Source organism: Achromobacter sp. RT286_PF (genome assembly GCF_059760425.1).
Genome location: NZ_JCBAMR010000005.1, coordinates 114,770 through 172,440 on the forward strand (window position 1 = coordinate 114,770; position 57,671 = coordinate 172,440).

General features: G+C 64.5%; 39 protein-coding genes and 3 pseudogenes (2 of these 42 running past the window's edge). 15 read left to right on the forward strand and 27 right to left on the reverse strand.

The features are described 5' to 3' along the window. The 3 genes from AC6LJY_RS06730 to AC6LJY_RS06740 form a co-directional block, all read left to right on the forward strand. On the forward strand, window positions 1–86 hold the final stretch of the coding sequence (locus AC6LJY_RS06730; protein WP_498135558.1) for an SDR family NAD(P)-dependent oxidoreductase. Its footprint begins 700 nt before the window's first position; the window shows 86 of its 786 coding nt (coding positions 701–786); its start codon lies off the left edge, out of view; it ends in the stop codon at window positions 84–86. A 161-nt stretch (window positions 87–247) separates the two neighbouring features. Beyond that, entirely contained in the window at window positions 248–1,951 is a 1,704-nt protein-coding gene (locus tag AC6LJY_RS06735; protein ID WP_498135559.1) for a putative bifunctional diguanylate cyclase/phosphodiesterase, read from the forward strand. 50 nt (window positions 1,952–2,001) lie between these two features. Next, complete coding sequence (locus AC6LJY_RS06740) at window positions 2,002–2,955, forward strand: LysR family transcriptional regulator (RefSeq protein ID WP_498135560.1); 954 nt, start codon at window positions 2,002–2,004, stop codon at window positions 2,953–2,955. On the opposite strand, the gene AC6LJY_RS06745 is transcribed toward AC6LJY_RS06740, so the two are convergent. Next, window positions 2,890–3,624: an SDR family oxidoreductase gene (locus tag AC6LJY_RS06745; protein ID WP_498135561.1), complete on the reverse strand. Its 735-nt coding sequence runs from the start codon at window positions 3,622–3,624 to the stop codon at window positions 2,890–2,892. The genes AC6LJY_RS06740 and AC6LJY_RS06745 overlap by 66 nt on opposite strands. 296 nt (window positions 3,625–3,920) lie before the next feature. Between AC6LJY_RS06745 and AC6LJY_RS06750 the strand changes: the two genes are divergently transcribed. The 3 genes and pseudogenes from AC6LJY_RS06750 to AC6LJY_RS06760 form a co-directional block, all read left to right on the forward strand. Next, window positions 3,921–4,238, forward strand: a complete 318-nt coding sequence (locus AC6LJY_RS06750) for a c-type cytochrome (RefSeq protein ID WP_498135562.1) — start codon at window positions 3,921–3,923, stop codon at window positions 4,236–4,238. 140 nt (window positions 4,239–4,378) lie between these two features. Further along, window positions 4,379–4,771, forward strand: coding sequence for a VOC family protein (locus tag AC6LJY_RS06755; protein WP_104145243.1), 393 nt, complete (start codon window positions 4,379–4,381; stop codon window positions 4,769–4,771). Window positions 4,772–4,777: 6 nt separating this feature from the next. Next, window positions 4,778–4,936, forward strand: a pseudogene (locus tag AC6LJY_RS06760) (alpha/beta hydrolase); the annotation flags it as partial. On the opposite strand, the pseudogene AC6LJY_RS06765 reads toward AC6LJY_RS06760, so the two are convergent. From AC6LJY_RS06765 to AC6LJY_RS06775, 3 genes and pseudogenes are all read right to left on the reverse strand, one after another. Then, window positions 4,930–5,056 (reverse strand): annotated as a pseudogene (locus tag AC6LJY_RS06765) (SDR family oxidoreductase); the annotation flags it as partial. The pseudogenes AC6LJY_RS06760 and AC6LJY_RS06765 sit on opposite strands and share 7 nt — an antisense overlap. A 36-nt stretch (window positions 5,057–5,092) precedes the next feature. Beyond that, window positions 5,093–6,085 carry a Bug family tripartite tricarboxylate transporter substrate binding protein gene (locus AC6LJY_RS06770; RefSeq protein ID WP_498135563.1) on the reverse strand — a complete coding sequence of 331 codons (993 nt, stop codon included), beginning with the start codon at window positions 6,083–6,085 and terminating at the stop codon, window positions 5,093–5,095. 143 nt (window positions 6,086–6,228) lie between these two features. Next, a complete protein-coding gene (locus AC6LJY_RS06775) occupies window positions 6,229–7,326 on the reverse strand; it encodes a mandelate racemase/muconate lactonizing enzyme family protein (RefSeq protein WP_498135564.1) in 1,098 nt (365 codons plus the stop codon). Between the two features lie 120 nt (window positions 7,327–7,446). Between AC6LJY_RS06775 and AC6LJY_RS06780 the strand changes: the two genes are divergently transcribed. The 3 genes from AC6LJY_RS06780 (at window position 7,447) to AC6LJY_RS06790 (ending at window position 9,420) form a co-directional block, all read left to right on the forward strand. After that, window positions 7,447–8,355, forward strand: coding sequence for a LysR family transcriptional regulator (locus AC6LJY_RS06780; RefSeq protein ID WP_498135565.1), 909 nt, complete (start codon window positions 7,447–7,449; stop codon window positions 8,353–8,355). Window positions 8,356–8,445: 90 nt separating this feature from the next. Further along, window positions 8,446–8,889, forward strand: coding sequence for a DUF695 domain-containing protein (locus AC6LJY_RS06785; protein ID WP_104145247.1), 444 nt, complete (start codon window positions 8,446–8,448; stop codon window positions 8,887–8,889). 228 nt (window positions 8,890–9,117) lie between these two features. Beyond that, on the forward strand, window positions 9,118–9,420 hold the full coding sequence (locus AC6LJY_RS06790) for a hypothetical protein (RefSeq protein ID WP_498135566.1): 303 nt from the start codon (window positions 9,118–9,120) through the stop codon (window positions 9,418–9,420). Window positions 9,421–9,484: 64 nt separating this feature from the next. Here AC6LJY_RS06790 and AC6LJY_RS06795 read toward each other — a convergent pair whose 3' ends face one another. Beyond that, window positions 9,485–10,336, reverse strand: coding sequence for an MBL fold metallo-hydrolase (locus AC6LJY_RS06795; RefSeq protein ID WP_498135626.1), 852 nt, complete (start codon window positions 10,334–10,336; stop codon window positions 9,485–9,487). Further along, window positions 10,331–10,840 (reverse strand): annotated as a pseudogene (locus AC6LJY_RS06800) (sugar ABC transporter); the annotation flags it as partial. The gene AC6LJY_RS06795 and the pseudogene AC6LJY_RS06800, both read right to left, overlap by 6 nt. A 174-nt stretch (window positions 10,841–11,014) precedes the next feature. Here AC6LJY_RS06800 and AC6LJY_RS06805 point away from each other — a divergent pair. Continuing rightward, window positions 11,015–11,932: a LysR substrate-binding domain-containing protein gene (locus AC6LJY_RS06805; RefSeq protein WP_498135567.1), complete on the forward strand. Its 918-nt coding sequence runs from the start codon at window positions 11,015–11,017 to the stop codon at window positions 11,930–11,932. 33 nt (window positions 11,933–11,965) lie between these two features. Here AC6LJY_RS06805 and AC6LJY_RS06810 read toward each other — a convergent pair whose 3' ends face one another. From AC6LJY_RS06810 to AC6LJY_RS06890, 17 genes are all read right to left on the reverse strand, one after another. Continuing rightward, window positions 11,966–13,663 (reverse strand): sensor domain-containing diguanylate cyclase, encoded by a 1,698-nt coding sequence (locus tag AC6LJY_RS06810; protein ID WP_498135568.1) that lies wholly within the window; start codon window positions 13,661–13,663, stop codon window positions 11,966–11,968. 140 nt (window positions 13,664–13,803) lie between these two features. After that, entirely contained in the window at window positions 13,804–15,900 is a 2,097-nt protein-coding gene (locus AC6LJY_RS06815) for a site-2 protease family protein (RefSeq protein WP_498135569.1), read from the reverse strand. A gap of 18 nt (window positions 15,901–15,918) precedes the next feature. After that, window positions 15,919–17,256, reverse strand: a complete 1,338-nt coding sequence (locus tag AC6LJY_RS06820; RefSeq protein ID WP_498135570.1) for an efflux RND transporter periplasmic adaptor subunit — start codon at window positions 17,254–17,256, stop codon at window positions 15,919–15,921. 5 nt (window positions 17,257–17,261) lie between these two features. Next, a complete protein-coding gene (locus tag AC6LJY_RS06825; protein WP_498135571.1) occupies window positions 17,262–18,023 on the reverse strand; it encodes an efflux RND transporter periplasmic adaptor subunit in 762 nt (253 codons plus the stop codon). Window positions 18,024–18,045: 22 nt separating this feature from the next. Continuing rightward, a complete protein-coding gene (locus tag AC6LJY_RS06830) occupies window positions 18,046–19,569 on the reverse strand; it encodes a TolC family protein (RefSeq protein WP_314355815.1) in 1,524 nt (507 codons plus the stop codon). 16 nt (window positions 19,570–19,585) lie between these two features. After that, on the reverse strand, window positions 19,586–30,652 hold the full coding sequence (locus AC6LJY_RS06835; protein WP_498135572.1) for a cadherin-like domain-containing protein: 11,067 nt from the start codon (window positions 30,650–30,652) through the stop codon (window positions 19,586–19,588). 412 nt (window positions 30,653–31,064) lie between these two features. Then, the gene (locus AC6LJY_RS06840) at window positions 31,065–33,614 is read right to left on the reverse strand and encodes a spermidine synthase (protein WP_498135573.1); all 2,550 of its coding nucleotides are present in this window, start codon (window positions 33,612–33,614) and stop codon (window positions 31,065–31,067) included. A 73-nt stretch (window positions 33,615–33,687) separates the two neighbouring features. Further along, a complete protein-coding gene (locus tag AC6LJY_RS06845) occupies window positions 33,688–35,322 on the reverse strand; it encodes an arylsulfatase (RefSeq protein ID WP_498135627.1) in 1,635 nt (544 codons plus the stop codon). A 52-nt stretch (window positions 35,323–35,374) separates the two neighbouring features. Further along, window positions 35,375–36,403, reverse strand: coding sequence for an HAD family hydrolase (locus AC6LJY_RS06850; RefSeq protein WP_498135574.1), 1,029 nt, complete (start codon window positions 36,401–36,403; stop codon window positions 35,375–35,377). Next, entirely contained in the window at window positions 36,400–37,851 is a 1,452-nt protein-coding gene (locus AC6LJY_RS06855) for a BatD family protein (protein ID WP_498135575.1), read from the reverse strand. Before AC6LJY_RS06855 ends, AC6LJY_RS06850 begins: the two co-directional genes overlap by 4 nt. Then, entirely contained in the window at window positions 37,848–39,362 is a 1,515-nt protein-coding gene (locus AC6LJY_RS06860; protein WP_498135576.1) for a VWA domain-containing protein, read from the reverse strand. Before AC6LJY_RS06860 ends, AC6LJY_RS06855 begins: the two co-directional genes overlap by 4 nt. Beyond that, entirely contained in the window at window positions 39,347–40,375 is a 1,029-nt protein-coding gene (locus AC6LJY_RS06865; protein ID WP_498135577.1) for a VWA domain-containing protein, read from the reverse strand. Before AC6LJY_RS06865 ends, AC6LJY_RS06860 begins: the two co-directional genes overlap by 16 nt. Next, window positions 40,362–40,862, reverse strand: coding sequence for a DUF4381 domain-containing protein (locus AC6LJY_RS06870; RefSeq protein WP_498135578.1), 501 nt, complete (start codon window positions 40,860–40,862; stop codon window positions 40,362–40,364). Before AC6LJY_RS06870 ends, AC6LJY_RS06865 begins: the two co-directional genes overlap by 14 nt. Then, window positions 40,859–41,824, reverse strand: coding sequence for a DUF58 domain-containing protein (locus AC6LJY_RS06875; protein ID WP_498135628.1), 966 nt, complete (start codon window positions 41,822–41,824; stop codon window positions 40,859–40,861). Before AC6LJY_RS06875 ends, AC6LJY_RS06870 begins: the two co-directional genes overlap by 4 nt. 23 nt (window positions 41,825–41,847) lie before the next feature. After that, window positions 41,848–42,828: an AAA family ATPase gene (locus AC6LJY_RS06880; RefSeq protein WP_498135579.1), complete on the reverse strand. Its 981-nt coding sequence runs from the start codon at window positions 42,826–42,828 to the stop codon at window positions 41,848–41,850. Window positions 42,829–42,888: 60 nt separating this feature from the next. Next, a complete protein-coding gene (locus tag AC6LJY_RS06885; RefSeq protein WP_314355807.1) occupies window positions 42,889–44,037 on the reverse strand; it encodes an SUMF1/EgtB/PvdO family nonheme iron enzyme in 1,149 nt (382 codons plus the stop codon). Window positions 44,038–44,187: 150 nt separating this feature from the next. Beyond that, a complete protein-coding gene (locus AC6LJY_RS06890) occupies window positions 44,188–45,129 on the reverse strand; it encodes a hypothetical protein (protein ID WP_498135580.1) in 942 nt (313 codons plus the stop codon). Between AC6LJY_RS06890 and AC6LJY_RS06895 the strand changes: the two genes are divergently transcribed. From AC6LJY_RS06895 to AC6LJY_RS06910, 4 genes are all read left to right on the forward strand, one after another. Further along, window positions 45,130–45,438, forward strand: a complete 309-nt coding sequence (locus tag AC6LJY_RS06895) for a hypothetical protein (RefSeq protein WP_498135581.1) — start codon at window positions 45,130–45,132, stop codon at window positions 45,436–45,438. Window positions 45,439–45,763: 325 nt separating this feature from the next. Further along, window positions 45,764–47,737: an alkyl/aryl-sulfatase gene (locus tag AC6LJY_RS06900; RefSeq protein ID WP_498135629.1), complete on the forward strand. Its 1,974-nt coding sequence runs from the start codon at window positions 45,764–45,766 to the stop codon at window positions 47,735–47,737. Window positions 47,738–47,980: 243 nt separating this feature from the next. Beyond that, window positions 47,981–49,219: a diguanylate cyclase gene (locus tag AC6LJY_RS06905; protein WP_314355805.1), complete on the forward strand. Its 1,239-nt coding sequence runs from the start codon at window positions 47,981–47,983 to the stop codon at window positions 49,217–49,219. Window positions 49,220–49,416: 197 nt separating this feature from the next. Beyond that, window positions 49,417–51,891, forward strand: coding sequence for an autotransporter family protein (locus AC6LJY_RS06910; RefSeq protein ID WP_498135582.1), 2,475 nt, complete (start codon window positions 49,417–49,419; stop codon window positions 51,889–51,891). Here the strand turns inward: AC6LJY_RS06910 and AC6LJY_RS06915 are convergent. Continuing rightward, window positions 51,875–52,855, reverse strand: coding sequence for a GlxA family transcriptional regulator (locus AC6LJY_RS06915; protein WP_498135583.1), 981 nt, complete (start codon window positions 52,853–52,855; stop codon window positions 51,875–51,877). The two genes, AC6LJY_RS06910 and AC6LJY_RS06915, sit on opposite strands and share 17 nt — an antisense overlap. 149 nt (window positions 52,856–53,004) lie before the next feature. Between AC6LJY_RS06915 and AC6LJY_RS06920 the strand changes: the two genes are divergently transcribed. Further along, window positions 53,005–54,228, forward strand: coding sequence for an MFS transporter (locus tag AC6LJY_RS06920; RefSeq protein ID WP_498135584.1), 1,224 nt, complete (start codon window positions 53,005–53,007; stop codon window positions 54,226–54,228). Here AC6LJY_RS06920 and AC6LJY_RS06925 read toward each other — a convergent pair. From AC6LJY_RS06925 to AC6LJY_RS06935, 3 genes are all read right to left on the reverse strand, one after another. After that, window positions 54,214–55,791, reverse strand: a complete 1,578-nt coding sequence (locus tag AC6LJY_RS06925; RefSeq protein ID WP_498135585.1) for a PAS domain-containing hybrid sensor histidine kinase/response regulator family protein — start codon at window positions 55,789–55,791, stop codon at window positions 54,214–54,216. The two genes, AC6LJY_RS06920 and AC6LJY_RS06925, sit on opposite strands and share 15 nt — an antisense overlap. A gap of 300 nt (window positions 55,792–56,091) precedes the next feature. Beyond that, window positions 56,092–57,318, reverse strand: a complete 1,227-nt coding sequence (locus AC6LJY_RS06930) for a CoA transferase (protein ID WP_498135586.1) — start codon at window positions 57,316–57,318, stop codon at window positions 56,092–56,094. 4 nt (window positions 57,319–57,322) lie between these two features. Beyond that, window positions 57,323–57,671, reverse strand: the final stretch of a protein-coding gene (locus AC6LJY_RS06935) for an acetyl-CoA C-acetyltransferase (RefSeq protein WP_498135587.1). It continues 848 nt past the right edge of the window; only the last 349 of its 1,197 coding nucleotides appear in the window; the start codon falls outside the window, past its right edge — the gene reads right to left on this strand; its stop codon occupies window positions 57,323–57,325.

A 57,671-nucleotide genomic window follows, 5' to 3' on the forward strand; every position in this document is an offset into this window, starting at 1 on the left:
ACGCGTCGCACTATGTGAATGGGCAGGACATCGTGGTGGATGGCGGCTTCCTGAAAGCATCGCTGACGAATCTGTATGCGAGCTGAAACCCGACGGTAAAGGGGGTAGACAGCGGCGCCTTGCTCCACGCAGCGCATGCCTGCGCACCCCTGATTTCCGGTGGCGGCGCGGGCCGCTAAAATACAGCGATCCACGGTTTGCGGACCTGTCATGCCTTTCTTGGTCCGACGCGAACGAAGATCCAACAATGGCACGACGCCCCGCCCCTCGCCCAACCCAGTCGCCCCCTGCCGACTCGCGTCAGCCTGCACCGGAACATCTGGCGGAAATGCTGGACAGCCTAAGCGACGGGTTCATGTCGATCGACAAGTCGTGGCGGTTTACGTACCTGAACGACACCGCCGAACGCTACTTGCAGCAGGACCGGCAAAACCTTCTTGGGCGCGACATCTGGCAGTGTTACCCGGACCTGGTGGACTCGGGCTATTACCGGATTTACCAGCAGACGGCGGACACGGGCATCCCCGGTCGCCACACTGCTTATTACGCCCCGCTGCGCACCTGGTTCGAAGCGCGATCGTTTCGCCACGATGAAGGCATCACAGTGCTGTTTCGCGACGTTACGGGCGAACACGAGCACGCGGCACAACTGGAATTCGAAGCCACCCACGACTATCTGACCGGCTTGCCGAATCGCCGCAAGTGCATGGAAACGCTAGCGGGCGCGGTCGCGGATGCGGGCTTGAGAAGCGCCGGCAATGGCGCCTGTGTAGCGGTCCTGTTTATCGACCTGGACCACCTGAAAGACGTCAACGACGCATTCGGCCATGCCGTTGGCGATGCGTTGCTGCGCGGGTTTGCCAACAGGCTGAACACCCTGGTCGAACCCACGTGTTTTGCCGCGCGGGTGGGCGGTGACGAGTTTGTTCTGGTGTTGCGCAACAGCTCGGAAAGCGCCGCGCAAGCGTGCGCGCGGGCCGTGCTGGATACGCTTGCGGCGCCGTTTGAAACAGGCAGCCGATCGCTATTGCTTTCTGCCAGCATCGGTATCGCGCTGCTTGGAGAAAAGCCCGAATCCGCCGAGGCCTTGCTGAGTCAGGCCGACACCGCCATGTACGCCGCAAAGTCCTCGGGAAATCTTCATATCCGCGTGTATGACGCGGCGCTGGACAGGGGCATGCGCGACCGCTTGGCACTGCGCTCCGAGCTTGGTGCCGCGTTTTCGACGAACCAGTTTGAATTGCATTTTCAGCCGCAGATTGCCTTGGCCGACAGTTCCCTGGTTGGCGTCGAGGCGCTGCTTCGTTGGCGTCATCCCCAACGCGGCTTGCTGACGCCGGACGCGTTTCTGGCATTGCTGCTTGATTCTTCTTACGAGGGCCATCTGGCCGATTGGCTGTTCGATGCCGTTTGCCGGCATATCGCCGTATGGCAACAGCTGGGCGTCACCGTACCCCGGACCAGCCTGAACCTGTCGCCTCGGCAACTGCTGGACAAGGGCCTGGCAGACCGCATTCTTGATGCCGCGCGGCGGCATCGCGTCTGCCCCACCTTGCTGGATATCGAAATCACGGAAGACGGCTTGCTGGGCGACATCGACATGGCAACATCGGTGCTGGCCGCGTTGAAAGGCGCCGGCATATCCACATCGCTGGATGACTTTGGCGCCGGTTACTCCAGCCTTAGCTACCTGGTCCGCCTTCCCGTGGACACGCTCAAGATCGACCGGTCGTTCGTCCGGGAATTGCTGGCGTCAGAGAAAGCGTCGGCGGTCATCCGAAGCATTGTCGGCCTTGCCCGCGCGCTGGGCATGAAGACCATCGCCGAAGGCGTGGAACACCAACACCAGGCCGATGCGCTGAAAGACGCGGGCTGTGACTGCATTCAAGGCTATCTGATCAGCCGACCGCTGACCGCCGAGTCTTTCCTGGAATTCATGCGGCGCCCGTAATGCCGCCGACGCGCCGCCGCCCCCTTCCCCTATCCCTCCGCGACCACCCCATGTTCCAACTACGACAGCTGAAGATTTTCATTGCCGCAGCAGAGACGTTGAACTTCACGCAAGCCGCCAAACGCGTGCACCTGTCGCAGCCCAGCGTGACGGAACAGGTGCGCGCACTGGAAGACAGCGTGGGTCACGCGCTGTTCATTCGCCAGAACAACCGCTTGCAACTGACGGCGGCGGGGGAAAGGCTGGCCTCGCGCGCCCGCGAGCTGCTTGCGTTGGCCGATGAAGCGTTCCGGCAGGTTCGCGACAACGTCGATGATCCCGGGGGCACTATCCGCGTGGCCGCGCCGCAAACCTTGTGCACCAGCGTGCTGGTTCCGCAACTGCTGGAGCTTGCCGAGCTGTATCCCGCCACCCAGGTTGCGGTCCAGGAAAGAAATTCCTCGGACACCGCGCAGGCGGTGCTGGACGCAACGGCCGACCTGGGGCTGGTGCACGGCTGGCCGGCCGACAACGCCAGGCTCCGCGTGGAGACCATAGCCCGGGACAGGCCGGGCGTCGTGCTGCCGCCCGGCCATCCGTTGGCGCACGCAACCGAAATCCGCCCGCACGCGCTGGCCGCCTACCCGCTGATCGTTACGATGCAGGGCTGCCGGTATCGGGAATACCTTGAGGCTCTGTTGCAGGACGCCCCCGTCCGGCCCCACGTTCGCGCCGTGGCCGACAGCGTGCCGGCCTTGATGCAGATGGTGTCCGCCGGCTTGGGAATATCGATCCTTCCCAGGATGGCCATGGGCTCGGCCGTCACGGCGGCGCAGCCCGTATGGCGGCCGTTGGCCACACAGGGAGCAGGCCTGCCCATCTGCCTTATTACGCTGCATCGCGAACCCACGCGCCAGGTTGCGGCGTTCATCCAGATGATCCGGCTTGCGACCCTGGGCTCAGACCAGGCGATGCCCGCCATCGACGTGCAGCACGGTGCCGGTCGTGTAGCCGTTGCCAAGTAGAAAGAGGATGGCATCGGCGATATCGTCGCCGGTGCCCACCCGCCCCACCGGCAGCCGCTCGGCCATCGACGCCAGCAACGCGTCACTGTCGGCGCCCGCCACATCGTTCCAGATCGGCGTGCGCACCCATCCCGGCGATACCGCGTTGATGCGCAACGGCGCCAGCTCGACCGCCATCGCGCGCACCACCCCTTCCAACGCGGCATTGATCGCGGCCACCGCCACGCCCTTGGGCCGGGGTCGATAGGCGGCAATGCCGGATGTCAAGGTGATGGAGCCGTGGGCGGGCATCCGCGTGGCACCATGCTTGGCCAGCAAGATGGGCGCGACAACTTTCGAGCGGATCGCCCGGTCCAGCGCGTCCAGGGCCAGGTCGGGCAGCAGCTCGTAGGCGCCCCGGATGTCGGCGGCGGTGCAGACCAGGTGGTCCACATGGCCGATGTCTTCAAAAAGCCGCTGCACCTGCGCTTCGCTGGTCACGTCCGCCTGACACACGCGCGGCTCGCCAAACGCTTGCAGCTGCGTGGCCGCGGCGTCCAGTTTGTCGCGCGATCGGCCCACGATTACGACGTCGCAATGCATGCTCAGCAGCCGGGCGCTTAGGGCCAGGCCCATGCCCGAGCCGCCGCCGACGACCACGATGCGTTGTCCTGCAAGAGGGTTGGTCATGCTCATTTCCTTTGAATGGAGGTTTGGAAATGAACGATGTTCTCGTCATGCCGCGCGGCGGGCCAGCAGGAATGTCCGATGGGGGTATCGGATGTTTTATGTGGACGCGGCACACGCTTTAATCCATGCCGTCTGCGATAATGCCGCCCGCCACGGCAGCCCGCCATGACGCGCGGCCGATCGATATATCCGGCGCTTCCGAATCTGCACTGCCAACACACCAAGATCACATGACATCCAGGGCAATCTGCATTGCTGCGCTAGCCGTTGCAGCGCTGACTCAAGCACCACTTTCCATGGCACAGAACGTCAATGGCAAGAACCTTTTCACGCAGCGATGCGCCATGTGCCACGGGGCCGATATCAAGGGCACCGGGCCTTTGGCCCAGAAAAGTAATCCGCCCACCCCCGACCTGACCACTGCGGCGTTCAAAAAACGTCTTCAAGATTATCCGGGCGTCATTGTTTCATCGGTGATCTTGCGGCCAAATGGCGACTTGATTCCGAGGACGCTGCGAGAGAACGGGGTAAAAATTGCACCGCACGCCTGGACGGTTCAGGACTTTCGCGATTTGAATAAATACATGACAGGCGTTATTTCGAAAAGCCGTTAACAGTGCGTTGGCGTCGGCGTCATTACTCGACATCGAGTACGGGCGGTCTTCCGCCGAATACCCGTCTGAAAGCAGCACTGCCTATTCTGTTCCAGTATGCTCGCCCCCCCCTTAACCCAGCGCTTTCAAGGACACACCTCATGAAGTTTGGATACACCATCATCTATGTGCCTGACGTGGCGGCATCCCTGTCGTTCTTTGAAGGCGCGTTCGGTTTTCCGGTGCGGTTCCTGCACGAGTCAAAAACCTACGGTGAGCTTGATACGGGCGCCACCACGCTGGCGTTCGCGGCGCATGAATTGGGGGCAATGAACTTCGCCACCGGGCACGTCGAAGCGTCGGCGTCGGCCAAGCCGCTGGGCATGGAGGTGGCGTTTGTGACGGATGACGTGGCCGCCGCCCATGCCAGGGCCTTGTCGCGGGGCGCAACCGAGCTAAGCGCCCCGACCGCCAAACCTTGGGGCCAGGTGGTGTCGTACCTGCGCTGCCCCGACGGCACGCTGGTCGAGTTGTGTACGCCTGTGCAAGGCTGAGACCGCCAGTTCAACGCCATCGCCCAGCACGACGTCGCCGACAACGTCGCGTTGTCGAAAACCAAGCAGGCCATGCCGGTACTGGCCATCGGCGGAGAAAAATCCTTCGGCGACAACATGGCGATCGTCATGCGCAATGCGGCGACCAACGTGCGCGGGGAAGTTGACGATGCGCCCGCCGTCCGCCAGCAGCGGCAGCAAGGCCTGGGTAAGAAAGAACACGCCCTTGACGTGCACCGCAAAAAGCGCGTCGAACTGCGCTTCGGTGGTGGACGCAAAGTCCGCCACGCCGTCAACAAGCGCGATGCCTGTCCGCGCCCCCTACTCCGCCTTGATCCCGCCCCGCTGGATCACCGCCGTCCACTTGGCCACATCGTCGCGGATTCGCTGCGCGAATTCGGCCGGCGTGCTGCCCACTGGCTGAAAGCCCAGCCCGGCCAGTTTGTCGCGCAGTGCGCCTTTGCGCACGGATTCAGCCAGCGTTGCCGACAGCTTCTGAATGATGGGTTCCGGCACGCCGGTCGGCGCCACCAGGCCGAACAGTGGCGAAATGTCCACGCCCGGCAGGCCTGCCTCGGTGAACGTGGGCACGTCGGGCAGCTGGCTGGCGCGTTGCGGGCTGGTGACGGCCAAGGCTTTCAGGCGCCCGCCTTTGATGTGTTCCAGCAGCGTGGGAACGGTGGCGAAGGCGAACTGCACCTGGCCGCCCAGCAGGTCCGTGATGACGGTGCCGCCGCCACGGTACGGCACGTGCAACACGTCCACGCCGGCCTGTTGGCGCAGTTGCTCGCCTGCCAGATGCGGACCGCTGCCCACCCCCGCCGACCCGAACGACAGCGTGCCCGGCTGCGCCTTGGCCAGCGCGACAAAGGACGCAACGTCGCTTGCCTTGACCGACGGATGCACCACCATTACGAACGGCGCGGTCGCCATCAGCGAGACCGGTGCAAAATCCTTGATGGCGTCGTAGGGCTGGCGGTCGCCCAGTAGCCCGGGGTTGATGGTGAACGTGGAGTCGACCATGCCGATGGTGTAGCCGTCCGGCGCGGAGGCCGCTACCGCGCGCGTGCCGATCGTAGTGCCGCCCCCGCCCCGGTTTTCCACGACGAAGGGTTGGCCCAGTGCGTCCGCGAATACCTGCCCCGCCATGCGGCCCAGCGTATCGGTGGCGGCGCCCGGCGGATAGGGGATGATCAGGCGGGCCGGCTTGTCGGGATACTGCGCGGCGCGCGCCGCGAAAGTCCACGGCAGGACTGCCGCGCCCGTTGCCATGGCCATGCCGTTGATCAGGAACGCTCTGCGCGAGGGGTGCATGGGGTTTGTCTCCAGGAATATGTTCGAGGCGGCCTCTTTGGGCCAGCCTTATCGTCGTATCAGGGGATGCGTATCACGGGATTCGTATCAGGGGCTTCGTATCAGGGGCGCCGTATCAGGGGCGCCGTATCACGCACGTCGTGTCAGGCGCTGTACCGTCCTTCGGCGAGTGCCGCTTCCGGGTCCGCGCCCAGCCCCGGCCCGTCCGGCACGTGGACCCAACCATCGGCAATGGGCACGCTGTGCGCATAGGGCACGTGGGCAAGTTCCACGTACAGCCGTTCCAGCGATACCTCGGTCTGCTGCGCGGCAATCAAGTGCAGGCTGGCCAGAAAGCCCGGACCAAAGAACGCCACCTGCGGTGCGCAGACGACGCTTGTTTGCGCGCACTTCTGCGCGATGCGCCACGCGGCGGTCAGGCCCAGCTTGATGACGCTGGGCTGCACATACTGCGCGGCTTCGTTGTCCACGACACGTTCCAGGTCCATGGCGCTGGCGGCGTTCTCGCCCACGGCCAGCGGCACATTGCAGGCGCGCTTCAAGCGAGCCAGCGTACGGTCATCTTCCGGCGGCCAAAGCGGCTCTTCGATCCAGAACGGATCATGCGCGAGCATGGCGGCAATGGCGGACTCGGCCTCGTCCGGCAGCCAGGCGCAGTTTGTGTCCACCATGATCGGCACGGCCGGCCCCGCGCTGCGGCGCACGGCAGCCAGCGCATCGGCGGTGCGCTCGTGCAACTTGATCTCGGTATAGCCCTCGTTCAAGGCGCGCGTCGTGACGGCATCCAGCCGTTCAGCATTGCCGTAGTACTGAAGCAATGACGCATAGACGCGCACGCGTTCGCGGCGCTTGCCGCCCAGTAATTGGTACAGCGGCACGCCGGCGCGCTGGGCGCGCAGGTCCCACAGCGCAATGTCCAGGCCGGCCAGCGCGTGCACCACGGGGCCGGACCGACCCAGGTTGTGCAGCGTGCGTTGCATGCCGGGCAGCAAGGTGTCGTCATCCGCGTCGCGCCCGCAGGCCAGCGGGGCGATCAGCGTCTGGAAAATCGCCGTCAAGGCGCGCGGTTCCACGCAATACGATTCGCCCCAGGCCGCCGTGCCGTCCTCGGTCTGCACGCGCACCAGCGCGCTGTCCAGTTTGTCGCGCGGACGGCCGGCGAACAACGGCGACGGGCTCCAGTGATGAAACGGCAGGCGTAGCGGGATGCAGTCGACAGAGACAATGGTGTTGGCGGGCATGGTCGGCGTAGTGATGAATGAACCGCAATGGGTACACGGCGGGAGACGATCCGGCTATTCTGGCGGCGGCATCTTCATATGGTCAAATAGATGAATTGACTATTTCCATATGAAATTCATATGTTCCACCGACGAGAATTGCTGCTGCTGCGCGCCATGTATCGGCACGACACCGTCACCGCCGCGGCCGCCTCGGTCAACATGACGCAGCCCGCCGCCAGCGCGCTGTTGCGCGACATGGAAACGCGGCTGGGCTTTGCACTGTTCAGCCGCGAGAACCGCCGCCTGCACCTCACCAGCCAGGGGCGCGCACTGATCCCCGAAGTGCTCAACGCCCTGGCCGGCATCGAGGCCGTCGACCGCTTGGCCGTGGACATTCGGCAAGGCGCGCTGGCGCGGCTGGACGTGGGCGCGGTGGCCATTGCCGCGTCCAGCCTGCTGCCTGCGGCCATGGCAGGCATGCGCCGCGCACATCCCGCCGTGGCGGTGACCGTTCGCGCGGGCACCGCCCTGGAGATCATCGAAATGGCCGTGGACCACCGCATCGATCTGGGCATCATCATCGGCGCGCCGTCGGACATCGCCCGCGTCAGCAGCCTGCGGCTGGCGCCCTTGGCCTTGCATGCGGTCATGCCCAAGAACCATCCCTGGGCGCGCCAGCCCGTGTTGGCGCTGGAAGACGTGGCCGCCGCCGGCCCCATTGTGCTGGCGCCCGCCCTGCCCGCCGGCCGCGCCACGCGCCAGGCGCTGGAGTCGCGCGGACTTCCCTATCGGCCGATTATCGAGGTGGCGCAATCGTCGGCTGCCTGCGCTTTGGCGGCAGAAGGCCTGGGCGTGGCCATCGTTGAAAGCCTGGGCGCGCACTACGCTGAACGCCAGGGCCTGGTCACACGCCGGTTGCTGTCACTGGAAGATCCGGTGCTTGCCGTGGTGTGGTCGCGCGACCGCGACATGAGCGGGCCGGCGCAGGTGCTGCGAGACGGTTTGGCGCAGCAGGCCCAAAGCCGTTTGGCGGGTAGCGGGGCCTAGTGACGGCAGCCGCGATAAACAGCTTGCGATAGACTTCCGGGCTTGAAGTGTCGAACACATCAGTTCGATCCCAGCACAGGAATTCATTTAATGAGCAGCATTTTTCCAGGCGATCAGTGGGCAGTGGGTGAATCCCGCATCAATGGTTTGTCAATCGTCGTGCGATTCCGTACGGGCCTGCCGCCAGCGCCTGATCGCCAAGTCAACGACAACCTGATCATTATCTCCTGGCCGTATACGGGCATTGAATCCGGCATGCCCAATGACGAAGACAAGAAGTCGACCAACAATTTTGAAGAAGCCGTCGAAAACGGATTCGAGAATTCCAGCGTCGGTGTGCCGGTGGCGTGCCTGACCGGCAATCACGCGAAAGAGTGGCGTTACTACACGAATGACGTCGACGCGTTTATGCAGGCGTTCAATGAATGCCTGGCCGGGCATCCGGCCTATCCCATCAATCTGCGCGTGTTCAAGGATCCTGATTGGAAGGGGCTGTCGCAATTGCAGCCGCAAGGCTCGGATCAGATTCACTGATCGTCCGGCCGCCCGGGCAGCATATGCCCTTGCGTTTGCCTGTTTTACGGCAAGGCGGCAAGCTTTCTGATAAATTGACGCGCGAATTCAATATCACGTCGAACTATCACGTCGAAGCTGTAGAGCCATCAACGTCAATAACCGAACTGTGGGGTAACGGTCAAAATGAAAAAACTTGCATTGCTTGTTGTTCTGCCCGCGCTGCTTGCCGGATGTACGACTTCACAAATGAGCATGCTGACGGGCAAACGCGCCAAGACCTACAACGACGTCAATGCAAGCTGGGTTGGCAGCACGGAAGAAGCGTTGATATCGAAGTGGGGTCCTCCCAAAAAGAGCTACACACTTCAAAACGGCGCACAGATCGTGTCGTACGAAGAGATTTGGGGCCCCATGTCCGCCTATCACGTATGCGTGGAAAAATTCATGATTGAAAACGGCATGGTGACCAAATGGGGGATTTCGGACTGCCCGGCGCGCATTTCCGGCTCGGTCCCGAACGACACCCCCGTTCCGCAGCCCACCTTGTAAGGCGATGGCTGACAGGCAAGGCGTGGATGGACAACAGCAACCGCTTTGTCGTCCGCGTCATGCTTTAAGTTTCATAATCCAGGCCGTAGCGTCCGCGGCTTTGCCGTATGCGCGCAAAGCCCAATTCCCCCAAGTGCATCCCGGCGATCAACAGCTCTTCTGAGCTGACCATGTCCAGCAGCCGCGAGCGCGTGGCGGCGGCCAGCGTAGGATCCTGATCGAACGCAATCGACACGTCCGGCCGTTCAATCTGGATATGAGGGAAATGGACGATGTCTCCCCAAACCAGCAGGCTTTGGTTCGCGGATTCAAACAGATATCCGGTATGCCCATCCGTGTGTCCCGGCAACGGCATCGCGCGAATACCAGGCAGCACCTCCCCGTCCGTGAACGTCGTTAGCGTCTCGCGATAGCCGTCGAACACCTGACGTGCAATCAGAAAGTTGCCGCGCGCGCGCTCGGTGGCCCGACTTAGATTTGCGTCGTCCTGCCAGAATGCAAGCTCTTGCTGATGGACCAGCACTTGCGCATTGGGAAATGCAATTTGCCCTTCGGCGTCCACCAGGCCGCCCACATGATCGGGATGGGCGTGGGTAAGCAGAATGGTGTCGACGCTGCCCGGTTCAACGCCCGCCAGCCGCAAATTGGCGTGCAGCCGGCCGCCCCATTGTTTAATGCCCCCCGCGCCACCGTCGATAAGAATGGTGCGGCCGGCGCCGCGTACCAGATAGCAGTTGATATGCACGGCGGCAGGGTCCGTGGCGCCAGCATCGTGCTGCATTTTGTCGGCTTCGCCGGCGTCGATATTGGACAGCAGGCTCAGGCTGGCGCTCAGGTAGCCGTCGCTGATTGCGGTGACCGTGTACGCCCCGGCTTGCTGGCTTGGAAAGGGGCAAACGGCCCGCGAACCGGTCAGTTGTTCTGTGATCGGCGAGTACAGGTAAACCCCTTCAGCCAGGCACTCGACGGGCGGCGCCTTTCGCGCAGGCATCGTGGCCATCCAACGGTGCTGCGGAAACTTCTCCAGCGCCACTGCGTGCATGGCCGACGGGGTCAGGCCCATCTGTATCAAGGGCTCGGCGCCGGTTGCACACAGCACAAGCAGTTCGTCTTTATTGACGGCCGGTGCAACGCCGATACCGTCGTACAGATTGCGGTGCCAATCGGTGATGTGCTGCTGCCACTTCGCGAAATTGCCGCCGCCCTTCTGGCGATACTCGTCTCCCGTCAGCACCTCCAGCCCGTCGATCGTGTGCAAGGCCAGATAGACGGGGCACCCCCCGCTTATTGCCTTGAAGCGCTGCGACGTGTGAAAGCCGGCCACCGATATAAGCGCGGGCAATTTATCGACGCTGTAGAAGCGGTTCCACTCGGCTTCGCTGCAGGGATCGGCAAAGCTGCACTCCACGGTATAGATCATCAGAATGTCCTTCATGACAGACGGGGCCGCTGCGGCAAGCCGGCCGATTCATTGCATGGACGTAATGCTAAGCTGCCATTTACCGCGCATATAGCGATATAAAGTCAGTCTTCATTGACTTTTCATCAAGCTGATTGCAGCGCCTGGAACGACAGCCCCAAGCAAGACACATTCATGCGACGCAAAATTCCAAGCAACTCCGCGCTACTCGCTTTCGAGGCAGCCGCCCGCCATGGCAGCTTTGCCCGGGCGGCGCAGGAATTAGCGCTGACCGAAGGCGCAATCAGCCGGCAGATCGCCCGTCTGGAAGCATTTTTAAACGTCTCGCTGTTTGAGCGCGTGGGAAACCGGGTTCGGCTTGCGCCTAATGGCGTGCGCTACGCCGTGCAAGTTCGCCAGACGCTGGATCGGCTGGAACGGGACAGCCTTTATTTGATGGGGCAGCCCGTGCAGGGCGGGACGATTGATATTGCCGCCAGCCCCACATTCGCCACGCGCTGGCTTATTCCACGGCTAAAGGGTTTCCAAAATAGCCATCCCGACATAACCGTGCATATTGCCGAACGGTTGGAACCCTTCATTCTTGCCGGCAGTGGTTTCGACGCCGCCATCCATTTCGAGCATCCCGCCTGGGCCGGTATGCATTTGCATCCCTTGCTGGAAGAAGTGCTGGTGCCGGTGTGCAGCCCGGCACTGCTCGCGGATGCGGGTATGGGCGCCAGTATGAACACCGGCGCCCACTTGTCATTGAATGATCTGCCACGCCTGCATCGGCGGCAGAATCCGGACGCCTGGCAGCGATATGCCCAAGAGGCCGGCATCGAGCTGACCAATTCCGCAGTGGGCGCGCGCTACGACCTGCATGCCATGCTGATCACCGCGGCCATCGCCGGTCTGGGCGTTGCGCTGGTGCCGCGCCTATACATCGAGGCAGAACTGGAACAAGGCCAACTGGTCGCGCCTTGGCCCAAGAGCAAAGCGGTCGCCAAGACCTTCTGCCTGGTACTGCCCGAGCCGGTCGAATTAAGCGCGGGGCCAGTCCAGGCATTCGCGACATGGCTGCTTCAGGAAGCGCAGGGCCTGGCATCGTAATTGCAGCGCGTCATCCCGCTGCTGTCCCTTGTCCTACCGGAACAACACCGATTCAATCCGATTGCGCCCGCGTTGCTTGGCGTAATACAGCGCGCGGTCGCTGCGGCTTAGCGCCAGCTCGGCATCGTCGTCCTTTGTATGCAGGGCGGATATGCCGATGCTGACCGTCAGCGGTATATCGCGTCCGCCTGTCGAATACGGCGTGTCGGCAATTTGGCGTTGCACGCCTTGCGCGAAACGATGTGCGCTGTCGATGTCGGTATCGGGCAGCACCACGGCGAATTCCTCGCCGCCGATGCGCCCCACCAGGTCGGTGTCGCGCAACTGGCCGCGCAGCATATTCGCAAAATGCTGAAGCACGCCATCGCCGATGGCGTGGCCCCAGGTGTCGTTGATGTGTTTGAAGTGATCCAGGTCGCACATCAGGACCGCCGACCCTTGGCCGCCGTGACCTTTGATACGCGTCAGTTCGGCGGCGATACGCGACATGAAATGGCGGCGGTTGGGCAGGGTCGTCAGCGCGTCCGTGGCGGCAAGCTCGCGCAGTTCGAATTCGGCGCGCTTGCGGTCGGTGATGTCCGTGACAAAGCCGTGCCACACCACGCCGTTGTCGACGTCCGGGCGCGGGCTGGCGTCGCCCTGCCGCCACCGCACGCCCTGTAGCGGCAGGCAGACACGAAAGTCCAGATGCCATGGCGTCAGCGCGGCGGCGGCGTTGTGCAGCGACGCGCGATAGGCGGCCAGGTCGTCGGGATGGATGCGCTGTTCGATGGCGGTGGAACTGGCAAGGACGTCATCGGCGGTCAGCTCGAACATGTCCCAGATGCCCGCGCTGACATAGGAAAACCACGCGCCGCCCTCGGCCGCCGGACGACACTGGAAGACCAGGCCGGGCACCGCATCGGTAAGGTTGACGACCAGGTCCGCCGTGCGCTTGAGCCGGTCCGACATGGCGCGCACCGCGCTGATGTCCGTAGTCGTGCCCATCATGCGCAGCGCCCTGCCCGTCTCGTCGCGGCTGATGACTTTGCCACGGCTGCAAATCCACTTGTAGCTGCCATCCTTGCAGCGGATGCGGTGCTCGACTTCGTAGCTGTCGGTCTTGCCGTCGAAATGGTCCTGCATGGCCGCGCGCACGTAGTCCAGGTCGTCCGGGTGCAGACGGGTGTAGGCGTCCTCGATGCGCGTGGAAAGCTCCGACTCGCTATAGCCCAGCAACGCCTTCCAGCCGGGCGAATAGGTGATGTCGCCGGTGATCACGTTGCGGTCCCAGACGCCCGTGCCACTGCCGGCGATGGCCAGCGACAGCTTGCGGGCTTCTTCGCGCCAAGTGCCTTCATGGGCGGGGTCGGCAGGCAATGCGTCGTGCTGTTCGATGGCCGTGGCCGCCAGGCCGGCCAGGTCATCCAGGGCGCGCTTGTCTTCGTCGGAAAAATCGCGCGCCTGTCCGTGCAGCAGCCGCAACGCACCCAGCGTGCGCCCGTCGGCGGCGTGCACGGGGCACTCGACAGACCAGCGCTGCACATCACCGAAAAGCGCGCCGTCCACCGCCCGCCAGCCGCCGGCAGCGGCCGCGTCGGCGTCGGCCCATGCCAGGACCACCATGTCGACATTGAACAAGCGCCGAGCCAGCCGCGTCAGCCGGTCCAGCGAGCGCTCGGGTTCGCGCTGCGTCCGGCTCGCGCCATCGCCAGGGGGTCGGGCTGATGTCGAATCACCGATAACTGGCATTTCTAAGCCTGGTCAGGATGGGATATCCCGGTACAGCCGGGTCCACGTTCCTGACATTTTGTCACAACCCGCGCCGGATTTGCATCGTTCGGCCCGCCGTGCACCGCAAATGGTCACGCTATAGCGCGCAAATGGGCACGCTATAGCCCGCTTTCCCTGACGGCCAGACTGGCCAGCAGCCGCATCCAGTGCAGTAGCCGGCTGCGTTCGGCGCCTTCAAAGTACGTTTTACCGCGCCGTTCCATCACGGCCGGCATTGGCCCATCTATCTCAAGAATGACGCGGTACAACGCGTCTTCAGCCACCAATGCCCCCTGTTTTTGCACCGACGGTATAGGTCCGCCATGTGACGTGGCCAGCATCGGCGCATTAAGTTGCTGCGTGCGCGCGGGAGCAATCGTGCGGATATGGCCGCAGTAGCGCGTTGGCGTGTCCTCAAGATAAAAGCAGCCGGGCCCGCCCACGGAAAGCAGATGGATGTCGGACTCGCCCACGTAGGCGTCCACCACCCAGCGTGTGGGGTCCACAAGCCGGCCCAATGCTTGCTTGGTGCCGACCCAGGTGCCGGCCCGCAGTTCTGCCGGGGTATCCACCCACAGCCCGTCCATGGGCGCGGCGAGCATCAGCTTGTCTTGCTCGGCGGCCACGGCGCGGACGGTGGCCCGGCTCTGAGCCAGCGCTTCAATGGCGGCCGCCCGCTGGTCCAGCCCGGTGCTTTGCCCCAACAACCCGGTCAAGCGCGCCGACTGCCCCGCCACACCTGCCTGCGCGGCCCGCGCTTCACTGGCCAGTTCCGGGCGGTCCAGCACTACCAATGGCGTGCCGGCCTTGACGGTACCTGGCGGATGGTGCCCTTTGATGACAGCGGGCGCCGGCGCATACGCCGTCCATAACGTGATGCTTCGAGCCAAGGCCGCCGCGCGGACCCCGGCAGGCCACGGTATGGCCAGCCACGCCAGCACAAGAAGCAACCCCAGCGGCACCAGCCACCGTCGCGAACGCTTGATGTCCTGCCGTCGTTGCATCCACACCCTGACCTCCCGCCAGCACGGCAGCACGATGAAATAGGCGATTTCCACGGCAAACAGGAATAACCCCAATGCCTTGAAAAACAAGTGATATACGGCCAGCGCAATACCGAAGTAAACGATCAGGCGATACACCCACGTGACGCATGCAAACAGGATCAGCCTGCGCCGGACCGGGGCCGGCAAGGCCTCGGGCCACGGGTCTTGCCAGCCCCAAAGCCGGCGCCGGATTGCGGTGCGCGTCAGGGCGCTGGCGCGTTCGTGCAGGTTGGGCATGTCCAGCCAGTCTGACAGGATGAAGTAGCCATCGAAGCGCATGAAGGGGCTGGCATTCAAGGCCAACGACAATATCCAACTGGTGGTGGCCAGATAAAAGCATGCCTGGCGTGGCACGCCGGGTGGCAGCAGCGCCCAGCCCAAGGTCGCCAGCCCCGCGATGGCAAGCTCGGTGATGATGCCGGCGCTGGCGATCATCAGGCGTTTGCGCGGGTCGGCCAGGCGCCATGATTCGCTGGTGTCCGTGTACAGCATCGGCCACATCACCAGGAACGCCACCCCCATATGCCCGACGCGCACCCCCAGGTGTGTCGCCATCAAAGCGTGGCCCAGTTCATGCAGCGTCTTGGCAACCGCCAGCGCGCAGGCAAAGCCCAGCGCCCCTTCCCACGAAACCGATTCAAAGAGCGTGTGGCGGAACGTGTCCCACTGGCGCACGGTCAGGAACAGGCCCAGCAGTGTCAGCGCCCCTATCGTCCATGCCGTTGCCGGCCGCAACAGCCAGCGCAGATAGGGATACAGCCGCTGCAACAGATACATCGGGCGCACCAGCGGGATCCGAAAGAACAGGTAATGGTGCAACCACCAGTTGGCCGTCAGCCATTGGCGGCCGGGCGCGGCCGCGGCCATGGCCTGGCTGCGCCCGGGATGAGGTCGCAGCAATTGGTTGTGATGCAGAAAGCCGGCAAATTGCAGGACCTGCGCGCCGTCGGGCTGCAAGGGCGTTTGCTTGCGGATGTCTTCCAGCATGTCGGCCGGCAGCAGATGCCAGCGCGCCAGACATTCGAATTCCAGCCACCCGATCCGAAAATGCCGGTTGCGCACCGGATCTTCGATAATCCACGCCGGGCTGCCGTCCGGATACGGTGCACCCGCGAAGAGCCGCAGATCTTGGCGCAGGGGCGCAAGCGGTTGGGCGAGAGGGTCATCCATGTTGCGCCCCGGCCTGCCCTATAGGCCCGTGAAGGCGCGCAACGCCGCCAGTGGCCGCCGGATCGCCTCGTAGCCCAAAAACGAGTGGCCGCCGCGAATGCGCGCAGTGCCTTTCAGGCCGATGCGCGCATCTTGCGCATCAGCCGCGTCAATGCTGGCGCGTAGCCGATAGCTGGGCACGCCTTCAGGCGTCAGGGCGGACTGATAGCTGGTCTCGATGATCTTGCCGGCCAGCGGGTCCAACGGCTTCACGGTCAGGAATAGCGTTACGGGCGCGCCGACATCCAGCGACAGGGCATCCGCCACCGGCAGTTGAATCAGCATGGCGGGCTGGCGCGGGTCTGCCAGTTGCATGATGCGTTCGCCGGTTACCACGGGCTTGCCCAGCCAATCGTTGATGTCGGCAAAGACCGCAATCCCGTCGCGCGGCGCGGTTACGTCCAGCCGTTGCAATTGCGATCGAACGGATTCCAGTTCCGCGCGTCTTTCTTCGGCCCGGCTGAGCAGTGTGGTGACCCGGGCTCGACTGTCTTCGCTACGAAACGCCGTCTGCCGCGCCGCCATCAGCTCCGCATCCGCCACGCCGACCGCCTGGGTCGCCACGTCAAGCCGGTTGCGCAGGGTAGTGTCGTCCAGTGAAAACAGCGGCTGCCCTGCCTTGACGGCTTGGTTCGGGCTGACGTGCACGGTCTTGACCACACCGTCCAACGGCGCGCTGATCACTTGCAGATCCAGCGAGGTAATTTCGGCCGGCGCCAGCGCGCTTTGCCTGACGGGCATCAGGCACAGGCCGAGCAGCAACAGCGCGACCCCGTAGCGTAGCCGACGCTTCCAGGGGCGACGCATGGGCCGTCGACCGCGCTCCAGCAATTCCCAGCTATAGGCCCAGGTTTGGCACAACCGGCTCATGACCGTGCTTTGCCCGGCGGTAGGCGCCTGCTCCATCAGGTACAGCACCCAACCCAGTACGGCGCCGTTACGCGCTTTCAGCGGCAAGGCCCACACACCGGCCGGCCACCATTCGCGCCAGCCATCGCGGATCAGCGTGCTGGCCTCGCCCTCGGCGGGCGCCTCGATCCATTGCGCCTGCCCGCCCGCCGTACGCTGGCGCAGCCATTTGCGCGCGCCGGCCAGCCAGACGATGTAGGGGGACTGCTCGTCCGCGGAAACCAGCGCCGATATGTTCAGCAGTTTCCAGTCGTGCCCGTCGTCCGCATAGACCAGCGCCTGCCGGTAGGCCAGCAGCGGATGCGCGTCATTGGCGATGTGAAAGCTCAGCTGCTGCACATTGTCGGCCTGGCGCGCCAGCCCCTCCACTTCCGCCAGTTGCAGCAACAGCAAGAGATCGTTCTGCATCGTGTTCAGCGAGGTGACGGAAAGTCGGCAATGCCAGTCATGCCGGGCAGGAGTTCGCCGGCGGGGTCGTGCACCTGGGCCTCCAGCTCGATGGACTGTGCCACGGCGTCCACGCGCGCGTTGATTGCCGAGACAACCGCCCGGTACGTTTTACCTGTCTCACTGACGTCGATCTGAAACTCGGTGCCGATCTTCACGTCGCGCAGCGATCGCGAGGGCACGTTCATGCGCACCTTCAACGGGCCGTCGCCGACCAGGTCGAACAGCGGCGCACCCGCCGCCACGCTTTCGTGCGGGCGCACGTACACCTTGGCGACCCGGCCGGAATACGGCGCACCCACCACGCAATAGTCCACTTGCGCCTGCGCCAGCGCGGTGGCGGCGGCAGCCCGGTCTGTCGCGGCGCGGGCCAGGTTGACCTCGGTGTCTCCCGCCGCATCCAGCTTGCGCAAGCCCACTTTGGCTTTCAGCGATTCCCGCGCGCCCGCCAGTTCCGCGTTCGCCATCCGCAGCCGGGCCTTGGGTTCGGCGCATTCCAGCTGCACCAGTACCGCGTCCTTGGCCACTGCCTGGCCCAACGACGCGTCCAGGGTCTCCAAGCGCCCGGTCATCGGCGCCGAAATCGTGCTTTCCGGATTGGCGCTGAGCAATACGCGAATGGCGTTTGGATCGTTCTGGCCGGCGAGGGGGGGAAGGGGTTGCGCCGATGCGCACGACATCAACACCACCGCGGCCACGGCGCTAGACCTTGCATGGGACATCTTCATGGGTGCATCTTCTTGGGTGCAATCATTGAGGCGTGCTCATGGCTTGCAGCGCTGATCGCTGCCAGCCTTGCATGGTCTGTTCGATCTGCGTCGCAAGCGTGCTGAGATCGTGGCTGGCGATGGTTTCCGGCATCACGTCCAGGCCCACCGAGTTGTACAAGCGACCCCATGCCGCCTGCGCATCCGAATAGGCCGCATAGCGCTGGTATTGCGACAACAGCCAGCGTGCATCCGCGCGCAAGAATTCCAGTTTGGAGTCGGCTGAAATACTGGCGCTGGCCTTGGCATAGTCACGCAGGCGGCCATCCACCTGCATGCTCTGGTCTGCAAATTCCAGCTGTTCGCGCGCCAGGTAATAGCGCTGGGCCGCGACCCGCACCTGGGTCAGAACCGCCATCGACAAGGCCATGCGGCGCAGGTCGGCCACCTTGCTCTGGTTTTCGCCGGCAGCCTGCAAGGCGGGCGCCTTAAGAATGTTCAGCAGGTTCCACGAAATGCGCAGGCCCACCGACGACCAGCTGTTGTTGTACAGATAATCGTTGGAATCGTAATGGGTCCCCAAGGTCAGGCTCAGGTTGGGCCAGAGTTCCGCCTTGGCGATCTTGATGTCGTTATCCGTGACGCGCTTGCGATACCACTCCTCCATGATTTCCGGGCGGTTCTCAAGGGCCAGGCGCTCCAGGGCGGCGATGTCGAAATTGGGCGGGGGAATCTTCTCCTCGGCGTCGTCCGCCACCTGGAACTCGGTACCGGGCGGCAACGACATCAGCGCCGCCAACTCGGCGCGCGCCAGTTCCAGGTCCTGCCGGCGCGTAGCCAGCAGACCCACCGCATCCAGCAACGCGCGCTGATACGCCAGCGCCTGCTGACGTGGCAACAATCCGCGCGTTTCGGCTTCCTGCGCGGACTTGATGCCGTTGCGCGCCTGTACGGTCAGGGTGTCCACTGCGGCGATCAGGCGTTGCGCACCCAGCGCGCGCCAGTAAGCGTTGCGCACATCCTGCAAGACATTCTGGATCACCTTGCGGCGGCGTTCTTCCGCCATCAGCACTTGGTCCGCCTTTTGCTGCGTGCGTTCATAGGCGACGAAAAAGTCCAGTGTGCTCCAGGTCATCTCCAGGTCCGCCAGCCGGTGATAGCGCTGTTCCGACGTAGAGGGGCGCAAACTGACTTCGCCGTCTTCGATCCCGACGGAGGTACCGCCAGAATCGTTCGACCGCGACGTGTAGCCGGCGGACGCCACCAGCCGGGGCAGCATCTCGTGCCGAGTCACATCGACCAGATTTCGCGACAGTGCCGTCTCCATGAGCTTGAGCCGGTAGTCCAGGTTGTATTTCAGCGCACGGGCAGCGGCGTCATAGAAGGTCAGCGGTCGGGTGATGGGTTCCTGATCCGCGTACATCAGCTTGCGGTCATCTTCCACACGCTGGCGGACCTCGTCCCGGCTGAAGGCCTGCGGAGTCTGGGGCGACGAGCACGCCGTCAAACCCAGGATGGCGATGGTGGCGATAGCGCCTGAGTAACGTCGGTTCTGCTTCAATTTCATCCCGCGTGCTCCGTCTTCACCGTTTGGGCGTGGTCGATGTGGCGTTCAACGTCTGCCGCAACGCCAGCCGATTGATCTGATCACTGAACGAGCCGGATCTTGGAACTTCTTTTTTTGGCGGCGCCTTGTCCTGCGCAATGGCCTTGTGAAGCCGTTGCATTTCCAGTTCCTTGTGGGCGAACACCGACACATCCGGCAGCAAGCCGTCCGCGGACAGCGAAATCGCGCCATGACGCGCCTGCATTCGCGCGTCTTCGTAGCGCGACAAGCGTTGCAAGGCTTCGATGGTGCCGGTCAGCGACAGCGGCACGCCGTCTTGCGCCAAGCCGTCCGCCAGCGATTCCAGCGAAATCTCGGGCGGCAGCGCCATCCCCGGACGCTCGCCGCGCACCAGCGCATCCAGCCATTGATGCAGCATCAAGGCATCGCGCACAGCAGGCGTGACGTAGACCGCCGGGTCCAGCGTCAGGTCGGACAACGGCCCGCGCGGGCCGTACTCGCGAATCAGCGCATGCGGGTCCGTGCTAGCGACGTAGATCGCATCCATGTCCAGCGTTATGGTCAATAGCGCCGAATCCGTCTGGCCGCCCCGGTCGCTCACGGTATAGACGAAGACGTCGCGCAACAGCGGCCCCTGTCCGCGCGCGGCTTCCACGTCGGGGTTGCTCAGATCGATTTCATAGGTGTAGCTGCCGTCGGCGTTCAAGGTCAGGAAACCGTAGCGGCCCGTCAGCCGTTGACCGATCTGCCCGGTGGTAACCGCCGAGCCGCCCTCGCCCGCCGTGCGCACGCCTACCACGGTCAACTGCTCGTTCGCATCGACGTCGCTGTCATTGACCAGCACGTTGCCCTGCGTAACAGGCGGCCCGCTTACATCGTTGACGTTGCCGGTGTCGTCACGCGCAACCGGCGTGTCGTCCTGGCCGTGCAGGGTGATGGTCAGCGTGGCTTGCACCGCCGCGCCGGCGGCGTCCGTCAGCGTGTAGGTGTACACCTCGGTCAGCGTTTCGCCGTTGGTGCGTAGCGCCTGGACACGCGCGTTGTGGTTGTCCACTACATAGCGGTAGGTGCCATCGGCGGCCAGCGTCAACGTGCCGTACAGGCCGGCCGTCATTCCGCCCACCTGCCCCGGCGCCCCCAAGCCGTCGATACCCCCGACGCGAATGGCGGACACCGTCTGGGTGTCGCCCGCATCCACGTCCGTGTCATTGGCAAAGACGTTGCCCGTGGGATCCAGGCCGGCAGTGCCGTTGTCGCGGCCGCCCGCCTCGATCGCAATGGCTTGATCGGGCAGCGCTACCGGCTTGTCGTTCTGGCCCAGGATCAGGATGCCGATCGACGCCTGGTCGCTTGCGCCCTGGTCGTCGGTCAAGGTGTAGGTGAAGGTGTCGATCAGCGTGTCGCGCAAGGTCCGCAGCGCCTGGACCTCGGGCAAATCGTTGTCCAGCGTGTAGCGGTAGGTGCCGTCCGCCAATACCAGCAAGGTGCCGTACTTGCCTTGCAAGGGCACGCCTACGATGCCGGCCGTGCCGGACCCGCCTGCCAGCCCCGTACGGATGTCCGTGATGGTCAGCACCCGGCCTTCGACGTCCACGTCGTTACGCGTCAAGTCGCCGCTGGCATCGCGGCCGCCGGATCTGCCCGCGACGTCGCCCTGTTCGATGGCGACACCGATGATGGGCGCCGCCACGGGCGGATCGTTCACGCCAATGACGGTGATGTCCAGCTGCGCCAGATCCGTCAGGCCGCCAGCGTCAACAACACGGTAGGTAAACGAATCCACCAACTGCTCGCCCGCCGCCAGCGCCGCGACCTGCTCGTTGCTGGAGTCCACGTGGTAGGTGTAGCGGCCATCGGAGCCGATCTCCAGCCAGCCGTACTGACCGTTCACGCGCACGGGCGCACCCCCCACGCTGACCAGCGGGCGCAAGGGGTCTTCCGTACCGGCACGAATGCCATTCACCGCCTTGGTGTCGCCGGCGTCCACGTCCAGGTCGTTGCCCAGAACCTCGCCGGTCGCGTCAATGGGCGCTACCACCGACGAACCCGCCGTGGCTGTGCCGGTGTCATTGACCGCCTGGGGAGTGTCGTAGCGGCCGGCAATGGTGATGGTCAGCACGGCCGTGTGAGTCAAGCCGCCCGCGTCCTGTACGGTGTACGTGTACGTCTCTTGCAGCGATTGCCCGGCGCGCAGTTGCTGCACGGCGGCCAGCGCGTCGTTGACTGCGTAGGTGTACGTGCCATCGGCCGCCAGGCGCAGCGTGCCGTACAAACCGGCCGAATCCCCGCCGATCACGCCCGCTGCGTTGCTGCTGTTGACGACCGCCGCAACGCTCATCGTGTCGCCCGCGTCCACATCCTTGTCGTTGCTCAGCACATTGCCGCTGGCCGCCTGGCCCCCCGTGCCATTGTTCACCCCGCCGGCTTCCTCGGCCGATCCCGTATCCGGCGTGGCGACAGGTGCATCGTTCGCGCCGCGTAGGGTCACGGTCAGTTGCGAGTCACTGAACAGCCCGCCCGCGTCCGACACGCGAAAGGTAAAGGTGTCGATCAGCGTTTGCGTGCTAAGCCGCAGTTGCTGCACGGCGGTCAGGTCGTTATTGACGGTGTAGGTGTAGCTGCCGTCTGCGTTCACACGCAAGGTGCCGTACAAGCCGACCAGCTCAGTGCCGGCGGCATAGCTCATCGCGCCGCCCTCGGACAGGGCGCCGGCGCGGAACCCGCCGATACGCAGGGTGTCTCCGTTGTCGGGATCGGTGTCGCCCGCATCCAGCAGGTTACCGGTGGGATCAAGCCCGCCCGAGCCGTTGGCCGTGCCGCCCTTCTCTTGGGCCAAGGCGGTTTCGTTGTCGGACGTCGGTGCGTCATTTGCACCGCGTATCGTAATGGTCAATTCCGCCACGTCGGACAGACCGCCGGTGTCGGTCGCCTGGTAGCTGAACGTTTCGCTCAAGCTCTGGCCGGGGGCCAGCGCGTTGACCAGCGGATTGCCGTTGTCCACCGCATAGGCATAGCTACCGTCGGGACGCAGGGTCAGCGTGCCATAGGCGCCTACCACCGTGATCACGCCGCCAGGGCCGTCGACAACCGGCGGGCCGGCCGCGCCGGTGCGCGCGCCGGTGACGGTAAGGGTGTCACCGCTGTCCACGTCTTCGGCGTCGTCCAGCACGTTGCCGGAGGCCTCCTGGCCGCCACTGGCGTTGTTCGTGCCGCCCGCTTCCACCGCCTCGTCCGTATGGTTCTTGACGTCCGGAGCATCATTGCGGCCGAAGATTCGGATGCGCAGTTCGGCGGTGTCGGACAGCGTGCCGTCGCTGACGGTATAGGTGAAATAGTCGACCAGGGTATCGCCCGCCGTGCGCAAGGCCTGCACGGCGGGGTCGTCGTTATTCAGTTCATAGGTGTAGCGGCCATCCGCGCCCAGGACCAGCTTGCCGTATAAGCCCGTCAGCTCCTGGCCAATGATGCCGGTGCCGCCGCTACCCGCTGCCTCTCGGCCGGTACGGATACCGACCACGGTCAGCGCATCGCCATCCGGGTCCGTGTCGTTACGCGTGACGTCGCCCGATGCGTCCAGGCCGGGCTGGCCGTTTGTCACACCGCCCGCCTCGACGGCCACACCGATGATGTCGCTGGCTACCGGCTGATCCTGCACCCCGTGGATCACGATAGCCAGGGCGGCTGACGACTTGCCGCCCTGGGCATCCTGCAAGGTGTAGATGAAATTCTCGGTGGCCGTCTCGCCGGGATTCAGCGCGATCAGGGCAGGACTCAAGCTGTTGATTTCGTAGCGATACGCGCCGTCCGGGCCGATGAACAAGGTGCCGTACTGGCCAATCACCTGCACCTGGCCGGGGCCGGTCAGGTCCTGGTCGACGCCGCCCGACAGGCGGATCTGGCTGACGGTGTCACCGGCAACGTCGTTATCGACATCGCTATCGACCTCACCGCTTGTTCCGGCGTCGCGTTCATCCAGAATGACGTTGCCCGCCGGGTTCACGGGCGTGCCAATGACGGTGCCGTTGGCCGTATCCACGCGAGCCGTGTAGCCGTCAGCCACGTTGTCGCGCGCAACCGGGTTGTCGTTGGCGCCGTTGATGGTGATGGTAAGGGTCGCTACCGCGTTCAAGCCACCCGCGTCGGTCACGGCGTACTGGAACACCTCGGTCAGGGTCTGCCCCGCGTTCAGGGCCTGGACTTGCGGATTGGCGTCATCCAACACATACGCGTATGTGCCGTCCGCGCCCAGCGTCAGGGTGCCGTAGCGGCCTGTCACCGGCGCCGCATCGTCGCGCGTGGTGCCCGGCGCCACCGTGACCAAGGCGCCGAAACCGGTGGACAGCAGCGGGCGCGCAAGCGTCACGGTGCGCGTATCGCCCAGATCCACATCCGAATCGTTCGACAGCACTTCGCCACTGACCGGGCCGCCGCCGGTGTCGTTGTTCGTGCCGCCCTTTTCCGTGACGGCTGCGGTGTCGGGCTGCGCATCCGGGGCGTCGTTCGCGCCACGAATCGTTATGGTCAGACTGGCGGATGACGTCAGTCCGCCAATATCGCGCAAGGTATAGCTGAAGCTCTCGGTCAGCGGTGCGCTGGACGCCAGCAGTTGCTGCATCGCCGCGCTGTCGTTGTTCAGCACATATTGGTAGCCGCCCAGTGCATCCATGTGCAGTTCGCCGTACACGCCGACCAGCACGGCCGTGGTGCCGGGCGCCACTGCTTCCGACGTGCCCCCCTGGGAAATGGACGTAACGGTGAGAATGTCCTGATTGGTGGCGATATCGACATCGGTGTCGTTAGCCAACACGTTGCCACGCGGGTCGACCCCCGGCGTGCCGTTCAGCACCCCGCCCGCCTCGACGGCTTCAGCCGTGTCATCCACGCCCTGCGGCGCGTCGTTCACCGGGGTGATGGTGATGTCTACCGTGGCCGAGGCGCTCAGATTGTCGTCGCCCGTTTCGAAGGGGACGCCATCGCCGTCAACGTCACCACGCTGGCCCTGGTCATCTACCCGGATCACCAACGTATCGTCGCCGTTGTAGTTCGCGGAAGGCGTATAGGCCAACGTGGCCAGCGCCAAGTTCAAGTCGTCCTTGGTGCCTTGCAAGGTCACCGTGCGGCTGTTCAAGGCCCCGGCCACCACCGTTGCTCCGCCCAGGGTCAGATTCAACCCGCCATGCCCCACCGTCAGCGTCACGCGGATCAAGCCCGATCCGGAGTCCGGGTCGTCCACGCTGACGCCCGGGATCAGCAGCGTGGTGTCTTCGTCCACCGTTTGCGCGGCTGCCGGCGTTACCGTGGGCGCGTCGTTGCGTTCCACATAGCCGATGTTGCCGGCGGCGCTTGCGCCCAAGTCACCGAACTGTGCGCTTACCTGCGCCAAAGGCGTGCCGCCATCGCTATCGATACGGACATTCAATTGCCCCACGGGCGGCGCCAAGGTAATGCCAGGGGCGGCGTCGATGCGGAAGACGCCGGCGCCCAGCACGCCGAAATGGTAGTAACCGTTGGCGTCGGTGGTGACCGTCCACGCGCGGTTATCGGCGGCGGTGGCCAGATCGTTGTCCGCGCCGCCCCATGTCAAGGTGACGGCCTGGCCTTGCAAGCCCGGACCGTCCGGCGTGGTGCTGCCGGTAGCGCTATCGGTGTCGTTCCACAACACGCCGCTGATAAGGCTGACCCCGGCGGCGTCGCTGTCCAAATAGGTATTGGGCGCGGCCCCGGCGCCGGTGCGTTCGCCGCCGGTCGTGCCGGCTACGCCGACCGACGTGCCGGCATAGCTTTGGAAGCTGTCGGGCAAGCTGGTATACGCCACGCGCGCCTGCGTGTCGGCCAACAGTACGTTGTTGGGCAAGTCTGCGGTATAGACCAGGCTGACGGTCTGGCCGACGGCCAGCCGGTCCATCGTGACCGTGACGGTGTCGCCCGCTACCGTCACGGTCACCCCTGCCGGATACGCGCCGGGCGTGTACGCCACCCCGTCGATCGTCAAGCCCTGCACCGTCAGGTTCGATCCCCCCGAAGGCAAGGTATCGGTCAACGCCACGTCATAGGCGACGGCGCTGCCGGTATTGCCGAAAGTGACCGCGTAGGTGGCTTGGCCCGTGGCCCCCGCAACGCCCGGGTCAAACGCGGTGACCGCTTTATCCAGATTGTCGATCTTGGGTTCCACCACGCGTTCGATGGCGGAATCCGTGCTGGTGCGCACGTCGCCGCCACTCAGGAAATCGGCCTTGACGGCCAACTGCTGGCCCGCCACGACGCCCGAGGCGTTATCCACGCGCACGTTGAACTCGAAATAGATCACCTCGAAATCGGCGTCGTTGTTGGCGTTGACAAGTGTGCCCAGTTGCAGCATGACCGCGCGCGGGTCACTGGTGTTGATGTTGGCCTGGTTGATGACACCGGTCGCGCGGGTGCCGGACAGGTCGGGCGCCAGCAGGCTTTGGCTTTCGTCGGTAAGGCCGCCGTTAATGGCGACGCTGCCGGACGCAATCAATCCCGCCAGCGTCGATTGCAAGCCCGCCACGCCGCCCACGCTGTCGGCAATGAAGCCCAGCGTGGCCGTGCCGTCGTTCATGAAGGTCAGGCCTTGCGGCAGCAGCACGCGTATGGCGGCGGCGGGGTCCGTGCCTTCCGGCACCACGAAGGCGACCCGGTAATGGATGATTTCGCCTACCGCCACGTCTTGCGGGTCGGCAGTGGAAGGCGTGCCGGCAGCGGTGTCCGTCAGCCCGCCCACGTGGCTGATGGTGGCGTCGGCCGCGACCCGCTCGGACAAGGTGTTGCTCAGCTGATAGTCGTTCAGCACGCCGCTGGCAACCACGCCGTCAACGCCCGTGCGCTCTGCGGCCGCCGCGCCATTCAAGCTGGTCCACTGCACACTGACCTGGTTGTCGACCGAGCCCTGGGTGCCGGTCAGCGCATTAAGGGTGCCGGTAACGCGCAACACCACCGCGCCGCCTTTCGGGATATCCAGCTTGCTGCCGTCCGCCGTGCGCAGTTCGCCATTCTGAATGATGAAATCGCCGGAACCCGTGATGGTGGCGCCGGTATACAGCGTTACGCCGATAATCTGCGCGTCGCTCAACTCGGTGGGCAGCACGTCGCGCAAGGTCACGTCAAACGCGTCGACATCGCTTGCCGCCGTGCCATTGCTGATGGTGATCGTATAGGTCAGCGTGTCGCCCCGGTCCACCCCGACGCTTGACCCGGTGCTGACCGCCGTTTGCGTCACGCTTAACGTCGGTTCAACAATGGTGACGGTGGGCAAAGCGCCCTGCGCTGCCACGTTGCGATCGGCGGGCGTGACGCCATTGGGCGTGTCGCCATCCGGGTCGGTGTAAGTCAGCCGGGCGTCGTTGATCAGCAGCGTGCCCGCTTGATTGGATTGCGCGTTCACCGCAAGCAACGCCACGCGGATCACAAAGCGGTTGTCGGCCGCGTTGTTGTTGCCGGCGGCGGAACTGGCGCTGAAGGTCATCCGCACATCGGTACCGTCCGTGCCCGCCGTGCCGCCGATGCCACCCACGCTGGCCACCGCGACCACGCCGGCGAAGTCCGCGCTCAGCGCCGTGCTGCCGGCCCGCGACGTGATCAGCAGGTAGCCACCTGTGCCAAAGCTCGTGTCCAGCGCCATCCCGGCCGGGATCAGGTCGTCCAGCCGCAGGTTCTGGGTTTGGCCTTCAGGCAGGGTCACGATGATGTCGTACAGCATGCGTTCCCCCACCACCAGATCGCTGCCGCTGGTGTGCGGCGCGCTGGAATCGGTGGGGTCCAGGCTGCCGCCCGCAAAGACTTTTTCAATGATGGGCGCGGCAACGGCGGCGTCGGCCGTATCGGTCAAGTCGGTGGGCGTGAAGTCGGCGCCGTCGTTGGTGCTGGCATAACGCGTGAGCACGGCGGCGCTGCGCAGGTTTTGGCTGGCGGCCACCGACGCGCTGGCGACGGTGTCATAGGTAATGACCACAATATTGCTGCCCGCCGTATCCGCCGCCGAGCCGGCGCGGCCCGCCAGCAGCGACGCTTGCCCGCCGGCATCCAGAAACGTGATGGCGTTGCCGTTGACGACATAGTCGACATTCAGCTGCAACACGGTGCCGTCGCCCCGCGCCACGACCAGGTTGGCGGCAGCCAGGCTGCCGCCCAGAAATCCCAAACCCGCCGGCAGCTGCACCGTCGTACTGACATCAAACGCGCCGCCGCCGCCCGTGTTTTCGATGCCAGTGGCAAGGCGCACAACGTCGCCGGCGTCCATGCCGGCCACGCTGCCTTCAAGCGCCGTCAGATCCGTGATTGAGCCCGTAAAGGCGGGCCCGGCCGACCCCGCCCCCGACCACGTGCCAGTCGTGCCAGTGACGGTACCGCCCGTGGATGCGACGACGCCGTGCGTGATGGACAAGACCGGTTCAGCCACGGACTGAATCAACACGGTATCGCTGCTGATCAGTTGCTGCTGACCAATGGTCGTCAGCTGGTTCGATTGGCCCAACACGGTAATGGAACGTTGATCGGCAAACGGCTGGTCGGTCACACGCAACGTGAACAGCACTTCGATGCGATTCTGGCCCGTGGGGTCGGCCTGCATGGCGTAATCGCCAAAGTCAAACACAAGGGAATCGCCCGCACCGGCCGTGACCGACTGCACAGTACCGGGGTGGGTGTCATTCAAACCGTAGGACCAGTTGTGGTCGCCGATGCCTTGGGACCAGGCGCCACTTGTGTTGAACAGCGGCAAGGGCAGGTACGCGGTCAACTTCAGGTTTTCGTAGTCGCCGGTTTGCAGGTCGTAGCTGAGGCGGAAGGTCACCACGTCGCCCGGCTTGAGCTCGTAGGACGGCGACACGATGTTGCCGTTGACCTGGAACACGCCGATATCGACGGCACTGGTGGGGATGGTCAACGTCACGTCAGAGCCGTCGCTTTCGCTACCGCCCAGGTTCACGCGGTTCTGCACGACGGTGCCTTCCAGCACGGCGCTATTGCCCAGCGCATCCCCTTCGTTGATTTCGGCCTGCGAATAGTTGCCTTGGTACGCCTGATCGACCTGCGCCTGATAGTTGACCGTGGCGCGCGTCGCGCCCTGCTGCGTGCCGTTGCTGGCGATATCGCCCGCCAGGATTTCCAGCGGCAGGCCCGCATTGCGCAGCGACGCGGCAATGTCGAACGTGATCGGCGTACCGGCGGCGGTTTTCGTGCCCAGCGTGTAGACCAGCGCCACCGAATAGACCTGCCCGTCTTGCGTGAAGGTCAGCACCGGCTGGCCGGAAAAGGTCATGCCGTTGCCCAGCATGTCGGTCACGGAAAGCTGCCCCTGCCCCAACACGGTCTTGCCAAAGGCAAAGTAATCGGACAGCGCAATGTCGTACCGAAAGCCCAGCGTATCGCCCGGCGACAGGCCCGCAATGCCCTGGTCCACCGCGATGCCCGCAGTCTTGTGCAGGGTGATGGATTTGGCGACAAAGCTTGCCGGGTCGCCGATGTCCACGACGGGCAGCAGCGGCAGCGGCGCAGGCACGTCGCGCGGGTCCAGGGGGTGCCATCCGCCGGCCACGGTGGGACTTCCGATGTCGATCGTGCGGTTATCGCCCGATAGCGGGTCCAGCACCGCAACACCGGCGGCATCCGTCTGGGCTACGTAGAACTTCACCAAGGTGTCGGCCGGAGCGGACAGGCTGGCGTAGCTGACGGTATAGGCCCTCAGATAGGGCGAGGTCGACAGCGCCGCCGTAATGGCGAACTGCGACGTCAGCTCGGTGCCGTCCGCCAACACCAGGCGCGTAATGACGCCGCCCGCATCGGGCGTAATGCTTTGCACGCGGATCGTATCGGGCAGCGTCTGGTTCAACACCAGGTTCTGCACGGTCTGGCCGGGTGCGGGCGTGGCCGTTACGGTCAACGTGTGCGGAAAATTCTCGCCTGTAACGGTTTCGCCTTCCACCATGTCCAGCGTCTGCGTCACGGTCAGCGGCGTGGAGCGCAGCGCATAGGTGTCAAACGACGCCTCCAGAATGGAGGGGTCTTGCTGCGGGTTGTCCAGCGCGTCGTTGCCATATTGGAAACCGCTGCGCAGGCTGACAAGGTGGTCTTTGTTCACGTCCGCCAAGTCGCTCATGTGCAACTTGATGTCGACCACAATGGCGGGCTGGTCCTTGCCGAAGCCCGCAAACGGTAGCTCCAGCACCACGAGTTGATCACCGGCCCGGTACCCGTAGTCCGACGCCCGAATCACCAGCGCATTGCCGTTGGCGTCGCGCGCCAGCGGATGCAAGGCCGTGCCGTCGGCGCCGAAGGTGACGACGTGGCTGACCAGATTGATACCCAGCGCGCTGGCCGACACAAAACTGACGCCATCGTCACCGTCGAAGCCGGTAGTGGGCAGCAGTACGTCGATAAAGGGCGCGTAGCCGGCCTGGGTCGACGGATTCGTCATCGTCACTTGGATCAATGCGTCGCTGCCCAAGAGGATGTCGGCGGATGAACCGTTGACGGTCAATGTCGGGTCGGCGTTGGCCATCAAGCCCTGATAGGCGGCCAGGGCAGCGGCGTCGACGGCCAATCGGCTTTCGATCGGGCCGGTGGATGTTTCCAGCAGCCAGTCGCCGCCCTGCCCCGCACTGCCCGTGTCGTTGGTGGACGCCGCGATATCGGCACCCGTCAGCGTGGCCATGGTGGCCATCAGGGCAGCGCCCGCCTGGCCTTGGCCCGTGTCGCACCCATAGAGCAGGATGTCGGCGTTGGCGCTTAAGTGCGAGCCCCAACCTGAGGTGCGCAGCGTATCGGCAGACTGGGCTGACAGCACGCTGCTGCCCAACATCATCTGGCCCGGAGTGCCGTGTCCCAGGATCTGGATGGCGTCCACTTGCCCCAGGACATCCAGCGCAGCCTGCACCGCTGCGACGCCGTCGCGCGCGGCGTCCACCACCACGACTTTCGTGCCTGGCGTGGCGCTATTGGCAAGCGCCTGCGCGCCGCTCACACGCGCATCGATGACCAGCACGCTTCTGGCGGCGGGCGTATCGGTGGGCGCCGCATCGGCATGGGAGGCATCGGGTTGGGCATTGTGCTGTTGATCGGCAGCCACAGCGCCAGCTGCGTCGAACAATAAACGCGGTTCAAGAGCCAAGCTCCTTGACGTCGGATAGAACGGCGAACGGTCTTCCTGTTGCATGCTCAGGCTCCCTCGAAATCGGAGGTGCTTACTGACGCGGATCAGCCGCGCCGGCCAGGGTCAGGACGACCCGGCCACACGAAGCGGCACGGCGTCTTGCCGCGTCGCATGCAGGGGCGCTGGCAGGCCTTCTAGGCGGTATGGGGCGGGGGGATAATTCGAGGAAACGAAGCAGTACCGTAACAACCGTCGCATGGGCTTCTCCAACAAGCGAAGCGATTCATAGCAGTTCCCCGCGCCGTCGGGCGGGACACGAACATCGGACGCGTACTCGTTCTGTAGCAATTCAGAATACTCTTGCCCCCAACGTTCGTGTCAAGAAATATCAACGTACCTGCTCAGCTTTTGCACCGGTAAACCAGCGTAAATAGGCATTGCCTTGGCTTGCCGCCGCTAACTCGGTGTCGCTGCGGGCCCAGCCCTCGCGATCGCCTTTGTAAGCCGCCAAGGCGCTGGCATAGAACAGGTCTAATGCCCTGCGTTCAACGTCAATTGCACGCGTCACTTCGGCATCGGCCGTCACTAGCGGAGGCTGGTTTCGCTGGGAAAGCAAGGCGGGCAACGTGTGAATGACCTCTCTTGGCCGCACCCAGGTGGCGTACTCGATCGCTGGCCGGTCATCGGTGACGGCGGGCGTTGAGCCCGCGAAGTTGGCCAGGCCGTTGCGGTCCGTTACCCAGGTGGCAAGCAGCGCTGCCGGCGACGCGACCCCGACTTCCGCCAGAGCCGCCTTCACTGTCGGTTGGGCAAAGCGTTCGGCAATGCGGGCGGCGTCCAACGGCAACGGCTCCATCGAACCCACCATCAGCATTTCATGAAACTCCGTCGTCCAAAGCGAAGCGTGCGGAAATACATTGATGAAGCTCGCGACCAGCGCGCGGGTGTCGTCCAGATTCTGTGTGGGCAACGGCAGCCATTGCGCCACGATGCCACGCGGGTTCAGCCGGGCTGCCGCCAGTGTGTAGAAGTCCTGCGAATACAGATTGACCACGCCCGCCGCCGATGGCGGAGGCGGTTCAAGCGTGATGAGGTCGTAGCGTTCGGTGTTGCGCAACAGTTCGCGCCGCCCATCGTTAAGGCGTATTTCCAGGCCGGGGTCCGCCCAGGCGCCATAGCTGCCCTTGAACAACGGCGCGGCGTGCAACACGCCAGGAAGCAATTCAGCGACCACTCTGCGGTCCAGGCCGGCATAGCGCGACAGCGCGCCCGCCGTGATGCCGGTGCCGTAGCCGATCACCAGTGCGGAACGGGGGTCGCCGGCATGCACAATCAACGGCAACAGCGCTTGCAATCGCATATAGCGCAGCGACGGCATCGCGTCGCCCGAGTTGGACACGCCCTGGATATACAAGCGGCGGAATCGCCGATCGCCTTTGCCTTGCTCCACCACCGCGACGGTGCCGCCGTGGTTCTCTTCGTAAAACACCAGTTCTCCGCCTTGCGCACCCGGCAACAGACGCGCCAGATGGTCAACCGGCATGGCTACGCCGAGGATTACGGCGGCGCCCGCGAATGCCGCGCTCAGGCCTTTTGCCATCGGCGAAGAGGACCGCGCGCGCCATATCGCCGCAGCGCCGACGCAGCAGGCAATGACCGTCAACAGCGCCAGGCTGCGAACGGTGCCCAGGTAGGGCAGCAGCAGGAAGCCCGTCAATGCCGTACCGGCGATGCCGCCCAGCGTGTTCCAGGCCAGCACCGCCCCCGCGCCCTGCCCCCGGCGTTCGGCGGCTACGGCAATTCGCAACACGGCGGGAAAGGCCGCGCCCAACAGCAGCGTGGGCAACAGCACCAGGGCGCTTGCCGCCACGGCGAAGCGGGCGGCCATGCCGGCCATATCGCTTTCTGTCCAACGCAGGATGGAAGCTTCGGCCACGCTTTGCGCGCTGACCAGCCAGCGTCCCAGCAGTGCCGCTTCGACCAGCGCAATCAGCCCCGCGCCGGCCACCAGAAACCCAAAGACGCGCCACGGGTCCCCTATCCTGCGTTCGCAGCGTGCGTACAGCGCCGAGCCCACCGCCAAGCCCACAAGATAGACGGCCAACACGATTGAAAACGCGAATGCGCGCGTGCTCATGAACGGCACCGCCATCTGCGACCAAAGCACTTCGTAGCCCATGGCCACCGCGCCCGCAACCGCATACAGCCCCAAGGCCACGCGCGCGTCGCGAGGCATGGCAGGCGTCGGTGCGCTCACGCCGGGCGGCACTGCCTCGGCGGCGGGCAGCGGGGTTTTCCGGTGCAGCGCGCACGCCCCCAGCGCGGCAAGCAGGTTCAGGCCGGCCGCCGCCCAGGACGCGCCTTGCACACCCATTGCGGGAATCAGAAAAAAAGCCGGAAGCAAGGCCCCGACGATTGCGCCACCCGTATTCGCGGCATAGAGCGTGGCACCCGCCCGGCCGATTCTTCCGGCGCCTGTCGCGCGCAGCAGGACCGGCAAGGTGCCTCCCATGAAAAACGGCGTAATGCCTACAACGAAGACGACGGCCACCCAGGCCAGCAAGGGGCTGAAGGCTTCAACGTGCGCAAAGGCCGGCGCGCCCATCCCAAGTGCGATGGTGACCACCACACCCAGCGCCGCAATGGCGGCTTCAATTCCCGCATACAGCAGGAACGGCCGCGCGGACCGATCTGCCTGTCGGCCCAGCACCCAACTGCCCGCCGCCAGCCCCAAGAAGAACGCGCCAACCGCAGCCGCGATGGCGTGCACCTCCACGCCGACGATCAGTGACAGTTGTTTGATCCACAGAATCTGGAAAATCAATGACGCCACGCCGGACAAGGCCAGTAGCAAGGCCGCGGGCCACAGGGTCGTCCGGGCAAGCAACGCCGCGCCTGCCGCGGGAATCGCCGCCATGGGGCGCGCGGATGCATTCATTGTGATGTCCTCAAATCAATCCACCAATGCCGGCGTCGGGCGCGGCGATAACACCGCGCCCGACCCTCAGCGCTTACTTGCCCTGCTTTTTCGCTTGCTGCTCGAAGTATTCCTCGATCTTCTTGTCCACTTCCTTCTGCACCTGATCGGTACTGAAGCTGGGCGGATTCTGGCTGGGCGGCCAGTCAATGAAGGTTTGCAGGAATTCCCCTGCCTTGGCGGACCCGATAAATGCCAGATACGCGTTCTTCGTGAGCCAATCGTTGTACTGATCGGAAACGACGTCGGCGCGTTCGTACGGGTCCATGCGCAGGTTGAACACCTTGGGCACGCGCAGGCACACAAACGGCTCCTTCCAGACGGCAAAGCCACCCGGCGACTTCTGTTCGCAGAAAACGACCTTCCAGTTTTCGAACCGCATGGCAACCAACAGGCCGTCATCGTTGAAGTAATAGAAGTCCTCGCGCGCGCTCTTGTCGCTCTTGCCCGTCAGGTAGGCCAATTGGTTATAGCCGTCCAGGTGCACCTTGAAGTCCCGGTTGGCGCCGTTGGGACGCCAGCCTTTCAGCAGCTGATCCTTGACGCCCTCGTTGCCGGCGGCGGCCAACAGCGTCGGGAACCAGTCCAGTCCCGAGACGATGTCGTTCTTGACCGTGCCGGGCTCGATATGGCCCGGCCAACGGATCATCGCCGGAACGCGGAAGGCGCCTTCCCAGTTGGTGTCCTTCTCACTGCGGAACGGGGTGGTAGCGGCGTCGGGCCAACTGAATTGGTTGGGCCCGTTGTCCGTCGTGTAGATCACGATGGTGTCCTTGGCGATGCCCAGGTCGTCCAGCTTTTTCAGCAGTTTGCCAACGTCCTGGTCATGCTCCCACATGCCATCGGCATAGTCGTTGCCCGGCATGCCGCTCTTGCCCTTGTGTGCATCCCGAATGTGCGTGAACAGGTGCATGCGGGTGGTGTTCATCCACACGAAAAACGGCTTGTCGGCCTTGCCATGCTTGTCCAGGTAATCCAGCGCCGCACCCACGGTTTCGTCGTCGATGGTTTCCATGCGCTTGGTGGTCAATGCGCCGGTATCCTCGATCTTGCCGTCGGCTGACGCTTTGATCACGCCACGCGGCATGTAGCTTTTGATCACCGGGTCCGTGGGATTTTTCGGGAAGTACGGGCGCTCGGGTTCTTCTTCCGCGTTCAGGTGATACAGATTGCCGAAGAATTCGTCGAAGCCGTGCTTGGTCGGCAGGAATTCGTCGCGGTCACCCAGGTGGTTCTTGCCAAATTGCGCGGTGTTGTAGCCCTGGCCCTTCAAAGCTTGCGCAATCGTGATGTCTCGGTCCTGCAAGCCCACGGGCGCGCCGGGGATGCCCACCTTGGACAAGCCCGTGCGCCGGGCCGATTGGCCGGTGATGAACGTTGACCGCCCCGCCGTGCAACTGTTCTCGGCGTAGTAGTCGGTGAAGATCGCGCCTTCGTTGGCAATGCGGTCGATATTCGGCGTCCTGTAGCCGACCACCCCTCTTGTATAGGCACTGATGTTGGCCTGCCCTACGTCATCCCCGAAGATGACCAGGATGTTCGGCTTTTTACCGGACGCCTGACCCTGCGAGGTCGACTGCGTATTCTGGGACTGCGCATAAGCGCCGCCCATCACCGCAAGCCCGCTCGCGGCCACCAGCGCCGCGCCCAACCATCGTCTTGCTTTCATCATGACTGCTCTCCTTGCCCAACAGGGCCATGTACTCCCAAGTCACGCTTGCTCAAGGCTTTTCAAAGTCGTATATCCGTTTCCACTCCGTCTTCATGTCAACCACCGTCCATCCACTGCGCTGGGCTTCGTCCAGCGCGCGGTCCAGGCGCCCGATGCTGGAGTCCCTGTCGTAGGCCCACTCGCGCTGCGCGTCGGTATGGTGGACGATGCCGGCAAAGCGTTTACCCGCGCCAGCGGTCGTCCACTGCAACATTTGAAGATCGCCATCGGAGTTGCCGAAGGCCAGTAGCGGGCGGCGGCCGATGTAGCGTTGGATGGCTACCGGCTTGCCCGGGCCATCGTCGTTGAACTCAAGCTTGCCTTGACGCCACAGCACGGGCTTGTCGCCGCGCATCTCAAAGGTGGTGGCAAAGCCGCTGCCGATGACTTGCTCGGGCGGCACGCCGTAGGCGGCCTGCGCCCAAGGACGCATGAACTCGGTTTCGCCACCCGACACGATGTAGGTCTTGAAGCCATTTGCGCGCAGGTATTCCAGCAGTTCGCGCATCGGCAGGAACGTCATCGAGGTGTAGGGCTGGTCAAAGCGCGGATGCCGAGCCGTTGCCGTCCACTGGCTCACGCTTTTCGTGAAGTCATCCACCGACATGCTGGTGTGCGTCGCACCCACGATCTTCAACAGCCCCGCCTGCCCCGCTTTGGCCAAGGCCGCTTTGTCGCCGTCAATTGCCGCCTTGAACGGCTGGCGCTTGGCCCATTCCGGGTGCGCAGGCGCCATTTCCTTGACCCGGTCCAGCGCGAACAGCACCTCGAAGTACAGGGGCTGTTCGGACCACAGCGTGCCATCGTTATCGAACACCGCGATGCGTTCCTCGGCCGCGACAAAGTCCGGGCTGCCCGGCTTGGTCACCGCCTGCACAAAGTTCACGATAGCGGTGCGCGACGGTCCGTCGCTCCATGAAGGCAGCTCGGCTTGCGGCGGCGACGCCTTCTGTGGCGAGGCGCATGCCGTCAACAGCGCAAGGGTCGCAACCGCCAGCCATGTCGCCCAGCCCTGCCGTTTTTCAGTTGATTGCTTCATCGTTCGCGTCCTTGCGCATTTTGCGCAGTTGCTGTTCGCCCTGCATGGGCTAGGTTCAACTCCTGGGGTAAGCCATGCGCCGGAGCCGGCTTTTGCCTGCCGCGCCACGCTTTTCTCCACTGAAGCGATGACTTGGTCAGCAGACCGCGCCATGCCGGGACGGCCTGCGGCGCGCCATAGACGTCTTGCAGCACGGTCGCTGCCGTCTGCCGCGCGCCCGCGCCCAGTGGCGCCACCGCCGCGCGCAGGTCGCGCGCGCCGGCAGCCACGCGCAGCCATCGATAGAAAGCGCCAAGCTCGGGCGACTGCGTGCGCGCTTCACGCCGCCATGCCCGCCAATGCCAGGCTTCGCTTGCGCGGCGCGCGGCGGCCGCGCGCGCGGCACGGGCGCGCAAGGCGACGGCAAGGCGCCGCCACCAGGGCCACGTAAGACTAAGCCCGACCAAGGCCGCCAGCAGCCCCGCCGACCATGCCAGCCACGCGGTGGGAATCACCCAGCGCAGCCCATGGCGCAATCGGGCCAGATCTTCGGCCAGCGAAAACGGCGGCGTGACGGTGGGCGCTGACGCCACCGTGACATCCCGCCCGGGCAGTTCGGATTTGGCGAGTTGCCCCGTTGCGCCGTCGCGCCATCTGACGGTCAGCGGCGGCAGGCGGAACGCGCCTGCCTGCTGCGCGACGTAATCCGCGCGGTCGATCCGCTGGCCGCCGACAAAGCCGCCACGGCCGTCGTCCAAGGTGGTTACTTCCGGCTCGCGCGGATAGCGCTTGAAGCCGGGTATCTCCGGCAGTGCCACGGCGGGCAGCAACATCGCCTGCACGCCTTCGGCCCGCTGCGTCACGGCCCGCGTGATCCGTCCGCCCACGATCAGCGGGTCGGGGGCCAGCGAGAACTCCTGCGTCACGTCCATTTTTCCCGCCGCCACCGCCTGACCGGCGCTCGCCGTCTGCGCCTGCACGGAAAAGGAAACGGGTTTGCTTGCCCCGGATGCCACCTGGCCGCCCGGACCCACCTTGGCCGTCACCGACAAGGCTGATACTTGCATGGCGCCCGGCGCCGTTGGGCTGATCACATACGTATAGCGCAGGCCGCTGTAGGACACGCCGCCGACGGTATCGCGAACCAGTTCGCCCTCGCCTTGCGGAGCCGTCACCAGGGCGCCCGGGATATCCAGCGCGGGCAATACCGGCGGTTGCGTAAACCAGGTCGGCGTCAGCACTTCAAGCTGCAAGCGCAACGTCGCGCCTACGCGCACGTCGGCGGGCGCTTGCAAGGTGGCGGTGACGCGCAAGGCCGGCGTGTCTTGCGCGGCCGCGACGCTGGGCAGGCCAATCAGGCCCAACAGGCCGATGAATCCCAGCAGGCCAGACATCGACACGCCAGGCAGGCCAAACCAGCGGGTGGCAGAGCCCGCCAGCAACGTCAGGATCCGGTGCACGCTGCTCATGGGCGCCCACCCGCCGCCGCGTCTTCGATGGCAAACCGGCTACGCAAGAAACGCGTCGGCGACAAACTCAGGTTGCGTAACCACACGTCTTCGGACGCGGCCTGTGCGGCGGGTGCGTCGACCATCTTGCCGGCCTTTGCCGTCTTGTCCGCAATGGTCTGATCCGGCGGCTCGGCCTGTTGGCCCTGCTGTTCCTGGCCCATCGCCGCCAGCAGCCGCTGGACGATGCCCCGGTTGACCATGGCGGCCTCCCACCCGGGGCGCAATTGCAGGGCACGGTCGTAGGCGTCCAGCGCGGCGTCATATTGCCGAAGGCGCGTCTGGGTATTGGCCACGTAGAAGGCGCCTTCGGGCGTTTCCAGCTTGGAAAAAGCGGCCAGTGCGTCGGCGTATCTACCCGCCTGGTAGGCGGCCCGCCCCTTCCAGTACGGATCCTGGAATCGCGCGGCGGCCTCTTCATAACGGCCGTTGTCGAATGCCAGCCGCCCCTGCTGGTCCGCCGTCAGGAAAGCGTCGGCCAATGGACTGGCGCGCGATTCGGCCGGCAGGCCCACCGAGACGGCAATGAGGGCGGCGGCCGTCCACGCCACGTTCCAACCGCGCCGCACCGCCAGCAACGCCAGCAGCGCCAGCGGCCAGCAGAGCCAATAGCCGGCATCCTTCCAGTGAATGGCGCCAGACTGCGCGTCTTGCACCGCCTGGAAATGCTGCTGGGCGTGCAGCGTGATCCAGTCCAGGTCGTCCGGCGTGCCGGACAGACTCCCAAGCGGCGCGCCCGCCGCGCTCGCCAGGCCTTGCAACGCGTCCTTGTCCAAGCCCGATTGCCCCACCGCCATCACCAGCACCTGCAAGTCGGCCGCTGCCTGGGCGCGCTGGCGTACCGCATCGAGGCTGCCGGCGTCCGCGCTGTCGGTCAGCAACAGCAATGTGCCCCCTGCCCGTTCGGCCTTCAGCACTTGCGCGGCCAGGGCGATCGTGCCTGCCGCGTCGCGCCCTTGCGTGCCAATCAGGTCGGAGGCCAACGCCTGGGTAAACAGGTCCAGCAGGTTCGTGTCATCCGTGGGCGGCAGCACAAGATGACTGGTGCCCGAGTAGGCGATCAGCCCCGTTTTGGCGCCGGCGCGGCGGGCGGCAAGATCGCGAATCAGAAGCTTGGCGGCTTCCAGCCGCGTGGGCGGCAGATCCGCGCCGTCCATGGACTGCCCCAAGGCAACGGCCACGATCAGCGGCGCCACATTGTCCAGAAACTCCGGTTGGTCGCGATGCCACGCAGGGCCCGCGGCCGCGACCGAACCGATGGCCAGAATCAACGCCAACGCATCGATGGGGCGCGGGCCCCGGCTGCCCGGTGAGCGCACGATCAGATACGGCAACAGCTCGGGTGAAATCCGGCTTGCGCGCCCGGCGGCATCCCCTTCGCCGCGCCGCAGCCACCACGCCAACGCCGCCGCCAGCAAGCCAAGCAGCCACCAAGGCCGCAGGAAATGGAAAGCGCTCAGGTCGATGTCCATGCGCCTCCCGTCTCCGCCTGCCTTTGCGGCGGGGCCTGCACGCGGCGCAAGCGCCGTCCGGAGATGGCAGCCACGCCGTGCCAAATTATCAACAGGCAAAGCGCCAACCCCAGCGGCAGCCAGAAATAATCGCGTTTGGGTTGATGCCGCAACGTCTTGACCTCTTGCGGCGTGATGCGGTCCAGGGTGTCGTACACCGATTGCAGGCTGGCCAGGTCTCGGGCCTTGAAGAACTGCCCGCCGGTGGCGCGGGCGATGGATTCCAGCACACCGAAGTCAACCCGGTCTTCACCTGTCGCGGCGGGATCGCCGATGCCGATGGTATGCACGATGATGTGGTGCTGGGCCGCCAATGCGGCCGCGCGCGCGGGCGGCACGGCGCTGCCGGTGTCATTGCCGTCGGTCAGCAGGATCAACACCTTGTCGCGTTCCTTCGCGGCATCCAGCATCCGTATGCCCAGACCGACGGCGTCTCCGATGGCCGTGTTGGGGCCGGCCATGCCCACGGCCGTCCGGTCCAGCAACAGACCCAGCGCGACGTGGTCGCCCGTCAGCGGCGCCTGCGGATAGGCGCTGGTGCCGAAGACGATCAGCCCCAGCCTGTCGTCCGGCCGTTTGGCGATGAAGTCCGCCACCACCGCTTTCACGGCTTTCCACCTGGATTCGGGTTGGCCCTGGGCGTTGAGGAAATCTGCCGTATCCATCGACTGCGAAATGTCCACGGCCAGCAAGACATCGCGCACTGCTTCGGTATGCGTCAGCGGCGGTTCAACCCATTGCGGACGCGCCAGCGCCAACACCATCAGCAACCACACCGTCACATTCAGCCAGAGCTGACCCCGGCTAGCCCGAACGCCCGGCCGTGTTGGGGATTGCCCCGTAATGGTGGCGACGGAATCGAAGAACGGCACGCGCAGCGCGTTGCGCTGCTGTACATAGGCAGGCAGCCAGCGATAGACGGCCAGCGCCAATGGCGCGGCGGCAAGCAACCAGGGATATTCAAGCCGCCACATGATGCTTCACCATCCACTGGCGGCTTGCCCGAATCAGCTGCGCAAGCGTTGCGCTATCCAGCCGGCGCACCGCCTCGTCCGGCGCGTACGCCAATGTGCGCATCAGCTCCGGCGAGCCCTTGGGAAAGGCGCCCGGCACAGCGCGCTCCAGGTAGGCCAGCCAGGCGTGGCCGCCAAGCGAGGCCACGGCGGCGCGCGCTGCCGGCGGCTGGGCGGCCAACGCCGTGCGCTTAAGCAGCGCAGGCAGGCCGCGCGCCGCCAAGGGGTTGTTCGCGGCCTCTTGCTCAAGCCGCCGCAGCGCTTTCAGCGCCTGTCGGCGGTACAGATTGCGACGATGGTGGCGCCAGACGGCCATTGCCGCCCATGCCCCCCCGACCAGCGCCACAACAGCCAGCACGGCCCATCCCCACGTCTGTGGCCAATACGACACGGCCGCCGGCAAGGGCAGTTCGCGCAACTGGTCCAAGCCTGGCAGCGCGTCGCTCATCCCGGCGCTCCTTGTGGCGGCGGCGCGGCCCGCATCGTAGCCTGTTTGCCTAGTTCGCGACGCAGCTGCGGCAGTTCTTCTTGCGCCGCGTCGATGGACAACAATGGCACGCGGCTGCGGCGCAGCAGGTCGGCTACCTGACGAAGCCGGTCGCTGAAGAAATGCGCCAGCGGCTCGCGTTGGCGCTGGCTGCCCACCGCGACTTCCAACTGAAGTTCGCCTTGCGTAACCACCATCCGTCCGCGCTGTGGCAGCTGCTGCGCCATCGGGTCGAACACCAGCATGGCCAGCACGTCATTGTGCGCGACCAGCAGGCGCAGCGTGCGCAGCGTCTGCTCGTCCGCGCCGGCGAAATCACTGATGACGCAGACCAGGCAATCGTGCGGCGCGGTCAGCAACGCACCGCGCAATGCGCGATTCAAGCTTTCGGTGGCGGGGGCATCCGGACGCGACGCGGACAGGTCGGCATTTGCCCGCGCGACTTCCGCCAGCAATGCACAAACCCGGTCGCGGCTGCGCAAGGGTTTGAATGCCCTGACCCCGGTGTCGTCGAACACCAGGCCGCCGACACGGTCCCCCGCCCGATAGGCGATCCATGCCGCGATGGCCGCAAGCCGCGCCGCCACGGCGCACTTGAAAGCACGCACCGATCCGAAGTACATGCTCATGCGTTGATCGACGACGACGATCGCCGGGCGGTCCCGCTCTTCGGAATACGAGCGTACGAAGGGCTTGCCGTAGCGCAGCGATGCGCGCAGGTCCAGACGCCGCAAGTCGTCACCGGCGACGTAGCGGCGCAACTCGGCAAAATCCAGCCCCCTGCCCCGCAACCGCGACCCGTGCGGGCCGGCAAGCACGCTGCTGATCGGCTGGGTAGCCCCGAACGACAATCCGCTTGCCGCCGCCTCTAGCGCGATCAATTCGGACAAGGGCGGATAGACCGGATGGGGCGCGCGGTTCATGGCGACCTGGTTCATGGCGACCTTTATGCCGGCACGGCAACAACGTCCAGGACGCGGTCGATAGCCTGATCAGCGGTAACCCCTTCCGCCACCGCGTCGTACGACAGATGCAAGCGATGGCGCAGCACCGCGTGGGCCACCGCGCGCACGTCGTCCGGCGTGTTGAAGTCGGCATTCTCCAGCCACGCATGCACGCGGGCGGCCCGGTCCAGGGCAATAGCGCCGCGTGGGCTGGCGCCGACCTGAAGCCAGCGGCCCAGATCCGCGTCGTAGTCGGCCGGGCGCCGCGTGGCGTTCACCAGGTCCACCGTATATCGGTCCACCGCCGGGGGCACGTGTACCGCGGCCGCCTCTGCCCGGCAGGCGAACAACGTTTCCTGGGAAATGCGGGCGGTGTCGCTGCCATCGCTTTCAACGATGTCCCGCGGCGTGCCGCGCAGCAGTGCCAGCATCGCCATTTCATCCTCGGCGCCGGGATAGTCCAGCTTTATCTTCATCAGAAAGCGGTCCATCTGCGCCTCGGGTAACGGGTACGTACCCTCTTGCTCAATCGGATTTTGCGTGGCCAGCACCATGAACAGCGCGGGCATTTTCCGCGTGTTGCCGCCGACGGTGATCTGCCGTTCTTCCATCGCTTCCAGCAGCGCGGATTGCACCTTTGCCGGCGCGCGGTTGATTTCGTCGGCCAGGATAAGGTTGCCGAACAGCGGCCCGGCCTGGAAGGCGATGTGATTGCGCCCTTCGGCGTCCTGTTGCAGCACATCCGCGCCCGTGATGTCCGACGGCAGCAAGTCCGGCGTGAACTGGATGCGGCTCATGTCCGCGGCCAGACGGGTGGCCAAGGCCTTGACCATGCGCGTCTTTGCCAGCCCGGGCAGGCTTTCAAGCAACACATGACCGTCGGCCACCAACGCGATCAACATTTGGCGTATTACAGCTGCCTGCCCCAAGACCTCCCGAGAAATCGCCGCTTCCAACGCCAGAATTCCATCGCGCTGCGCCATGCTTGTCCCTATCGTCAAATGCAAACGGGTACGGCTTGCCAGGATTGCCCCGGCAAGGGTTCAACGGCTGGCGACTTGTCCCGGGCGGCTTTGCGCCTGCTTCCATTGTTCGACGGACATCACCGTGCGAAAGCCCAGGTGCGACATCCCGTTCATGGGATCGTTGCCGCGGCGCGCGCTGGCGCGGTAGCTGATGCAGTAGGTATCGCTGCACAGAAAAGAGCCGCCGCGCGTGACACGCTTGGGCGCGGAGGCCGGCACATTGCCGTCGTCGGGGTCGAAGCTGTCGGCGGGTCCGGCGGGATCTTGTGGCGGCTGCCGGTATTGCGCCTGGATGCGGAATGCGTCGGCGCGATACCAGTCGGCCGTCCACTGCCAGACGTTCCCCGCCATGTCATAAAGGCCGTATGCGTTCGGCGGGAACGAGCCCACCGGCGTCGTGCCAACCTGGATCTTTTCATCCTTGACGACCGGGAATGGCTGCTGTTGCTGCGTGTCCCAGATGTTGGCCATGGGTTTGCCGTTGGGACTCAGTTCATTGCCCCAGGCATAGGTGGCCTGCTCCAGGCCGCCGCGCGCGGCGAACTCCCATTCCGCCTCGGTGGGCAGGCGCTTGCCGGCCCACTTGGCATACGCCAGCGCATCCTCGTACGACACCTGGACCACCGGGTGGTCGTCCTTGCCGTCGATGTTGCTGCCCGGGCCTTGCGGTTGGCGCCAGCTGGCGCCGGGCACAAAGCGCCACCAGCGACTGTAGTCGCGCAACGACACTTCGGCTTCGGTTCCTACAAAAACCATGGCGCCGGGCACAAGCTGACTGTCGTCGGGTCGCGGCGTGCCCGGGGGCAACTGGACTTTCAGGTCTTCCCATTTGGGCTTTTGCTCGGCCGTCGTCACGTAGCCGGTGGCCTGGACGAATCGGCGAAATTCCGCATTGGTGACGTCATGCGTGTCCATCCAAAAGCCGCTTACCCGAACGCTATGCGGGGGCAGTTCGTTCGGTTGCGACAGCTTGTGGTTGTTGCCCATGAGAAATTGGGCAGGCGGAATCCAGGCCATGCCGGTCGGCCCCTGCTTGCCGTCGCCTAGCGTGGCAACCACGGCCGCCGGCTTTGGCGTGACGCCTACACCCGCGACATAGGCGCCCAGCGCACTGGCGCCAAGGAGGACACCGGCTATTGTCAATCCGACTTTCAGTTGCGGCTTCACGTGTCCTCCGTACTGCTATGGATACGAAACACTGGTGCGGAATTATTTAATAATCCATTATCTTTTGCCGGATGTCGAGAATTTCACCAAAGGGAAAACACCAGACGAGTGATACAAAAAGTGAATACACCCGTCTCTAAACCAGGATGACTACAACAATGTGAATAGCAGTTTTGACAGTGTGCTTTTCAGCGGCCATTGCATCGAGATCAGCAGCAACATCGGCAATGCCGCGGGCGCCAGAATCTTTATCAAGACGGACTTATTAACGATTGCCCCCCGCATTGCCGCAACCGCCTGGTAAATGGCCTGCACGTCAGCCACCGGCCCAAGCTCAGGCGCATTCAGCATGGGATAGTCGGGCACGTCTTTCTTCTCGATCCATTTTTCGTGAACCGCCCGCCCGTGCTGGGTCACAAACGCGCCGTAGTCCAGAAGCGCCTGTCTTTTGACGCGCAGCAACAACGGCGTAAACACCAGCAGCGGGGCAAGGCCGACCAGGGTCAGGACCACCAGCAACGCAGCGATCTGGCCGTAGAGCGAGGGAACCGTCACGCCGTGATAAAGGACTTCGTGCGCCCAGACTCCCCCAACGACCGCCGAGACGGACAGCAGAAAGGGGCCGTAGACCACCGGTAGCCGAGTCAGGAACCCCAGGCCGCCCAGGCGATCCGGATGGCTGGGAACCAATTTCAATGGCAGGGCCGCGATCCTGTACAGAAGCAAGCCCAGCAGCATCAGCCGCCAGACCCAGGCAAGCAACAAGATCGAGAAAATAGGCCGCGTCACCAGCAACAGCCACCAGACGCCAAAATTCAGGCTTGGACTGCCCGAATCCGCCCAGCGGATTTCGTCGCCGTTGGGCGCGACAAACAGCACGGCCACCCAGGTTGCGACAAACACCGCGATGACGATCCAGGGCGAAATCCGGTTGCGTAAATTCAGCACGCTGAGCAGCACGTGGTCAAACTGGGCGGCCAATTCACCGTCCACAAGTCCGGACTGCTTGAACTCGCGCAACCCTAGTGGAATCAATTTCTGTGCGATGCCCTCGGCCAGCACCAGCAGCGGGATGGCGACCAGGCAGCGCACGTGGATGCCGATGTGGCCAAGCAAGGGCTCGTTATTGCCCAGGGGCTCGATGGCTGTGCCCGCAAGCCAGGCCGCGATCACCAGCGGAAGCCACGCGATCAGTGCATAGGCCACGGCGCGCCGCATGAAGCCATCGCCGCTGGCGGGGATCAAGCCCAATCTGCGCTGAAGGCGATAGAAAAAGTCGTCACGTACAAGCGAAAACCGATCGACCGCGCCGGCCGCCTCCCGCTGATCCATTTGCTGCCGATCCATTCCGACTCCCGTAAAACACTGACTGCGGCGTCGACCCGTAAAACGCGTCGTTGATTACCGCAACGTTCGGCCCTTCGAGGAAAAATGAATCGCCCAAATGCTGACTCGGGCGCCGCACGAATATCGCACGCGTGCCGTCGGCTTTGCAAGGCGCGGATACACACGTCCGCGTCTCGTCGCATATAAAAATTAGTATTTTGCCGGACGTTTTTTGTGTAGGCTAGATCGCTGAATTCCGAAGTTGCGTGACTTTGCTGCCTGACAGGACCCCGTGTTGTACGCCGGTTCGCCCATTTGAATGTATGGAGATGTCGTCATCATGAAGCTCACTAGCACTGCGAATGCCCCCTCGTTGGCCCATTACCCCCCCAAGAAGCAAATGAAGGGCAGTCGCCTGGCTTCCGCCGCGTTGGCGACATTATTTCTTGCAACTTCTACCTCTGCCTGGACGCAACAGGCGCCAAAGCCCGCCGAGGACGCAACCAAACAAGCCAATGCCGCGCTTCTGAAAGCGTTGCCATTTTCGGACAAGACGTCTTTTGAACTGGCGCACAAAGGCTTCATCGCCCCGCTGCCCGAGGCCATCATCAAAGGCGCCCAGGGTAATGTGGTGTGGGACCCCACCAAATACAACTTCATCAAGGAAGGCTCGGACGCGCCGGATACCGTCAACCCCAGCCTGTGGAGGCAGTCGCAGCTGCTGAATATTTCGGGTTTGTTCCAGGTGACGGACGGCATCTACCAGGTGCGCAACCTGGACCTGTCCAACATGACGATCGTGGAAGGCAAGGACGGGCTGACGATCATGGACCCGTTGATTTCCACCGAGACGGCCAAGGCGGCGTTGGACCTGTACTACCAGCATCGCCCCAAAAAACCCGTGGTCGCGGTGATCTACACCCACAGCCACGTCGACCACTATGGCGGCGTGCGCGGCGTTGTGGACGAAGCCGACGTGAAGTCGGGCAAGGTCAAGATCTATGCCCCACTGGGCTTTCTGGAACATGCCGTGGCCGAGAACGTGATGGCCGGCACCGCCATGAGCCGGCGCGCCAGCTATATGTATGGCAACCTGCTGCCGCCCAGCACAACGGGCCAGGTGGGCGCGGGCCTGGGCACCACCACGTCGGCGGGTACGGTGACCTTGATTCCTCCCACGGACATCATCGAAAAAACGGGCGAAACGCGCACCATCGACGGCTTGACGTATCAGTTCCTGTACGCCCCGGGCAGCGAGGCGCCCGCCGAAATGCTGTATTACATCAAGGAAAAAAAGGCGCTGAATACGGCCGAGGATTCCACCCACACTTTGCACAACACCTATTCGCTGCGCGGCGCCAAGATTCGTGACCCGCTGGCGTGGTCCAAGTACCTGAACGAAGCCTTGGCCATGTGGGGCGACGACGTCGAAGTCATGTACGCCATGCACCATTGGCCGGTGTGGGGCAAGAAAGAGGTGCAGGAACAGTTGGCCACGCAGCGCGACATGTACCGGTACATCAACGATGAAACCTTGCGGCTGGCCAACATGGGCTACAACAAGGAAGAAATCGCCGAGCAGGTCAAGCTGCCCAAGGCTATCGCCGAGAAGTTCTCCAACCGGGGTTATTACGGCTCGTTGAACCACAACGTGCGCGCGACCTACGTGCTGTACCTGGGCTGGTTCAACGGCAACCCGGCCACGTTGCATACCCTGCCCATCGAAGAAGGCGCAAAGCGCTATGTCGACATGATGGGCGGCACGGACGCGCTGCTGAAGAAGGCTCGCGAGTATTACGCCAAGGGCGACTACCGCTGGGTGGCCGAAGTGGTGAACTACGCAGTGTTTGCCGACCCGAAAAACCAGGCGGCGCGCGACTTGCAAGCCGACGCCCTGGAGCAGATGGGATATCAGGCGGAAAGCGGCCCGTGGCGCAACTTCTACCTGACCGGCGCCAAGGAGTTGCGCGAAGGCGTAAAGAAGTTGCCTGTGCCTGACACCGCCAGCCCCGATACCGTGCGCGCCATGACGCTGGACATGCTGTTCGACTATTTCGCGGTCCGCTTGAACCGTGACAAGGCCGCTGGCAAACACGTCGTGCTGAACGTGGACTTCACCGACACCAAGCAGCAGTACACGCTTGAGATGGTGAACAGCGTGCTCAACCACACGGAAGGCAAACTGGCCAAGGAACCCAGCGCCAGCGTCTCGCTGACCCGGAACACGCTGAACGACATCATGCTCAAGCAGACCACGCTGAAGGATGCGCTTGCCAAGGGCGACGTCAAGGTCACCGGAGACCAGGCGAAGCTGGACGATGTCTTCGGGTCGTTGGATGACTTCGAATTCTGGTTCAACATTGTGACGCCGTAAGTTCTGCTGCCACCGCGCGAAAGAGGCCGACGCGAATGCGTCGGCCTCTTTGTTTTTGCCGCTCTCTTTCGCATCCGCATCGCGCCCTGCCACGCGTTGACAATGCTTGACTGTTGAACGCTGGCGACACAATGCGACACACTGTAATCTTTTCAAACACGTACGCGGTACGAGAGACCGGAACGCGATAGCCGGACCGGCCCGGCGCCTGCGCACGCCCCTATTCCACGGCCTTATCTGTCTATGCCTGCAACTCTGCTCGAATGGTCCGTGCCCGCGGCGATCCTGTTGTGCGCCATCGGACTGTGCGCCGCGCGCTTGGCAGGCTTGAACACCCTGCGATGGGGTTATGCGCTTGCCTGCCTGGGTACCGGTTACGCCGTCATGCTGGTGCAGGCCAATGCGCTTTCTCCTTATAAACAAGTCGTCGAGGACGCATTCATTCTGGGAGGCGTCATATTGGCCTGCCGCGCACTGCAAGCCCGCCATCGCACGCAAACCCCTTGCTACTTCGATATTGCAGTCCTGGCCGCTTCGACGGCAATGGTGCTGGTGTCGGTGGTGTTGTTTGCCAGTGCAAAGCTGGAGACGTTTTTTGTCCAGGCCTGTTGCGCCCTTGTGATCTGGCGGACCGCGCTGTCTTTTGCCAGGCAGGTTGCAAGCACATCGGACAAGGTCCTGGTCGCAGCGTTTCTGTTTATCGCGCTGGTGTTAACGGGACAGTGCATCTTGTACCTGGCCGCCACAACGCCGCTTCTGGCAGCGGGAGAATGGAGAACGTCCGTCTGGGGGACATTGATTCAATACACCGGGCTACTTGGAAGCATCGTCCTGACCTTCGCGGTGTTTATCGCAACCAGTCGCGATGCCATAGACAAATATCGCCGCCAGGCACACACCGACGCGTTGACCGGGCTGCTGAACCGACAGGGACTCGGCAACTTTCTTGCCCCCGATTCCGGCCGCCCCTGCCCGGACGGCGCAACGCCGACCGCGCTGATCATGGCCGACATCGATAATTTCAAACGCATCAACGATGTGTTCGGCCACCCATTTGGCGACATGGTACTGGCGCGCTTTGGTGCCCTGCTGCGCCGCGCGGAAAACGCCCGCACGTGCGCGGCTCGCTTGGGAGGCGAAGAATTCCTGTTGATGCTGCCGGCCGAAAATCTGGAAAGCGCGACGGCAATCGCCGAGCGAATCCGCGCGGATTTCGTCGCGCAGCGCTGGGCGCCGCACGCCCCTGACTCGCGCTTTACGGCCAGCATGGGAGTGACCCTGCTGCAAGCGGAAGAGCCTTTTTCCAGCGCATTGAAGCGCGCGGACGACTTGCTCTACGCGGCCAAACGACGAGGACGAAACTGCACGGTTTCAAGTGATGCACCCGGCGCGACCGTATATGCCCGATCCCCGTTCGGCAACAGGGTTCGCAGGAAAAGTGCCGCGCGAGAACATGAGTCTCGCAGTGCCCGCCGTGGGTAATCACCTATTAAGAAAGACGGCCCGCGTGCCGTATTGCCAGTGTGTCTTTGCCATCCACCTTGGGGAGAAGTTATCTTGGTCGACAAGAATTGCAATGTCGCGGGGCGGTCAAAATGGATCATCCTGTTTGCATGCGCGACTAACTTCGCAAGCCCCACGTACGCGCAGTCGGTAATCGGTACCACTTCAATGGCGGCGTGGGCACCCTGACCGGTCCAGGCGGATGCGATGCCAGCCTGGGCGATGTCTATATCGGCACCCGGACAGGCAGCACCGGCACATTGAATATTCTGAACGGCGGCACGGCGCAAGGCGCTGCCGGCACCATCGGGTGGGCGAGCGGCAGCATCGGCACCGTGCTCGTTTCGGGCCGGGACTCTACCTGGAATCTGTCAGCAACCCGGCCGTTCGTCATCGGCGAGGGCGGCAAGGGCACGTTGCGCATCGACGATGGCGGCACCGTGCATAGCGGCCAAGGGACGATCGGTTGGGACGCCGGCAGCGAAGGCAGCGTGACGGTATCCGGCAAAGGATCCCTCTGGGACCCAGTCAACAATATCTACGTGGGCTTGGACGGCGTTGGCGAACTGAACGTGCTGGAGGGCGCCGCCGTGCGCACCGTCGGCTCGTCTCCGCCCGGCGCCGCCGCAACGGTTTACATCGGCACGAGAGCAGGCGCCGCTGGCACCGTGACCGTCTCAAGCACAACGGCCAATGTCTCGACGCTGAGCGCAAGCGACCGTATCGAAATCGGTTCGGCAGGCACGGGAACACTGACCATCGCCAAGGGCGGGCTGGCAGTCGCCAACAGCGACACGTGGCTGACCGTCGCCAACAGCGCAACCGGCACACTGAACCTCATCGGCGATGCCAGCGGCCGCGGCGTGCTTGAGACCGGCTCGGTCATCAAGGGCGCGGGCGACGCCACGTTCAACCTGGATGGCGGCGTCCTGCGCGCCAAGCGCGACAAGGCCAACTTCCTGAATGGTTTCCTGACGCAGGCAATCGGAAGCGAAGGCGCCTCGTTCGATACCAACGGCTACGAGGTCGGCGTGATGACCGCGTTTTCGGGAACATCCAGCCTGAACAAGCTGGGAGCGGGCAGGCTTACGCTGTCTGGCGATAGCAGCGCCTTCACGGGCACCACCGATGTCCGGGCCGGCACGCTGCAAGTCGATGGCGTGCTGGGCGGCCCGGTGAACGTTCTGCCGGCGGCACGGCTGACCGGCACGGGACGCGTCGGCGCAACCACCAACCAGGGCACTATCGCTCCGGGACCGCGCAGCGGCTTCGGCGTCCTGACGATTGCCGGTAACTACACGGCGCAAGGCGGCAACCTGGAGGTACGCACCCAACTCGGCGGCGATAGTTCACCAACCGATAAGTTGGTGGTGACCGGCGACACGGCGGGCGCCACACCGGTCACTGTCACGAACATGGGAGGCACCGGCGCGCTGACCCAACGGGGCATCCAGGTCGTGCAGGTCAACGGAATTTCGGCGGGGCAGTTCAACCTGGCTAATGGCGACTACGTCATCCAGGGGCGCCCTGCTCTCGTCGCCGGCGCCTATGGCTACGTGCTTCAACAGGACTCGGCCGACGGCGGCTGGTATCTGCGATCGTCCCTGACCGATCCCGGCACATCACCCATCGGCCCTGGCACCCCCGCCACCGCTCCCGGTACGCCACCGGTCGGCGGCGGATCCCCCGGCACTGCAACGCCCCTGCTTTATCAGCCCGGCGTGCCGGTCTATGAAGCCTACGCCAACACCCTGCTTAACTTGAGCCGGCTGCCTACCCTGCGCCAACGCGTCGGCAATCGTCTTTACGACTCGGCGGACGTGGGCCGCAATGGCGTCTGGAGCCGCGTGGAAAGCACGACCAGCAGGCTCAAGCCTTCCACGTCCACCACCGGCGCACGCCAGGACATCGATAGCTGGAAGGCGCAATTCGGCGTCGACCGTGTGCTGGCCGGGCAGGAACAGGGCGCGCGCTTGGTGGGCGGCATCGCGTTCAACTACGGCAAGGCCGACACGCACGTGTCCTCGGCGGTTGGCAACGGCACGATCGACACCACCGCCTACGGGCTGACGCCAACCTTGACCTGGTACGGCAAGGACGGCTTCTATGTCGACGCGCAGGCCCAGGCCACCTGGTTCGACAGCGATCTGAATTCGCGGCTGGCCGGCAAACTGAAGGGCGGCAACAAGGCCGACAGCTACGGGCTGGGTGTGGAAGCGGGCAAGGCATTCCAGCTAAACGAGCGACTGGCCCTGATTCCGCAGGCCCAGCTGACCTACGCATCGACCCGCTTCGACAGCTTCAATGACAAATTTGGCGCGCACGTTGAAAGCGACAAAGGCGACAGCCTGCTGGCCCGCCTCGGTGTGGCGCTGGACTACAAAAGCAATTGGCAAACGGGTGGCGTGAATCGGGAATCCAGCGTCTATGGCGTCGTCAACGTCAAACACGAACTGCTGGACGGAACCCGTGTGCGCGTGGCGGGCGTGCCCGCGTCCAACCGCATGGCGCGGACCTGGGGCGGCCTGGGCGCCGGCGCAAACTACGGTTGGGGCGATCGCTATGCGATCTACGGCCAGGTTGACGCCGACGCGGACTTCTCGGGCAGCTACATCGTCACCGCGACCGCGGGTTTCAGAATGACGTTTTAGCGGTTTCGACGCCCTGCCTGGCCATGCGCCGGAGCGCCTGCGGCGGTTGGCCGTAGACGCGCAGGAACGTGCGCCGCATGCGTTCCGTGTCGGTAAAACCCGCCCGCCGCGCCACGCTGTCGATGCTGTCGGCCCCCGCCTCAAGGTGCGCGCGCGCCGCCTCGGCCCGGATGCGCTCGACCGCCTTGGCGGGCGTCTCGCCCGTCTCTGCCTTAAAGCTGCGCAGAAATTGGCGCGGGCTGACGCAAGCCACCTCGGCCAGACGCTCCACGCTTAGCGCCGCGCCCAGATTGTTGCGGATGTGCTCCAGCACCGCGCGCATGCGTTCGCTATCGGGCGCCAGGTCCTGCAGCGCCGAGAACTGCGACTGTCCGCCCGAACGGCGGTGATAGACCACCATATCGCGAGCGGTGGCGGCCGCCACGTCGGCACCCAGATCAGCTTCGACCATCGCCAACGCAAGGTCTATGCCGGCAGTGATGCCCGCCGAGGTCCAGGTGTCGCCGTCGCGCACGTAGATGCGGTCGGCGTCGACACGCACGCCGGGATAGTCGCGCGCCAGCGAGGCGGCGTAGCGCCAGTGGGTGGTGGCGCGTAGCCCGTCGAGCAGGCCCGCGGCCGCCAGCACAAACGCCCCCGTGCAGACGCTGGCCAGGCGCCGGCCGGCCTGCCGCTGTTCGTGCAGATACCTGTGCAAGCCCGGGGTCACGGCCGCCGCGCGCGCGCCCTCACCGCCCGGCACCAGCAGCGTGCCGGCAGGCGCGTCGCGCCACGATTGCGTCATGACTTGCACGCCACAAGAACTGCGCACCAGTCCGCCGCGCTCGGACACGACGTGGACTGCATAGGCGGGACCCGCGACGGTCCGGGCCTGCTTGCCGGCCGTCTGGAACACGGCGGCGGGGCCGGACATATCCAGCAATTGAAAGTCGGGCACCAACAGAAAGACGACGTCGTGAGCCATGGCGTTTTTTGTGGGAATTATGTCATTTGCGCCAAAGTGTGCGCCGATAAAGTGACGCCTGTCAAACCTCAACCGCTCCGTCCGATCCGCCGCACTTTGCTCGGCACCCAGCCTCCTCATCATTGCCTTTCAACCCCGTCGACCCCCCCATGCCCGCCTCCCCCTCGCTCACGATTGGCCGTCGCAACGCTCGCATTCTGGCCGTGTGCCAGGGCCTGTTCGTCGCGGCCATTTCCATTGACCTGACGCTGACCGCGCTGACCGGCCACATGCTGGCTCCCAACAAAGCGTTGTCGACCCTGCCGTTTGCGCTGATCACGGTAGCCGGGGCCTTGGTCACCTGGTTTGCGTCGTTGCTGATGCAGCGCATCGGCCGGCGCAACGGGTTTGCATTGGGCGCCTTGGCCGGCGCGGCGGGCGGTGCGCTATCGGTGTGGGCGGTATTTCATGCCGACTTCTGGGTCTTTTGCGCCGGGACCGCGCTGGTCGGCGTGTTCCAGGCTTTTGCCCAGTACTACCGCCTGGCGGCGGCGGACGCGGTCGAGCCCGCCGCCAAGAGCCGCGCAATCTCGGTGGTGATGGCCGGCGGCGTCATCGCCGCCATTGCCGGCCCCGCACTGGCCGCCTGGAGCCGCGACCTGTTCGCGCCGGTCACCTTCGCCGGCGCCTATCTGATGGTGACCCTGTTGGCGCTGCTGTCCGCCGCGCTGCTGTGGGGCGGCTATCGGGACGCCGAAGCGCCCGCCGCTGGCGGCGAAACGCAGGCGGGCCTGCCGGCACGCCCGCTGCGCGAGGTAGCACGCCAGCCCGTGTTCGTCGCCGCGCTGGCCAACAACGTGGTCGGGTCCGTTTCGATGATGTTCATCATGACCGCCGCACCGCTGGCCGCCGTGGCATGCAGCCACAGCATCGGCGACGGCGCCAACATCATGCAATGGCACCTGGTCGGCATGTACGCGCCCGCCTTCTTTGCCGGCACGCTGATCCAACGCTTCGGCCTGCCCCGGGTGCTGGGCGCGGGCATGCTGCTGAACGTCGCGTGTTCCTTGATCGCAATGACGTCTCCGGCGCTGCCCGCGTTCTATGCAGCGCTGTTCTGCCTGGGGGTGGGATGGAACTTCATGTTCGTCGGCGGGACCACGCTGCTGGCGCAATCCTACCGCCCGTCGGAACGCGCCCGCGCGCAAGGCGCCGCCGAGATGCTGCGCTATGCCGCGACCGCGTTGGCGACGTTGGCGGCCGGTCCGGCGCTGGACGCCTTCGGCTGGGAAGCGCTTAACGCGGCCATGCTGCCGGTGGTTCTGGCGGCGGGCGTGATGACGTGGTGGTGGGCGCGTGGGCAGGCGATGCCCCAAGCCTCAAGATGCGGGTGAACGGATCGCGCGCCCGCCAGTTTCCACGTCTTTCCCATGCAGAACGCGGGTCAGCATTTCCATTGAGTACGGCTTTTGCATGACCGGAAACGGGGCGACTGCCTGCCCACTGATGGCTTCGCTGTATCCGCTGGCAAGCACGATCCGTATATCGGGCCATTGCGCCCGGATACGGCGCCCCAGCTCAACACCGTTCATGCCAGGAAGGACCACGTCCAGAATCGCGATATCACAGGAACCGCTTTGCGCGGTCAGGTGCGACAGCGCGGCTTCCGCATCATGGACCCAGATCGCGTCCTGACCCATGTCCTTCAACATCGTATGCACCACATCGCCCACCATGCGATTGTCTTCGACCAGCAAGACGCGATTCCGCACCTGGGGATCGCGACACTGCTGATCGCTCTCATCGTGGGTTTTTGTCGTTGCCTCGAAGGCCGGCAGATAGAGCGTAAACGTGGTCCCCTGACCCACCTGGCTCTGGACTTCGACATCGCCGCCGGACTGCTGGACAAACCCTTGCACCTGGCTCAGGCCAAGACCCGAATTTTCGTGCTGGCCTTTGGTCGAGAAAAACGGTTCGAATATATGTTTGGCGACCTCGTCATCGATCCCGATGCCGGTGTCCTTGACCGCCACCGCAACCTGCGGCGCGTGCGCATTGGGACTGCGCCCCGGCGTCGGCGCACGATCTGCCTGGCGCGCGGAAATGGTCAGGCGACCGCCCGCGGGCATCGCGTCTCGCGCGTTGATCACCAGATTCAACAGCGCCGATTCAAACTGCGCCGGGTCTGCATAGACGGTCGTGTTTCCCGGACCCACCTCGTAGGACAAGGCGATGGACGACCCTACCGAGGCTTCAACCAACTGTCGAAGCGACGAAAGGCTGTCGCGCACGTCGAACACGTGCGGTTTAAGGGGCTGCTTTTTTCCATATGCCAAGAGCTGGCGCGTAAGTTGCGCCGCCTTCTCCGTCGTGTCGGAAATGATGCCGACATAACGCATCAAAGACGCCGGCATATCGCGTGATCTTTTCAGGAATTCGGCCGAGAACCGTATCGCCGTCAGAAAATTATTGAAGTCGTGGGCAACGCCGCCGGTCAGGCGTCCAATTGCTTCCATGCGATGCGCGTGATGCATGGCATCGCGCGCGGCCTGGAGTTCTTCGCGGTGCCTCTTCTGCTCGGTCACGTCGCGCGTGATCTTCGCGAAGCCCACGTGCCGCCCCTTGTCATCATGGACCGGATCGATGACGACGCTACACCAGAAGCGCGTCCCGTCTTTTCGCATCCGCCAGCCTTCCGCCTCGAAGCGCCCTTCCTTTCTGGCCGTCTCCAACGCACGTTCTGGCACCCCCGCAGCGCGGTCTTGCTCGGTATAAAACACCGAGAAGTGCTGACCGAGTATTTCGCCTTCTTTGTATCCCTTGAATCGCTCGGCGCCAGGGTTCCAACTGCTGACCCGCCCCTCTGCGTCAAGGAGATATATCGCGTAGTCCATCACGGCATCTACCAGAAGCCGATACCGGTCTTGCTCCGGAAAGTCTGCGGGTGACTGTTTCATGCTGATTCAAAATGGTCGTAAATTTGACGGCATTCCCGCGCGGGGCTGCCGTCTTGGCGCTGTAGTTTCGTGATCGTACGCGCTGACCGCCCGATCGAAAACGGGGACAACCCCGACGCCCATTTCAACGCAATTCAAAGCCGCCTTATGACTTAGCCCTGTCGACCTGATACATGACTTCAGCCCCGTGCCTGGGTATGTCGATGATCTAGCATTACTGCCGGCCCTCATTGGCTTGAGCATCAAGCGCTTGCCGGCCGACGCGCGCGGTTCCCAGCGGCCCCAGCTGCGCGTATCGCGCTACGCCGTGGCGACGATGCCCGCATCGTGCAGGCGGCCGATGGCGCCACTGTCCAGGCCCAGCAGTTCGTGCAGCACCACATCGGTATGCGCTCCCAGGCACGGAGCGGGCGGGGTCGGGGTGCGGTCAAGGCCTGCCACGCGGGCGGCGGCGCCGGCGCTCCAGTATTCTCCGATGCCCTCCGTGGACATGCGCTCAAAGACGGGATTGGCCGCGCCGACGCGCGGGTCGCGCTCCAGCAACTCGCCCACGGTGCTGTAGCGGCCCCAGCACACCTTGTGCTGCGTCAACGCGGCCTCGGCCTGCGCTGCGGTGCGTACCGCAAACCAAGGCTCTACCAGGCCGGCGATTGCGTCGCGGCCTTCGAAGCGCTGCGCCTCATCGCGAAAATCCAGACCCAGGCGGCTTTCGGCTGCGCTGATCGCGTCGGCGATATCGCAGCATTGAACCAGCGCATTCCACTGACCGGCCGATATGGCGGCCACCATGATGCGCACGCCATCCGCCGTCGAAAAATCACGTCCGAAGGCGCCGTACAGGTGATTGCCGATGGACGGGCGTTCCTGTTTCAGCAGTTCTGCCTCGGCCAGCACGCCCAGGTGCGACAACATCGAGAACGCGACGTCTGACAGCGCCAGCTTGATCTCGGCGCCGCTGCCCGTGGCCGTGCGACGGTTCAGCGCAGCCGTAATGGCGAATGCGGCCTGGTAGGCGCAGGCAATGTCCCAGGCGGGCAGCACGTGGTTGACCGGCCGGTCGATGGACCCACCGCCCGTGACGGCGGGATAGCCGGTGGCGCAATTGACGGTGTAGTCCACGGCGGTGCTGCCATCGGCATTGCCCTGGATGGTGCAGCTGATCAGATCCGCGCGCCGGGCCGCAAGCACGTCATGAGCCAGCCAGGGCGCGGCCACGTTCGTCAGCAATACGCCGGCTTGCGGGCCGGGCGCGGTGGCCAACGCCTGGACCAGTTCACGGCCTTCGGGCTTGCGCAGATTGATGGCGATGGATCGCTTGCCTTTGTTCAGCGCGGTCCAGTACAGGCTGCGGCCATTGCCGTCGGCCTGCGGCATGCGCGGCATTCGGCCGTAGTCGATGCCGCCGCCGATCATGTCCACGCGTATGACGTCGGCGCCGAATTGCGCCAGGGTCAGGCCAGCCAGCGGCGCGGCGATGAAGGCCGAGCTTTCGATGACGCGGACCCCGCCAAGGAAGGAATAGGTCATCGGATCAGGCCCTCTCGAACACGGCCGCCATGCCCTGGCCGCCGCCTATGCACATGGTTTCGAGCCCATAGCGTTCGCCACGGCGCGACAGTTCGTGCAACAACGACGTCATGATGCGCACGCCGGTCGCGCCCACGGGGTGGCCCAGCGAAATGCCGGAGCCGTTCACATTGAAGAGGCCGGGGTCATTCCAGCCCCAGCCCTTGGCGCAGGCCAGCGCCTGGCACGCAAAGGCTTCGTTCAATTCCACCAAGGCCATGTCGTCAAAGCCCAAGCCGTTGCGGGCAAACAGTTTCTGCACGGCGGGCACGGGCCCGATACCCATGTGCGAGGGCTCGCAACCGGCCGCCGCC

Bases quoted from the DNA above. Each gene is read 5' to 3' on its own strand.
- AC6LJY_RS06735 (WP_498135559.1), top strand. From the start codon at position 248: ATGGCACGACGCCCCGCCCCTCGCCCAACCCAGTCGCCCCCTGCCGAC.
- AC6LJY_RS06740 (WP_498135560.1), top strand. From the start codon at position 2,002: ATGTTCCAACTACGACAGCTGAAGATTTTCATTGCCGCAGCAGAGACG.
- AC6LJY_RS06745 (WP_498135561.1), bottom strand. From the start codon at position 3,624: ATGACCAACCCTCTTGCAGGACAACGCATCGTGGTCGTCGGCGGCGGC.
- AC6LJY_RS06750 (WP_498135562.1), top strand. From the start codon at position 3,921: ATGGCACAGAACGTCAATGGCAAGAACCTTTTCACGCAGCGATGCGCC.
- AC6LJY_RS06755 (WP_104145243.1), top strand. From the start codon at position 4,379: ATGAAGTTTGGATACACCATCATCTATGTGCCTGACGTGGCGGCATCC.
- AC6LJY_RS06770 (WP_498135563.1), bottom strand. From the start codon at position 6,085: ATGCACCCCTCGCGCAGAGCGTTCCTGATCAACGGCATGGCCATGGCA.
- AC6LJY_RS06775 (WP_498135564.1), bottom strand. From the start codon at position 7,326: ATGCCCGCCAACACCATTGTCTCTGTCGACTGCATCCCGCTACGCCTG.
- AC6LJY_RS06780 (WP_498135565.1), top strand. From the start codon at position 7,447: ATGTTCCACCGACGAGAATTGCTGCTGCTGCGCGCCATGTATCGGCAC.
- AC6LJY_RS06785 (WP_104145247.1), top strand. From the start codon at position 8,446: ATGAGCAGCATTTTTCCAGGCGATCAGTGGGCAGTGGGTGAATCCCGC.
- AC6LJY_RS06790 (WP_498135566.1), top strand. From the start codon at position 9,118: ATGAGCATGCTGACGGGCAAACGCGCCAAGACCTACAACGACGTCAAT.
- AC6LJY_RS06805 (WP_498135567.1), top strand. From the start codon at position 11,015: ATGCGACGCAAAATTCCAAGCAACTCCGCGCTACTCGCTTTCGAGGCA.
- AC6LJY_RS06810 (WP_498135568.1), bottom strand. From the start codon at position 13,663: ATGCCAGTTATCGGTGATTCGACATCAGCCCGACCCCCTGGCGATGGC.
- AC6LJY_RS06815 (WP_498135569.1), bottom strand. From the start codon at position 15,900: ATGGATGACCCTCTCGCCCAACCGCTTGCGCCCCTGCGCCAAGATCTG.
- AC6LJY_RS06820 (WP_498135570.1), bottom strand. From the start codon at position 17,256: ATGCAGAACGATCTCTTGCTGTTGCTGCAACTGGCGGAAGTGGAGGGG.
- AC6LJY_RS06825 (WP_498135571.1), bottom strand. From the start codon at position 18,023: ATGAAGATGTCCCATGCAAGGTCTAGCGCCGTGGCCGCGGTGGTGTTG.
- AC6LJY_RS06830 (WP_314355815.1), bottom strand. From the start codon at position 19,569: ATGAAATTGAAGCAGAACCGACGTTACTCAGGCGCTATCGCCACCATC.
- AC6LJY_RS06840 (WP_498135573.1), bottom strand. From the start codon at position 33,614: ATGAATGCATCCGCGCGCCCCATGGCGGCGATTCCCGCGGCAGGCGCG.
- AC6LJY_RS06845 (WP_498135627.1), bottom strand. From the start codon at position 35,322: ATGAAAGCAAGACGATGGTTGGGCGCGGCGCTGGTGGCCGCGAGCGGG.
- AC6LJY_RS06850 (WP_498135574.1), bottom strand. From the start codon at position 36,403: ATGAAGCAATCAACTGAAAAACGGCAGGGCTGGGCGACATGGCTGGCG.
- AC6LJY_RS06855 (WP_498135575.1), bottom strand. From the start codon at position 37,851: ATGAGCAGCGTGCACCGGATCCTGACGTTGCTGGCGGGCTCTGCCACC.
- AC6LJY_RS06860 (WP_498135576.1), bottom strand. From the start codon at position 39,362: ATGGACATCGACCTGAGCGCTTTCCATTTCCTGCGGCCTTGGTGGCTG.
- AC6LJY_RS06865 (WP_498135577.1), bottom strand. From the start codon at position 40,375: ATGTGGCGGCTTGAATATCCCTGGTTGCTTGCCGCCGCGCCATTGGCG.
- AC6LJY_RS06870 (WP_498135578.1), bottom strand. From the start codon at position 40,862: ATGAGCGACGCGCTGCCAGGCTTGGACCAGTTGCGCGAACTGCCCTTG.
- AC6LJY_RS06875 (WP_498135628.1), bottom strand. From the start codon at position 41,824: ATGAACCGCGCGCCCCATCCGGTCTATCCGCCCTTGTCCGAATTGATC.
- AC6LJY_RS06880 (WP_498135579.1), bottom strand. From the start codon at position 42,828: ATGGCGCAGCGCGATGGAATTCTGGCGTTGGAAGCGGCGATTTCTCGG.
- AC6LJY_RS06900 (WP_498135629.1), top strand. From the start codon at position 45,764: ATGAAGGGCAGTCGCCTGGCTTCCGCCGCGTTGGCGACATTATTTCTT.
- AC6LJY_RS06905 (WP_314355805.1), top strand. From the start codon at position 47,981: ATGCCTGCAACTCTGCTCGAATGGTCCGTGCCCGCGGCGATCCTGTTG.
- AC6LJY_RS06915 (WP_498135583.1), bottom strand. From the start codon at position 52,855: ATGGCTCACGACGTCGTCTTTCTGTTGGTGCCCGACTTTCAATTGCTG.
- AC6LJY_RS06920 (WP_498135584.1), top strand. From the start codon at position 53,005: ATGCCCGCCTCCCCCTCGCTCACGATTGGCCGTCGCAACGCTCGCATT.
- AC6LJY_RS06925 (WP_498135585.1), bottom strand. From the start codon at position 55,791: ATGAAACAGTCACCCGCAGACTTTCCGGAGCAAGACCGGTATCGGCTT.
- AC6LJY_RS06930 (WP_498135586.1), bottom strand. From the start codon at position 57,318: ATGACCTATTCCTTCCTTGGCGGGGTCCGCGTCATCGAAAGCTCGGCC.